53 protein-coding genes, 1 pseudogene and 1 CRISPR repeat array (1 of these 55 running past the window's edge) are annotated in these 57,671 nt (G+C 39.5%); of the genes and pseudogenes, 30 read left to right on the forward strand and 24 right to left on the reverse strand.

Features of this window, described 5'->3' with window-relative positions; genetic code table 11:
• Positions 1-124: pseudogene (locus tag MmiAt1_RS05675) on the forward strand (IS1595 family transposase); the annotation flags it as partial.
• A 508-nt stretch (positions 125-632) separates the two neighbouring features.
• Here the strand turns inward: MmiAt1_RS05675 and MmiAt1_RS05680 are convergent.
• From MmiAt1_RS05680 to hisI, 3 genes are all read right to left on the reverse strand, one after another.
• On the reverse strand, positions 633-1,880 hold the full coding sequence (locus tag MmiAt1_RS05680) for a hypothetical protein (protein WP_318785926.1): 1,248 nt from the start codon (positions 1,878-1,880) through the stop codon (positions 633-635).
• A gap of 84 nt (positions 1,881-1,964) precedes the next feature.
• Positions 1,965-2,162: a hypothetical protein gene (locus tag MmiAt1_RS05685; protein WP_318785927.1), complete on the reverse strand. Its 198-nt coding sequence runs from the start codon at positions 2,160-2,162 to the stop codon at positions 1,965-1,967.
• A gap of 271 nt (positions 2,163-2,433) precedes the next feature.
• Positions 2,434-2,838, reverse strand: a complete 405-nt coding sequence (gene hisI, locus MmiAt1_RS05690; protein ID WP_318785928.1) for a phosphoribosyl-AMP cyclohydrolase — start codon at positions 2,836-2,838, stop codon at positions 2,434-2,436.
• Between the two features lie 98 nt (positions 2,839-2,936).
• Here hisI and MmiAt1_RS05695 point away from each other — a divergent pair, with 98 nt between their 5' ends.
• From MmiAt1_RS05695 to MmiAt1_RS05720, 6 genes are all read left to right on the forward strand, one after another.
• Complete coding sequence (locus tag MmiAt1_RS05695; protein ID WP_318785929.1) at positions 2,937-3,656, forward strand: hypothetical protein; 720 nt, start codon at positions 2,937-2,939, stop codon at positions 3,654-3,656.
• Positions 3,657-3,734: 78 nt separating this feature from the next.
• The gene (locus tag MmiAt1_RS05700) at positions 3,735-4,916 is read left to right on the forward strand and encodes a methanogenesis marker 9 domain-containing protein (protein WP_318785930.1); all 1,182 of its coding nucleotides are present in this window, start codon (positions 3,735-3,737) and stop codon (positions 4,914-4,916) included.
• Positions 4,917-5,175: 259 nt separating this feature from the next.
• A complete protein-coding gene (locus MmiAt1_RS05705; RefSeq protein WP_318785931.1) occupies positions 5,176-6,156 on the forward strand; it encodes a triphosphoribosyl-dephospho-CoA synthase in 981 nt (326 codons plus the stop codon).
• Positions 6,157-6,237: 81 nt separating this feature from the next.
• The gene (locus MmiAt1_RS05710; RefSeq protein ID WP_318785932.1) at positions 6,238-6,927 is read left to right on the forward strand and encodes a DUF447 domain-containing protein; all 690 of its coding nucleotides are present in this window, start codon (positions 6,238-6,240) and stop codon (positions 6,925-6,927) included.
• Positions 6,924-7,094 (forward strand): hypothetical protein, encoded by a 171-nt coding sequence (locus tag MmiAt1_RS05715; RefSeq protein WP_318785933.1) that lies wholly within the window; start codon positions 6,924-6,926, stop codon positions 7,092-7,094. The genes MmiAt1_RS05710 and MmiAt1_RS05715 overlap by 4 nt, the downstream gene beginning before the upstream one ends.
• A gap of 53 nt (positions 7,095-7,147) precedes the next feature.
• Positions 7,148-7,327: a hypothetical protein gene (locus tag MmiAt1_RS05720; protein WP_318785934.1), complete on the forward strand. Its 180-nt coding sequence runs from the start codon at positions 7,148-7,150 to the stop codon at positions 7,325-7,327.
• Positions 7,328-7,454: 127 nt separating this feature from the next.
• Here the strand turns inward: MmiAt1_RS05720 and eno are convergent, their stop codons facing one another.
• The 4 genes from eno to MmiAt1_RS05740 all read right to left on the reverse strand — a co-directional run bounded on the left by eno (position 7,455) and on the right by MmiAt1_RS05740 (position 11,598).
• Positions 7,455-8,735 carry a phosphopyruvate hydratase gene (gene eno, locus MmiAt1_RS05725; RefSeq protein ID WP_318785935.1) on the reverse strand — a complete coding sequence of 427 codons (1,281 nt, stop codon included), beginning with the start codon at positions 8,733-8,735 and terminating at the stop codon, positions 7,455-7,457.
• Positions 8,736-9,023: 288 nt separating this feature from the next.
• Positions 9,024-9,305 (reverse strand): hypothetical protein, encoded by a 282-nt coding sequence (locus MmiAt1_RS05730; RefSeq protein WP_318785936.1) that lies wholly within the window; start codon positions 9,303-9,305, stop codon positions 9,024-9,026.
• 370 nt (positions 9,306-9,675) lie between these two features.
• Positions 9,676-9,954, reverse strand: a complete 279-nt coding sequence (locus MmiAt1_RS05735; protein WP_318785937.1) for a hypothetical protein — start codon at positions 9,952-9,954, stop codon at positions 9,676-9,678.
• Between the two features lie 207 nt (positions 9,955-10,161).
• Positions 10,162-11,598: an AAA family ATPase gene (locus MmiAt1_RS05740; RefSeq protein ID WP_318785938.1), complete on the reverse strand. Its 1,437-nt coding sequence runs from the start codon at positions 11,596-11,598 to the stop codon at positions 10,162-10,164.
• Between the two features lie 694 nt (positions 11,599-12,292).
• Here MmiAt1_RS05740 and MmiAt1_RS05745 point away from each other — a divergent pair.
• Positions 12,293-13,999: a hypothetical protein gene (locus MmiAt1_RS05745; protein WP_318785939.1), complete on the forward strand. Its 1,707-nt coding sequence runs from the start codon at positions 12,293-12,295 to the stop codon at positions 13,997-13,999.
• Between the two features lie 207 nt (positions 14,000-14,206).
• Here the strand turns inward: MmiAt1_RS05745 and MmiAt1_RS05750 are convergent, their stop codons facing one another.
• Both MmiAt1_RS05750 and cbiQ read right to left on the reverse strand, forming a co-directional pair.
• Positions 14,207-15,541, reverse strand: a complete 1,335-nt coding sequence (locus MmiAt1_RS05750) for an energy-coupling factor ABC transporter ATP-binding protein (protein WP_318785940.1) — start codon at positions 15,539-15,541, stop codon at positions 14,207-14,209.
• Between the two features lie 62 nt (positions 15,542-15,603).
• A complete protein-coding gene (gene cbiQ / locus MmiAt1_RS05755) occupies positions 15,604-16,389 on the reverse strand; it encodes a cobalt ECF transporter T component CbiQ (RefSeq protein ID WP_318785941.1) in 786 nt (261 codons plus the stop codon).
• A gap of 254 nt (positions 16,390-16,643) precedes the next feature.
• Here cbiQ and MmiAt1_RS05760 point away from each other — a divergent pair, with 254 nt between their 5' ends.
• A complete protein-coding gene (locus MmiAt1_RS05760) occupies positions 16,644-16,811 on the forward strand; it encodes a hypothetical protein (RefSeq protein ID WP_318785942.1) in 168 nt (55 codons plus the stop codon).
• Positions 16,812-17,164: 353 nt separating this feature from the next.
• On the opposite strand, the gene MmiAt1_RS05765 is transcribed toward MmiAt1_RS05760, so the two are convergent.
• Entirely contained in the window at positions 17,165-17,467 is a 303-nt protein-coding gene (locus MmiAt1_RS05765) for an energy-coupling factor ABC transporter substrate-binding protein (protein WP_318785943.1), read from the reverse strand.
• 10 nt (positions 17,468-17,477) lie between these two features.
• On the reverse strand, positions 17,478-18,149 hold the full coding sequence (locus tag MmiAt1_RS05770; RefSeq protein ID WP_318785944.1) for an energy-coupling factor ABC transporter permease: 672 nt from the start codon (positions 18,147-18,149) through the stop codon (positions 17,478-17,480).
• Between the two features lie 508 nt (positions 18,150-18,657).
• On the opposite strand from MmiAt1_RS05770, the gene cbiT reads away from it, so the two are divergent.
• From cbiT to MmiAt1_RS05835, 13 genes are all read left to right on the forward strand, one after another.
• On the forward strand, positions 18,658-19,203 hold the full coding sequence (gene cbiT / locus MmiAt1_RS05775) for a precorrin-6Y C5,15-methyltransferase (decarboxylating) subunit CbiT (protein ID WP_318786025.1): 546 nt from the start codon (positions 18,658-18,660) through the stop codon (positions 19,201-19,203).
• 213 nt (positions 19,204-19,416) lie between these two features.
• A complete protein-coding gene (locus MmiAt1_RS05780) occupies positions 19,417-20,037 on the forward strand; it encodes a cobalt-factor II C(20)-methyltransferase (RefSeq protein WP_318785945.1) in 621 nt (206 codons plus the stop codon).
• 92 nt (positions 20,038-20,129) lie between these two features.
• Positions 20,130-20,864 (forward strand): precorrin-4 C(11)-methyltransferase, encoded by a 735-nt coding sequence (gene cobM, locus MmiAt1_RS05785; RefSeq protein WP_316559891.1) that lies wholly within the window; start codon positions 20,130-20,132, stop codon positions 20,862-20,864.
• 113 nt (positions 20,865-20,977) lie between these two features.
• Positions 20,978-21,547 carry a cobalamin biosynthesis protein CbiG gene (locus MmiAt1_RS05790; RefSeq protein WP_318785946.1) on the forward strand — a complete coding sequence of 190 codons (570 nt, stop codon included), beginning with the start codon at positions 20,978-20,980 and terminating at the stop codon, positions 21,545-21,547.
• A 169-nt stretch (positions 21,548-21,716) separates the two neighbouring features.
• Positions 21,717-22,070, forward strand: a complete 354-nt coding sequence (locus tag MmiAt1_RS05795) for a cobalamin biosynthesis protein (RefSeq protein ID WP_318785947.1) — start codon at positions 21,717-21,719, stop codon at positions 22,068-22,070.
• Entirely contained in the window at positions 22,054-22,836 is a 783-nt protein-coding gene (cobJ, locus tag MmiAt1_RS05800; RefSeq protein ID WP_318785948.1) for a precorrin-3B C(17)-methyltransferase, read from the forward strand. Before MmiAt1_RS05795 ends, cobJ begins: the two co-directional genes overlap by 17 nt.
• 38 nt (positions 22,837-22,874) lie before the next feature.
• Positions 22,875-23,591 (forward strand): precorrin-8X methylmutase, encoded by a 717-nt coding sequence (locus tag MmiAt1_RS05805; RefSeq protein ID WP_316559887.1) that lies wholly within the window; start codon positions 22,875-22,877, stop codon positions 23,589-23,591.
• A 149-nt stretch (positions 23,592-23,740) separates the two neighbouring features.
• The gene (locus MmiAt1_RS05810; RefSeq protein ID WP_318785949.1) at positions 23,741-24,868 is read left to right on the forward strand and encodes a cobalt-precorrin-5B (C(1))-methyltransferase; all 1,128 of its coding nucleotides are present in this window, start codon (positions 23,741-23,743) and stop codon (positions 24,866-24,868) included.
• Between the two features lie 242 nt (positions 24,869-25,110).
• Positions 25,111-25,464, forward strand: a complete 354-nt coding sequence (locus MmiAt1_RS05815; protein WP_318785950.1) for a hypothetical protein — start codon at positions 25,111-25,113, stop codon at positions 25,462-25,464.
• A gap of 72 nt (positions 25,465-25,536) precedes the next feature.
• Positions 25,537-26,796, forward strand: a complete 1,260-nt coding sequence (locus tag MmiAt1_RS05820; RefSeq protein ID WP_318785951.1) for a hypothetical protein — start codon at positions 25,537-25,539, stop codon at positions 26,794-26,796.
• A gap of 49 nt (positions 26,797-26,845) precedes the next feature.
• Positions 26,846-27,442 (forward strand): cobalt-precorrin-7 (C(5))-methyltransferase, encoded by a 597-nt coding sequence (locus tag MmiAt1_RS05825; RefSeq protein ID WP_318785952.1) that lies wholly within the window; start codon positions 26,846-26,848, stop codon positions 27,440-27,442.
• 31 nt (positions 27,443-27,473) lie between these two features.
• Positions 27,474-28,784, forward strand: coding sequence for an AAA family ATPase (locus MmiAt1_RS05830; protein WP_318785953.1), 1,311 nt, complete (start codon positions 27,474-27,476; stop codon positions 28,782-28,784).
• A gap of 7 nt (positions 28,785-28,791) precedes the next feature.
• Positions 28,792-29,652, forward strand: a complete 861-nt coding sequence (locus MmiAt1_RS05835; protein WP_318785954.1) for a hypothetical protein — start codon at positions 28,792-28,794, stop codon at positions 29,650-29,652.
• A 113-nt stretch (positions 29,653-29,765) separates the two neighbouring features.
• Here the strand turns inward: MmiAt1_RS05835 and MmiAt1_RS05840 are convergent, their stop codons facing one another.
• Complete coding sequence (locus MmiAt1_RS05840; protein ID WP_318785955.1) at positions 29,766-30,794, reverse strand: virulence RhuM family protein; 1,029 nt, start codon at positions 30,792-30,794, stop codon at positions 29,766-29,768.
• 129 nt (positions 30,795-30,923) lie between these two features.
• Here MmiAt1_RS05840 and MmiAt1_RS05845 point away from each other — a divergent pair, with 129 nt between their 5' ends.
• Positions 30,924-31,724, forward strand: coding sequence for a heparan-alpha-glucosaminide N-acetyltransferase (locus MmiAt1_RS05845; RefSeq protein WP_318785956.1), 801 nt, complete (start codon positions 30,924-30,926; stop codon positions 31,722-31,724).
• 2 nt (positions 31,725-31,726) lie between these two features.
• Here MmiAt1_RS05845 and MmiAt1_RS05850 read toward each other — a convergent pair whose 3' ends face one another.
• From MmiAt1_RS05850 to MmiAt1_RS05860, 3 genes are all read right to left on the reverse strand, one after another.
• Positions 31,727-32,641 (reverse strand): restriction endonuclease, encoded by a 915-nt coding sequence (locus MmiAt1_RS05850; protein WP_318785957.1) that lies wholly within the window; start codon positions 32,639-32,641, stop codon positions 31,727-31,729.
• Positions 32,642-32,652: 11 nt separating this feature from the next.
• Positions 32,653-35,697 (reverse strand): type I restriction endonuclease subunit R, encoded by a 3,045-nt coding sequence (locus tag MmiAt1_RS05855; RefSeq protein WP_318785958.1) that lies wholly within the window; start codon positions 35,695-35,697, stop codon positions 32,653-32,655.
• Between the two features lie 81 nt (positions 35,698-35,778).
• Entirely contained in the window at positions 35,779-36,504 is a 726-nt protein-coding gene (locus MmiAt1_RS05860; protein WP_318785959.1) for a restriction endonuclease subunit S, read from the reverse strand.
• 219 nt (positions 36,505-36,723) lie between these two features.
• Here MmiAt1_RS05860 and xerA point away from each other — a divergent pair, with 219 nt between their 5' ends.
• Together xerA and MmiAt1_RS05870 are read left to right on the forward strand one after the other, a co-directional pair.
• Positions 36,724-37,545 carry a site-specific tyrosine recombinase/integron integrase gene (gene xerA, locus MmiAt1_RS05865; protein ID WP_318786026.1) on the forward strand — a complete coding sequence of 274 codons (822 nt, stop codon included), beginning with the start codon at positions 36,724-36,726 and terminating at the stop codon, positions 37,543-37,545.
• Between the two features lie 6 nt (positions 37,546-37,551).
• Positions 37,552-38,733 (forward strand): restriction endonuclease subunit S, encoded by a 1,182-nt coding sequence (locus MmiAt1_RS05870; protein ID WP_318785960.1) that lies wholly within the window; start codon positions 37,552-37,554, stop codon positions 38,731-38,733.
• Here the strand turns inward: MmiAt1_RS05870 and MmiAt1_RS05875 are convergent.
• The 3 genes from MmiAt1_RS05875 to MmiAt1_RS05885 form a co-directional block, all read right to left on the reverse strand.
• Positions 38,718-39,272: a restriction endonuclease subunit S gene (locus tag MmiAt1_RS05875; RefSeq protein WP_318785961.1), complete on the reverse strand. Its 555-nt coding sequence runs from the start codon at positions 39,270-39,272 to the stop codon at positions 38,718-38,720. The genes MmiAt1_RS05870 and MmiAt1_RS05875 overlap by 16 nt on opposite strands.
• A gap of 90 nt (positions 39,273-39,362) precedes the next feature.
• Positions 39,363-40,391 carry a PIN domain-containing protein gene (locus MmiAt1_RS05880; RefSeq protein WP_318785962.1) on the reverse strand — a complete coding sequence of 343 codons (1,029 nt, stop codon included), beginning with the start codon at positions 40,389-40,391 and terminating at the stop codon, positions 39,363-39,365.
• Positions 40,378-41,880: a class I SAM-dependent DNA methyltransferase gene (locus MmiAt1_RS05885; RefSeq protein WP_318785963.1), complete on the reverse strand. Its 1,503-nt coding sequence runs from the start codon at positions 41,878-41,880 to the stop codon at positions 40,378-40,380. Before MmiAt1_RS05885 ends, MmiAt1_RS05880 begins: the two co-directional genes overlap by 14 nt.
• Before the next feature lie 202 nt (positions 41,881-42,082).
• Between MmiAt1_RS05885 and MmiAt1_RS05890 the strand changes: the two genes are divergently transcribed.
• Positions 42,083-43,882, forward strand: coding sequence for an ATP-dependent nuclease (locus tag MmiAt1_RS05890; protein WP_318785964.1), 1,800 nt, complete (start codon positions 42,083-42,085; stop codon positions 43,880-43,882).
• A 38-nt stretch (positions 43,883-43,920) separates the two neighbouring features.
• Positions 43,921-44,493 (forward strand): hypothetical protein, encoded by a 573-nt coding sequence (locus MmiAt1_RS05895; protein WP_318785965.1) that lies wholly within the window; start codon positions 43,921-43,923, stop codon positions 44,491-44,493.
• On the opposite strand, the gene thiE is transcribed toward MmiAt1_RS05895, so the two are convergent.
• The 6 genes from thiE to cas3 all read right to left on the reverse strand — a co-directional run bounded on the left by thiE (position 44,477) and on the right by cas3 (position 52,133).
• A complete protein-coding gene (thiE, locus tag MmiAt1_RS05900) occupies positions 44,477-45,151 on the reverse strand; it encodes a thiamine phosphate synthase (RefSeq protein WP_318785966.1) in 675 nt (224 codons plus the stop codon). The genes MmiAt1_RS05895 and thiE overlap by 17 nt on opposite strands.
• 113 nt (positions 45,152-45,264) lie before the next feature.
• Positions 45,265-46,140, reverse strand: coding sequence for a hydroxyethylthiazole kinase (gene thiM / locus MmiAt1_RS05905; protein ID WP_318785967.1), 876 nt, complete (start codon positions 46,138-46,140; stop codon positions 45,265-45,267).
• A gap of 165 nt (positions 46,141-46,305) precedes the next feature.
• Complete coding sequence (gene cas7c, locus MmiAt1_RS05910; protein WP_318785968.1) at positions 46,306-47,166, reverse strand: type I-C CRISPR-associated protein Cas7/Csd2; 861 nt, start codon at positions 47,164-47,166, stop codon at positions 46,306-46,308.
• A gap of 77 nt (positions 47,167-47,243) precedes the next feature.
• Positions 47,244-49,094 (reverse strand): type I-C CRISPR-associated protein Cas8c/Csd1, encoded by a 1,851-nt coding sequence (gene cas8c / locus MmiAt1_RS05915; RefSeq protein WP_318785969.1) that lies wholly within the window; start codon positions 49,092-49,094, stop codon positions 47,244-47,246.
• Positions 49,091-49,825 carry a type I-C CRISPR-associated protein Cas5c gene (gene cas5c / locus MmiAt1_RS05920; RefSeq protein WP_318785970.1) on the reverse strand — a complete coding sequence of 245 codons (735 nt, stop codon included), beginning with the start codon at positions 49,823-49,825 and terminating at the stop codon, positions 49,091-49,093. Before cas5c ends, cas8c begins: the two co-directional genes overlap by 4 nt.
• A 70-nt stretch (positions 49,826-49,895) precedes the next feature.
• Positions 49,896-52,133 (reverse strand): CRISPR-associated helicase Cas3', encoded by a 2,238-nt coding sequence (gene cas3, locus MmiAt1_RS05925; RefSeq protein ID WP_318786027.1) that lies wholly within the window; start codon positions 52,131-52,133, stop codon positions 49,896-49,898.
• A gap of 255 nt (positions 52,134-52,388) precedes the next feature.
• Here cas3 and cas4 point away from each other — a divergent pair, with 255 nt between their 5' ends.
• From cas4 to cas2, 3 genes are all read left to right on the forward strand, one after another.
• Positions 52,389-53,060 (forward strand): CRISPR-associated protein Cas4, encoded by a 672-nt coding sequence (gene cas4, locus MmiAt1_RS05930; RefSeq protein ID WP_318785971.1) that lies wholly within the window; start codon positions 52,389-52,391, stop codon positions 53,058-53,060.
• Between the two features lie 69 nt (positions 53,061-53,129).
• Positions 53,130-54,161 (forward strand): type I-C CRISPR-associated endonuclease Cas1c, encoded by a 1,032-nt coding sequence (cas1c, locus tag MmiAt1_RS05935; RefSeq protein WP_318785972.1) that lies wholly within the window; start codon positions 53,130-53,132, stop codon positions 54,159-54,161.
• A 13-nt stretch (positions 54,162-54,174) separates the two neighbouring features.
• Positions 54,175-54,465, forward strand: coding sequence for a CRISPR-associated endonuclease Cas2 (cas2, locus tag MmiAt1_RS05940; protein WP_318785973.1), 291 nt, complete (start codon positions 54,175-54,177; stop codon positions 54,463-54,465).
• Positions 54,466-54,662: 197 nt separating this feature from the next.
• Positions 54,663-57,671: a CRISPR direct-repeat array (repeat unit 32 nt; unit sequence GTCGCATCCCTTGCGGATGCGTGGATTGAAAC); it runs 852 nt beyond the window's last position.

The following is a 57,671-nucleotide window of genomic DNA, read 5'->3' on the forward strand; positions in this document are numbered from 1 at the left end:
AGTGAATAAAAAATATTTTTATCTTCATCTAAAGGAATGTGAATTTAGGTATAACTATAGGAATGAAGATTTATATCAAAAAATCTTAAAGATTGTAAGGAAAAATCCTCTGTTCTACTCGTGACCCATAATCAAATATTGATTTTTTTTCATAGATATAAACCCCAATAAAATGGTGAAAATGTTCAATGATTTTTAAAACTTTTATACAGTTCGTTTTATTTAAATTAAGAGCTACGGCTCTTAATGAAAACAGATATAAGACGAGAAAAGACGATATATATTTTCCTTCGAATAATAGTTGTTGTATATATTAAAAAAGAAACTAAGTTATAATTATATTACTTGTCAAATGATTTCAAAATATAATACTGAAGAATTGGAAAGTTGAATAATTGTGAGAAGTTGAAGAATTGAAAAGTTGAAATATTGAAAAATTATAAAATCAGGAAAATACTAAAACGGAATGAAATGAATTTGAAAACGTTTTTCAGGTCGTGTTTCGAAAAACAGGCGGCTGATTTATTTATTAATATTTCGGACCGGTCAAAAAACCGAAAAAGAAAGTAAAAATAGAACGGAAGAACGGTATAAACCGTTCAACCAAAATCAATTTGTTATTAAATGTCTGTTTACGGTGCTGTTTTTTCAACGGCTGTCAATTCATAAACCGCGCTTTCAAACGACGTTATTGTGCCGTCAAACGGATCGACATCTGCGTTTGATTTTTTAAGCTTCAGTTCAAAGCCGTCGGAAACGGTAAATGTTTCATCGGATCCGATGTCGCATACATGATAATAGGTGTCGGCAGAGTCCAAGGTCAAGCCGCCGGGAACAACGCCGGTGCTTGTGATTGTACAGCCTTCCGGGACAACAATCTTAATCAGGGCCGAGTTCAGGATGTAAACCTTGTAAGTCGTTCCGCCTGCCGCAACGGAGAATGTCACGTCGGACGGGACAGGTGTGCCGCCTTTTTCAAATGAGTCCGGGTTGACATTTTTTTTAATTGTCACGGTCACGGTTTTGCCGCTGATGACCGTATCGCCTTCTTCTTCGCTGAGAATGTCGGCATTCACGTCGGTCACATCGTTCACGTTACTTAAGAATTCGAAAGTCAGCACTTTTCCGGATGCTTCCGCGGCGGGAACATAAGTGTAGATGTTGTTTTCGGCATTCAAATCCTGGTCAACATAGCTGTCTTCGTCGTCATAGGTTACAGGGATCTGTTTTTTGAAAACGGCCGTCACATTATAAACAGCGCTTTCCGAAGGATCAACCGTAAATGCGGCCGGAACCGTACCGCTGTAAACATCCGCGCCTGATTTTGTAATGACAAAAGACTGAACATAATATCCGTCGTCGGGAACAACCGTCAAAGCAATCGGAATGTCAATGTCACAGGCGACGCTTTGCGTTCCGGTATAAAAGTATGTGTCTTTGTTGTCCGTCAGTTTTATTTGACCGTTGTCACCGGCATTCATATTCACAATCGATGAAGCCATCAGATAAACATCGTAAACCGTGCTGCCTGCCGTGACGGTAAAGCTGATTGACGTCGGCTCAATGCCGCCGGCCTCAAAATTATTAACGTCCAAAGCGTCACCCATGACAGCCGTAACATCTTTTCCCGATGCCGTCGGAACGGCGGAAAGAATGGCGTCATTAAACGTTTCGGAAACATTTGAAACGCTTGAGCCGAAAGTCAATGTCAAAGTTTCGCCGGAAATATCGGCAACAGGAACGTAAATACAGAGTTTTGTATTTCCGTCGCCGCTTTGAGATTCAAGGACAAGCTTTTGTCCTGCAGCTTCCGCGGTAAACTTCGCGCCGGATGAAGATCTGCCGCTTCCGCCGCCGCCGTCATGGTTTGCAACGACCACGTCGGGAAGAGAAGAAGAACCCGCGTTTGTTGAAGGCGTATTAGAATTCGTATTGGTGTTGGTATTTGTGCCGGATGTGTTGTTTCAGCTGCCCGTATTGTTTTGGCCGGTTGCCGTGTTATTTGATACCGTATTGTTCGACGGCTTTGAATCCGTACCGTTGTTTTCCGTGTTGTTTGTTTGGTCTTTGTTAAGACAGCCTGCGCCAATCATTCCGACAACTGCCAGAAGGACGATAAAAAGCAATAAGATTTTTTTTGTTGTTTTTGGTTTTTTAATCATAAGATGCGCACCGCCATTTTGATGACTGCTTGTGCACAACTAAAGCCCTAAAGCCTGCCCTAACAGGAGAATATGAACTTAAAAGAATAAATATATTTCTAATAAAATAAAATTAATTGCAAAACGAAAAAAGAAAAAAACGGTTTGAATCCGGTTTTTATTGTTCAGTATTTCAGTTCATTCAATACTGTTTGTTCAATAAATCCGATGATGTCATTCACTCAATTCAATACCGTTTGTTCAATAAACCCGATGATGTCATTCACTCAATTTAATAGACTTCCTTTTCATCAAAGACTTTCTCGCCGACAATTTCTCCGTCAATTGATCTGTAAAAGCAGGAACGATATCCTTCGTGACAGGCGCCGCCGTCCTGCCTGACAAAAAGCAGTAAGCAATCGGCGTCGCAATCGAAAAAAATGTTTATGACATGCTGGTAATGGCCGGACGTTTCTCCTTTTTTCCATAAAGATTGGCGGCTTCGGCTCCAGTAATGCGCGATTTTTGTTTCAAGCGTCAATCGGAAGGCTTCTTCGTTCATGTAGGCAAACATGAGAACTTCCTTTGACTCGGCGTCCTGAACAATTGCCGGAATGAGCCCGTTTTCAAATTTGAATTCAATATTGACGGCGTTTGAAAAATCACAGCCGTCGGAATCTGATTTTGAATCTTGCATACAGCAAATGCAATCTGATGAGTATATATAATTTTCGTTTTTGAAAAAATCATAAACACAATATAAAATAAAGGATTTTCTAAAAGTGTGAAAAAATTATGGCTTCTGATTTCACAACCGGCATCCCTGAATTTGACCGCCTGACCGAGAACAGGATCGAAGGATCGTTTCTCTTGCTCACAGGCAATGATGACGAAGGGATGTCTTCTTTCCTGGCTGAGATCGAAAGATCAGTTGGGAGGCTTGCCGGGGAAGAAAATCTCCAAAAAACAGGCTGTAAAATCTTGAAAATCACTCCGGAAAACACGGAGAATTGGAGAGAAAACGGCGGCTTGTTTTTTGAAAACAAAAAGAAAATGCAAACAGAAAAAAAACCAAACACTGCCAATCGGAAAGAGCAGGAAGCCGCCGCTGAGGGAATGCCCGAAATCATTATTTTTGCGGAAGATCTCAGCGAACTGTTTCAAACCGACCCTGTCAGCGAAAAACACCCTGCAAAAAACGAAAAACCGATCGTTTCCCTCGTAAAGGAAATTAAGGCAGAAACAAATCTGCCGAAAACAAAACTCCATCCTGAAGACATCCGGTCCCTCATCATCGGATGTCTTCACTCAAATATTCTGCCCGCTCAGGAGGAAAACAGACTGATTCATCTGGCCGATTCGCATATTGATTTTCAAATGAAAGAGACCGGCGGCAAATTCGAGCGCAAACTGATGATTTATAAATACAAAGGCGGCAGCGCGAGCGGAAATATCCTCCGGTATACAATTGAAAATCAAAAATTAAAAATCGAGAATAAAAAAAGAATTTATTAATGAGATGTCCGTTAATTTCTCTCATATTATCAGCTCATATTATCAGATCACATTTAGTGAATTATCGAGAGGGAAATTATGGAAAATTTATTTGATTTATTTGATTTATTTGATTTAAAAGCCGGCGGCATTCCGATTAAAAATCCGATTGCCTTATCGGCGATGGCCGGAATTACGGACAGCAAATTTGCAGCATCCAACGCAAAAAATGCCGGCCTGGTTGTTCTCGGCGCTTACAATTTAGACGAAACATCCGAGGCGGCAGGAACAGAAGCCGCGGCGCGCGGCCGATCCGAATTTACGGCCGGCGCTGACGTAAACGGCGATGTTTTCATTCAGATTGAAAATGAAATTGACGCCGTTGCTTCCGAAATGCCGGGAACCGTTGCGGCAATCAGCGTCCGAAGCGCATCATTGGAGCCGCTTTTAAAAGCCGCCGAACTCATTCAAAGCAAAAACGCGGTCATGGAATTGGATGTCCACTGCCGTCAGCCGGAATTCACCGAACGCGGTCTCGGACAAGCGCTTTTAAAAGACACGCCCAAACTGGCGGAAATGATTCAAAAAATCAAAGAAACCGGCGTTGTTTTATCCGTCAAATTCAGAACAAACGTTGTCAATCCCGGAATGGCCGCCGAGTTTTTTGACGCCGCCGGCGTTGACATCATACACGCCGACGCGATGATTGAAGGAAAAGGATCGGACCTGGAAGCGATTATGGAAATCCGCAATGCCACCCGAAAGCTTTTGATTGCCAACAATTCCGTGGATGATTTTGACGCTGCTTTAGACTTCTTTTCAAGCGGCGCGGACATGGTTTCTGCCGCTCGGGCCGCGGCCGACGATCCGGAATTCATTCCGCATCTGGTTCAAAAAATCAGCGATTATCAGCAGGAAACCGGATGGTACAACGCGCCCAAGCACATCTGCAAACGCGGCGACAACCGCGGACTTGCTTTCTGCTGCCCGCCCGTCAAATACTGCAGTTTATTGAAGAAAATCGAAAGTGTCGGATTCACTCCCGAGGAATTCATTCAATTAAAACAGGAATCCGTCAGAGGAACACCGCTTGAAGGCGGCAAAGACACGTGTTTCGGAAGTCTTGTTTGGTGCTGCAAAGGCACAAAACCCTGTTTCTATCGTGACGGAACGCTTTCTCAGCTCGGCATTTCAATGGAAGAATACATGACAATGAAAAAAGAGCTGTCGGAGAAAATTCTCCGCGTGATTGACGAGAAAAAAGCGGCATCTTCGAACTGACCTTTCAAACTGACTTTTCGAACTGAAATTTCGGATTGACTTTTCGAATTGACTTTTCAAACTGAAATTCCGAACTGAAATTCCGAACTGAAATTCCGAATTGACTTTTCGATTGACTTTTCAAATTGAAATTTCGAATTGACTTTTCGATTGACTTTTCGAATTGAAATTTAAATCGTAATTAAATCGTAAATTAAATCGTCATATCAAAATTGAACCTTGAACCGGTGAAACCGGTTAAACAGCTGAAGGCGAAAAAATGATTCATATCCCGACGGAAGAGAAAATTGCGGCAAACGCTTCGCTTGCAATGGTTTTAGAGGCGGCTTCCTACCCGAAACCCGGAAACGTTCACAGGCTTCGGGATTTCAAAGACACTTCTTTGGAACATTTTTTAGCGTCGGCTGTCTCAACGCAATCTGTTTTTGAAAAAAGCGCCTTCCGATATCCGGGTGAAGAAACACCGGCGTTCGGCCCGTTGTTTTATGAAGCGGTCATTCGAAGCGGATCAAACAGAAACGGCGGAAATACGCATTTCGGAACGTTTACGCTTCTTCTGCCTCTGACCGCCGCAGCGGGTTTTGTGTTAAAAGAAATCGGAACGGATGAAAATGAAGCCAAAATCGGCAAACGGATTGTCCAAAAAGCTTCCGAAATCTGCCGGTCAACAACGCCCGACGATGCGGTTTGTTTTTACAAAGCTTTTGAAACGCTTTCCATTCCGGTTCAAAAGCCGGAAAAGGGCAGAAAGGATTATGATTTGGATCTGACAAATCCGGCAGCGATTGAAAAAATCCGGCTGGAAGAAATCCCGCTGTTTGACATCATGGCGATGGGCGCTGCCAGAGACATGGTTGCCGCCGAATGGGTAAACGGATTTGAAAAGTCATTGCTGTTTGCCGAAAAATTAAGGAAAAACAAAGACCGGTTTGAAGCGCATCCCGAAAAATGTTTTAAAAGCGTTATTAACAGCGCCGTCGTTTACACTTTCCTGGAATTTTTGGCACGGTATCCCGATACGTTCATTGTCACAAAATACGATGAGAAAAAAGCGCGGAAGGTTCAAAAAGAAGCCGCGGAAATATTAAAAAAGTCGAAGAAATCTGATTTAAAAAAGATTATTCCCGATATTCAAAAATTGGACGACAAGCTTTGGAAAAATAAAATCAATCCCGGATCGCTGGCGGATATTGCCGCGGCCGGCATTTTTATTGCCTTATCGGAAGGATTGATAATTTAAATTTAAACAGGTTTAAATGAATTTAAAATATTGAAAAAAATTTAAAACGTGAATGGAAACAGAATCAGAGCGGTGAAACTGATGGCGATGGAAGAGACGGCTGAAAATTTAAAGCAGATGGAAAAATTCGGCATATCGGAAGGCATTTCGGAATTGATTCTGACGACGAACAACGCGAACAACGGCAAAGACTGCCGCCGGCCGGCAAACGCCGCCCCGATCGGAATCACATGGAAAAACAACAGGATGTTTCTTCATTTGTTCAAAGGTTCTTCCACTTACGAAAATTTGATGCGGGAAGATTTTTTTGCCGTCAACATGACGGACGACGCTTTTTTGTATGCTCAGTCAACTTTTTATGATTTGGAAGCGGAAGAATTCGACACCGTCCTTCACATTGCCGACACCGGAAGCAATCAAACTCCGACTTCCGTTTCGATTCCGGTCTTAAAGAATGCCGACCGTTTCATTTTGTTCAAATGCGTAAACCGGACGGAAGCAGCCGAATCTGTCATCATCGACATCGTTCCGATTGAATTTTTTATCCTCTCCGAAAAAGAAGGATTCGTATTCAACCGCGGCTTTCATTCGGTCATTGAAACCTGCATTCATTTAACGCGCTATGAATTGACAAGAGATCCGATTTACATCGAATACATCCGCCACCACCAAAGAATCATTCAAAGATGCGGCCGAAAAAGAGACAAAAAAGGTTTTGCCGTCGTCAGAAAAAGATTGACGGAACTTGAAATTGCCGACCGGATTGAATGAATAAAACAGCAAACAAAACCGACAGTCGGATTTTGCTTATTTTCAAAAAGCAGACAGCTCGCGCGCGAGACAGCGGCGGCGATGACGGCGGCGGCAAACGACTGCAAATCTGCAACTGTATTTACGGAAACGGTAAGGTGACGGCGGCAAACGGAAACTGTAGGTAATCTGTGCCCACGCTCGCGCAGCGAGCGGATGTTCTAAAAAAAGGCAGATGCATATGGAACGCAATGACACGGCAGCGCCAATGCCGACCAATGCAATACTGCGGCCAACAAAAATGCGAGCTCAAATAAAACGAAACCAAGAGAAAGCGGAATCAAGAGAAAGTGGAATCAAGAGAAAATGGAATCAAGATAAAACGAAATCAAAAAAGAAAATCAAAACGAAAAATAAATGAAAAAATAAACAAAATGAAAAAATAAACAAAATGAAAAAATAAACAAAATGAAAAAATAAACAAAATGAAAAAATAAACAAAATGAAAAAATAAATGAAAAATAAATGAAAAATAAATGAAAATCCGCTTACAAGCGGATGTATTCGCCGGCATCGCCGAGTTCTTCTTCAATTCTGAGCAGCTGGTTGTATTTTGCCGTTCTTTCGCCGCGCGCCGGAGCGCCTGTTTTAATCATGTCCGCGCCGAGGGCGACGGCCAAATCGGAAATGGTTGTGTCTTCCGTTTCGGCGGATCTGTGGCTGACAAAAAGGGAGAAACCGTTTCTTGTGGCCAGCGTTGCCGCGTCAATGGCTTCGGAAAGGGATCCGATTTGATTGACCTTTAAAAGCAATCCGCTTGCCGCGTTTTCGGCAATTCCTTTGGCAATTCTTTCGGGGTTTGTGACAAACAAATCGTCGCCGACAATGATTGTTTCCCAAAGTTCGCCGGTCAGGTTTTCAAAGTCGCTGAACGAATCTTCATAGAACGGGTCTTCGATGGACAAAATCGGGTAGCTGTTCACCAAATCAACATAATAGGCGGTCAATTCTTCGGCCGTCATCGCTTCTCCGTCAACGTTATAATTTTCGCCGTCAAAGAATTCGGAAGCCGCCGCGTCCAAACCGATTTTCACTTCTTCATCGGAATAGCCGGCGCGGTCGATTGCAATCATTAACGCGTCAAGCGCTTCGGTTGTTTTCTCCATTTTCGGAGCGTACCCGCCTTCGTAACCGACATTGGTTGAAGAAGCGCCGTAAGATTCGGTCAAATAATTGCCGAGCGCGTGATAAACTTCAGCGCCCATCTGAACGGCTTCGGAAAAAGATTCCGCGCCGACGGGCTGAATCATAAATTCCTGGATGGCCAAGTCGTTGCCGGCGTGTTTGCCGCCGTTGAGCACATTCATTGTGGGAACGGGCAATGTAAAAGAGTTCGAACCGCCGAGATAGCGGTAAAGCGGGAGTTTGGACTCGTTGGCAGCCGCCTTTGCCGCGGCCATAGAAACGCCCAAAATCGCGTTTGCCCCGAGAACCGCTTTGTTTTCGGTGCCGTCCATTTCAATCATCGTCATGTCAATTTCGCGCTGCATTCTGCAGTCGTAGCCGACCAAAACTTCGGCGATCTTTGAAACATTTTCAACCGCCTTTAAGACACCTTTGCCGTTGTAGCGGCGGACATCCCCGTCGCGGAGTTCCAGCGCTTCATGCGTTCCGGTCGACGCCCCGGACGGAACACTGGCGCGTCCAAAACCGTTTGCCGTAATAACGTCAACTTCAACAGTCGGATTGCCGCGCGAATCCAAAATTTCACGCGCTTTGATACTGCGGATTAAAAAGCGATCGGAATCATTGTAGCCTAAAATACTCATAATTATCACACAAAAAATGGATCTGATTTTTTAATTATTTAATGAAAAATCGATTTGATTTAGAAAAGACAGTTAATCTATAAATCTGTTGTTTCAAGTCCGAGATTTTTGAAAAATGTTCGGCGCTGCTTTTAGAGATTTTTTAAAACCCGGGGAGCGTTTTTGAGTGTTTTTAAAAAACGAGGGAATGTTTTTGATTGTTAAAAAAACAGGGACGTTTTTGAGTGTTTTTAAAAAACGAGGGAATGTTTTTGATTGTTAAAAAAACAGGGACGTTTTTGATTATTTTTAAGATTGTGCGGCTCGCGCGCGGACGGCGGCAGCGGCAGCAACAGTGGCGGCAGCAGACAGGCCTGCAAGTCGGCAACTGTATTGACGGAATCGGTAAGGTAGCTGTGCCAAACGGAACCGGTAAGGTAGCCGTGCCAAACGGAATCGGTAAGGTAGCTGTGCCAAACGGAACCGGTAAGGTAGCCGTGTCCACGCTCGCGTAGCGAGCGGATGTGATAAGAATGAGATGATGCACATGGAAACGCATCTCTCTGTGCAGACAGCAGCGGCAGTACACATAGATGAAGCAGTGCACTTTAAAAAAGACTGTTTTTCGTTTTAATTGAAAATCATTTGAATCATCTCCAATCTTCATTTTGTTCGCTTCGCTCACAAAATTCAGATTGGAGGTGGTTGCCTCCGCTTTTCTTTAATTTTAAACCTGAAACATCGTTTTTTGTTAATATTAAAGAAAAATGAACCGCGTTTTTTGTATGATTTTCCTGCGGTTCTTTTTTTCATGGTTTTATCGCGGGTTCAGGTTTGAAAAATTATGAAAAACGATGTTTTCTTTTGAACAAGAAAAACAAAAGCGGAAAAACAAAAATAAAAATTCATAAATGAAAATACAAAAAAATAAAAACTCAAAAAAAATAAATGAAAATCACTATCAGTAAATCAAAGTCCAATCCAGCTTGTTGTCTTCTTCGTCATAAAGATAAACTTCCATACTGCCCTGATCCTTTTCTTCGCCGAGCGGTTTTGCGCCGATGAACAAAACATCGCCGACTTCAATCGGAATGTCAGCCGGCACTTTTCCGAAATACACGCGGCCTTTGGAAAACGGTTCTTCAACCGTGATTCCCTGATAAGTCATTGTTTTAATCACATTGACGACCAGACAGTCAAACCGGTCGGTTTCAAAAATCTCAATTTCAGCATCCATCATTTTTCCCTTCTTAATTTTTTGAAGATTCGGATAAAATATTTAGAAAATTTAAACTAAACCTTAAAATGAATTCAGGATAAAAAGAATAACGGTTCGGTTAAAAAACCGAACGTCAAATGAATATAATCAACATAATGAACATAAAGATGAATATAAAAATAAACATAATGAAAACAAACAGCCAAAACAGCCGTCATGATCCGAAAATCATGCGTAAAACTGCTGGCAGTCGTCTCTCATTCCATTTCTCTTTAATTCCGAAAGCGCCTGTTCAAAGTATTCCGCTTTCACAAACTTTTCATCTTCAATAATGGCGCGGTGCAATGCCGTTTTCAGCACTTTTTGAACCAAATCTCTGCCGGAAAAGCCGACGGCTTCTTTTGCAAAACGCTTCACATTGAAAGCGGGGTCTGCGGGCAGCGGGAACGTTCTCAAATTCGCGTCCAAAATAAGCTCCGTTTCTTCGGCGTTCGGGAGCACGAATCCGATTTCTTCTTCGAAACGGCTTCTGACCGCGGAATCCAAAGACTGAATTCTGTTGGTCGAACCGATCGTACACACGCCTTTGCGCTCGGACAGGCCGTCCATTTCCGTAATCAAAGCGTTCACGATTTCAACAACATCGCCGCGGAGTTCCTGATATTTGCGGTCAAGGGCAATCGCGTCAATCTCATCGATGAAAATGATGCACGGCGCCATGTCTTCGGCACGCTCGTACAAATCATGAATCTGGCGCGCGCCTTCGCCGACGAACTCGCCGATGAGCTGCGTCGCTTTCACAGGGATGAGCGGCACGTCCGCTTTGCAGGCGAGCGCTTTTGCAAGCATCGTTTTGCCCGTTCCGGACGGCCCGTGGAACAAAACATTTCTCGGCGCCCATTTGCCGAACGCATCGGGATTTCCCAAATAACGCTCAATTAAACGGCATTTCTTTTTCGCCGCATCCTGGCCGATGATGTCGTCAAACAAAATGCACGTTTCGGGTTTGTTTTCAACAAATTCCGGTTTGACGTTTGACGGCGCAATCAGAATCTTTGTCTCGGGGCCGATTGCAAGATATTTAGAAATAATTGAAACAGTCTGTTGTTTCGAATTTAACTCCAATTCGATTCCAAAATCTTTCGGAATGACAGATTCCTTATTCTGTTTCCGGTTTTTCTTTTGTTTGGTTTCAAAATCTTTAGGAGCAGCAGTTTCGGCCCGATTTTGCTTTTTCTTTGATTTAATTCCCAAATCATCATCCATAGAAACAGCAGATTCATTCCGATTCTGCTTTTTCTTTGATTTAATTCCCAAATCATCATCTTTAGAAACAACAGAAGATTTTTCCGGATTATAATTATTCTTTAGTTTCGTTTCAAAACTTTCCGGCTCTACCGAAATCACGCGGTAAGCAAATCCTTTGAACAATTCGCGGTCAAAAAGATACATGCCCGCTGCGACTTCCCATCCTTCCCACTGGTCGCGGATGTATGCTTCAAACAAATCCGTGTCCTCAATGAACGGATCGTCGTCAATCAAACCAATGAGAGGATAACCTGCCGGTTTTAAAACAACCTCGCGGGCGAATTCCGTGCCCGACCCTTCAAAAGAGGGATTTTCATCAAAATTCTTCTTTGAATTTGACCGTTGAGAGGCGCGCATCTTGTATCAACTCATTTTTATTCAATTATTATGCAAACATTATGCAAACGATATATCAGCATTTTCAAAATACCGGCAAAACCGGAAAAAGACAGACAAACGGCAGATAACCGCCGCATTCCGTTACGGGATTATTACTTCATTTTCATATTAAAATTCACTGCAATACGGTTATATATCTAAAAACTGCGGTTTTAAAAATTTGAAATTCATTTAAAATCGTTTATAAAATTATTTAAATTCATTCATTATTCATTAATGCATTCATTTTAAATTCATTCGTTTGAAATTCATTTATTTGAGATTCATTCGTTTGAAATTCATTTATTTGAGATTCATTTAATTGAAATTCATTTATTTGAAATTTATTTATTTGAAATTCATTTATTTGAGATTCATTTAATTGAAATTCATTTATTTGAGATTCATTTAATTGAAATTCATTTATTTGAAATTTATTTATTTGAAATTCATTTATTTGAAATTCATTTATTTGAGATTCATTTATTTGAGATTCATTTATTTGAGATTCATTTATTTGAAATTCATTTATTTGAAATTTATAAAGAATATATAAAGAATTTATTTTACGCTCATTTTAAAGCATTCATTTTTATTATATCCGAAAGTATAACAAGTTAGATCTGCACCCGTCAGCTCGAAATGACCTGAGAAGCAGAAATGGAGAGCAAACATGAAAAAAATGGGCAAAAATACACGAATCATTGTCAGTTTAATACTGACAGCCGTCGTCGGGATTCTTGATTTTTATTTCACGCTGCCGGCGCTGAATATTCACTCGACGGATTTGTATTTCTTTTTAATTACGATTGTGATCGTATATTTCGCAATTTACACACTGCTCGGCATGAGCAATATGAACGTAAAGCGCACCGTTGACGAAAACGGCCGCATTGTTTTTACAACCGAAACGGATGACGACGAATACACAAATGTCGAACAAGATCCGTATCTGGCTAAAAAGAAGAAAAACGAACAGAGACTGCCGTTGTACATTGCAGGCGCTCTGTTTGCAATCGTCGTTCTCGGAACACTCATTTCGAGCCCGATCTTTTACGCCGACTCGTACACCAAATTGATTGACATCGAAACCGGCGATTTCGAAGAAGACATCTATGAAATTTCATTCGACCAGATTCCCTGGCTGGACAGAGCATCCGCCCAGCGTCTCGGCGACAGGAAAATGGGTGAGCTGGCAGACATGGTGTCGCAGTTTGAAGTCGCGACGGATTACACGCAAATCAATTACAAAGGACGGCCTGTTCGTGTCACGCCTTTGCTTTACGGCGACTTCTTCAAATGGTTTAACAATTTCGGGGAAGGTCTTCCCGGATACATTACGGTTGACATGGTGACGCAGGAAACGCAGGTTGTCAGAATGGGTGAAGGCAACGGCATCAAATACTCTCAATCAGAGCTGTTTTTCAGAAACATTGACCGTTACATTCGTTTCAACTATCCGACTTATATCTTCGAAAGGCCTGTCATGGAAATTGATGAAAGCGGACATCCCTATTGGATTTGCCCGCAAGTCGTCAAAAGAATCAGCCTTTTCGGCGGCGCCGATATTGAAGGAATCGTCATGGTGGATGCTGTCACAGGCGAACATGCTTATTACGCTCCCGAAGAAATTCCGGAATGGGTGGACAACGTTTACCGCGCCGAACTTTTGATTCAGCAGTACGATTACTACGGTGCCTACGGCAGCGGTTTTCTCAACTCGATTTTCGGCCAGCGCGGCGTTACGATGACAACCGACGGCTACAACTATCTGGCGATGAACGATGACGTTTACATGTATACCGGCATCACTTCTGTCGGCGATGATGAATCCAATGTCGGTTTTGTCTGGATCAACCAGCGCACGAAAGATTCCAAATACTATCAGATTGCAGGCGCTCACGAATATTCTGCAATGAAATCGGCAGAAGGCGCGCTTCAGCATTTGAACTATGTCGCCACATTCCCGCTGCTTTTAAACATTCACGGTGAGCCGACTTACTTTATGGCAATGAAAGACTATTCGAATCTTGTCAAACAATATGCGATGGTCAATGTGCAGCAATATACCACCGTCGGTACCGGAACAACGCTTAAGCAGTGTGAAGATGACTACATCAGCATGCTGAATTCATCCGGCATTTCTGTCCCCTCGGAAGAAACAAAACTCATCGGAACTGTGGAAGATATCCGAATTGCTGTTATCGACGGCAACTCGCATTATTACCTGAAACTTTCCGGCGATTCAGTTTACTATGTGATGTCGGCAGGATTAGATCCGCGCGTTGTTTTAATTAACGTCGGCGATCGTGTTGAATTGTCATACCTGGATACGGAAACAGGAATCAAAATCGTTCAGTCGTTTGAATGGATGACGTAAAAACAGTTAAAACACAAACATAACCGTCAGCGGTTATGTTTTCATTTTCTTTTTTTGTTTTCTTTTTTTCATTTAGTTTCAACATGAAAAATGAATGAAAAATAAAAACTCATATCCGGTTTTTGATTTCGTTTTTAAAATTTGCCCGGCTCGCGCGCGAACGGCCGCAGCTGTATGAAACAAAACATTCCCGTCATTTATTCTGTTTTATTTCTGCTGTTCTTCATCCATTTCAGCCGCGCTTTTTCCGACGGGGCTGAAAACCAAACGAATGCCGCTGTTTTGGATATATTCGCGGATGCGCTTCACGGTGTGGGAAACCATTCCTTCGCTTGTCAGAATTAAACATCGGCTTCCGGTGATTGCATTTAGGAGGGATTTGTCAATCACGCCGGAATTGCACACCACGTCGATGCCATTGCTCTCCGCCGTGTCTTTGCTTTTTTTGCCCATCGCGCCGATGAAATCAATGTCGTATTCGTCAATGATTTTGTCAAATTCGGCTCTGTCAAAGCTGTCCATGTCGTAAACGTAAATCGCCCCGGGTTTGAGAACGCGGCGCTTGAGCTCGACAACGGCGGTCCCGTCATCGTTGCGGAATAAAACGCGGGAATTCACGGCTTCATAGAGCCCTTCCTGCGTGAAATCGCCGAACAGAACGCCCAGATTGACGCATTCGCCGACTTTGATTTCCGGATTGATTTCAACGCGCATCAAATCAATGGAACGGAGCGTTTGAACAAGCTCGGGAATGTCTTTGGGCTGCTCGTTTCCGGTTGCCAGCCACCTCTTTTCCAGTTCCTTGTAGACGTCAAAAATGAACGGGCTTTTCAGAGACGAATTGCGGACTTGTTCTTCTTTTGAAAAAACAGTTCCCGGAGTTCCTTCGTCAACCAGCCGGCTGTCCGCTAAAAGATACACATAATCCGACCATTTGTACGCCAAATCGACATCATGCGTTGAAATGATGATTGTTTTGCCGAGATCGTTCAGTTCGTTTAAAATGTCTAAAATTTCATCGGCGCCGACCGGATCCAAATTGGAAAGCGGTTCGTCCAAAATAATGATGTCCGGATCCATTGCGAGAACGCCGGCGATGGCGACGCGCTTCTTCTGCCCGCCGCTGAGGTGGTGCGGCGGCTTGTCTTTGATGGCCTGAAGACCGAAGTGGTCCAGCATTTTGCCGACGATGCCGTCGACTTCTTCTTTGGAATAGCCGAGATTCAGCGGCCCGAATCCGATGTCCTGGTAAACCGTCGGGGCAAAGAGCTGGTCGTCGGAATTTTGAAAAACGATGCCGACTTTTTTGCGGAGTTCGCGCAGGCCGGACGAGGAATAATTCACTTCTTTGCCGTCAAGCAGAACCTTGCCGCTTTTGGGTTTCAGTGTGCCGTTGAGCAGCAGGAACAAAGTTGATTTTCCGGAGCCGTTTTTGCCGACGAAAGAGACTTTTTTTCCTTCGGGAATTGAAATCGAAACGTCGTCAATCGCTTTTGTTCCGTCGGGATAGCTGAACTCTAAGTTTTTTGTTTCTAAAATCATAATACGACTCCGAATCGTTCAGAAGAATTAATCAAGAATTAATCAAATGAATCAAAAATCAATCAAAAGAATTGGTAACCTCTTGTGTAAATGTAAACGGCCGCAACGGACACAATGAAGACGAGCGCCGTTAAAACATCCGCAAACATAATTTTGTATTCGGCATTGTAATAAGGCAATTTGCCGTCGTAGCATCTTGAATTCATGGACAGGTAAAGGCGGTCGCCCTGCTCAATCGTTTGAACAAAAAGACTGCCGACCAAAAGTCCGGCGGAATGAATGCTTGTTTTAAAATTGCGGTAGCCGAAACGCATGGTTTGGGCGGACTGAATGTTTAAGAGCAGCGCCAAAAAAACGAAAATGTAGCGGTAAATCAGCATGACAAGTTCCATGAAAACGTCCAGGAATGAAAAGCGTTTGAAATAAGAAAACAATTCAAGCATCGGCGTTGTCATGGACAGGAAAAACAAACAGGCCAAACCGTTTGCGGAGCGGGCGAAAACTAATAGCGCTAAGTTCGCGCTTCCCGTTGTGACGGAAATTATCCATCCGAAAAGATTGACGGACCACAGTGTTTCGCCGCCGTCGCCGTATGCGAAGAATGCTAAAATAAATGCGCTGACAACGGCAAATCCGAGAACGGATAAGAATAATTTGAAATACATTTTGACCGGAATTTTTCCGAAAATCAGAGTGGCCGCAATCATACAGACGGCAATGAACAAAGGCAAAATCGGCGATGCCGAAAATAAACCCGCAAGCAGCCCGATAAACACCAGCACCACTTTCAGCGTCGTATTTTTGTATCTCAGCGGGCTGAGAAGAGCAATATCGTCCAATGTTCTCATTGTTTATCCACTCAAATAACTCAACAATCTGTTTTTAGTCAATTCAATTGGAATTATTATGAAAAACGTGATTATTAAAGCTTACGGGCATTTTTTTAAAAATCAATTTAAATTAATATGAACCTTCAGATTTGTAACACCGATAAACAGACAATATTGAAGATATTGAAAAAAATCGGAAATGAAAAAAAAGTTTGAATTTGCTGTTGCTGCGATTTGTTTTTTGTTTGCCGCCGTCATCGCCGGATTTGTGTTTGCTGTCGTCGCCGCCGGATTTGTGTTTGCGCCTCCCTCTTCATCTTTTTAGTGCAGCCGTTCGTTTCGCGAACGTGGTGCTGCTGCCTTACTGTTTCCGTTTGCCGCTGCCGGCAACTGCCAACAGCTGCCGCGGCAGCACCCGCCGCCGCGCACGCCGCGCGTGAGCCGTGCCAATTCTAAAAATTAAATGAAAAATGAACCAAATTTTTCAAAAATTAAACGAAAAACGAGAACCAAATTTTTCAAAAATTAAACGAAAAACGAACCGAATTTTTCAAAAATTAAACGAAAAACGAACCGAATTTTTCAAAAATTAAACGAAAAACGAACCGAATTTTTCAAAAATTAAACGAAAAACGAACCGAATTTTTCAAAAATTAAATAAAAACAGATAGCGTTTACACAAAAAAACAAATGAAAATATTTTAAAGCAAAAAAGTAAAAATTATAAAAAAATCGAGATTTAAAACCAAAAAATAAGAAAAGAAAAAGATAAAGAAAAGCTTAAATTTTAAATTTAAGCGTTTCCTGTTTGTTTTTTACATTTGCTCATGGCGTAATAATAGCCGAAGAACAAGCCGATAATGAGTGCGCCGATGGCTCCCTGAAGACAGAAGAGCAAGCTTTCGGTTTCGCCTCCCGGCGGTTCCCAAAGCGGTTCTGCAATCGGTTCATAGTCGGGGTTTAATTCGTAAATCAAATCTTCAGCCGCACCGTCGGCGCCGCCGAATTCCGAGTCGGAAATCGTTGTCACATAGACAAAGAAGGCGGCAAAGATGACGAGGGCGATTACTAAAAGATATTCAACTTTAAATTTCATTTTTGGCACCTCATTCGTTCATTTTAGCAACTTGCTTTTCTGTGAGTGTTCCGCTGCTGATGAAGAACTCTCCCTTGACTTTCGCGATGAATTTCACGGCGACGACAATGATCAAACCTTCCAGAACTGCGAGCGGAATCTGCGTCAATGCGAAAATTCCGAGGAATTCGGGGAGTGTCTCAAGACCGAATGCAAGCGCCAATTGGAACGAAGTCATGATATAAGTTGCCAAGTCCGCAATGAATGCGGCCAGGAAAATCGTGATGTAAATGTTGAAGTTTGTTTTCTGAAGCGCCTTGTAAACGAGCCATGCCAGAAGCGGGCCGAAGAATCCCATTGAGAAACAGTTGGCGCCAAGCGTTGTTAACCCGCCGTGGGCAAGCAAAAGCGCCTGGAAAAGCAAAACGATTGCGGACATAACAGCTGTAATTGCCGGGCCGAATGTGATTGCGGACAAGCCCGTTCCGGTCGGATGGGACGATGACATCGCAATCGGCGACGGAATTTTTAAGCTGGACAAAACAAAGATAAAAGCGCCGGAAACGGCCAAAAGCGGTAAGACTTCTCTGTTTTTACGGACAACTTTGTTGAGCTGAATGATACCTGCAATCAAAACAATGATTGTCAGTCCCCACCAAAATAAAGCCCATTCCCAGGGAAGCGCACCTTCCATAATGTGCATACTATGATAACTCCTTTTAATTTACGAACGTGTAAATATTGCAAACATTGCAGACAATTCTGCCGTAAAATAATTAACCGAAATCAAATTTATTTAACAAAACGTGCTTATGCAAACGATTTTTAAAAATAAATTGATAAATCGGACTGAAAGCACTTGCATAATATGCAATTGATTGAATATAAACACGGCAGATTCGGGTGAGATGTGTAATCTTTTTAGATTACATTTCATCACTGTAAATTTTCGAAGAATGTTTCAGGCGGTTTTCATTTTGTAAAAACGAACGCAATAAATTCGGTTTTTTCATAAAAAATATTTTCATTCGAATTAAAACAAGAATGCGGACAAATTTACTTGACAAAGACTTAAAATTAAAGGCGGATTCCGAAATTTAAGGAAAAGCTATAAAACAAATTAAGAGGATTATAATTCTCAAAATAAGGACAAAAACCGAACAAAAAATAACTCAAAAAAGAATTCAAAAAAGACGGAGCAAATGAAGATTATGCCTGAACTCATCGGCGTTACGGGGGGGCCGACGAAGCCTGAAATCATTGCGGTTTCCCTTTTTAAATTGGACATTCGGGACGGAGACGTTTTTGCAGACGTCGGCTGCGGTACCGGATTGATTTCCATTGAAGCCACCCGGCTTGCGAAAAATCTGAAAATTTATGCAATGGATGCGCGCGCTGCGGCTGTTGACGCGGCCACGCAGAATTTTAAAAATTTCGGGATTGAAAATACTGAAGTGATTCTCGGTGAATCATCCGCCGTTATTTCAAACTTGGAAAAAGTCGACTGCGCCTTTGTCGGCGGTACGAAAAACATCACGGCCGTTTTGGATGCTTTAATCGAAAAAGGGGCTCGTTCCATTATCGTGAACGCCGTCCGCATTGAAACCGTTGTCCGCGTGATTGAACACATGAAAATGCGCGGCGTGTTTGACGAAGCGGTTCACATTATCGCATCCCGCGGCGAAGAACTGACGGGCGAGACAATGTTTAAGCCGGAAAACCCGGTTTTTATTATGTCGGCGAAGCAAAAAGAATGATTTGATGACGTTTTTGATAAAAATCACAAATTTATGAAACATATCATGAAACTTATTAATGAAATTATTATGAAATTGCTGTGAAAATGTTATGAAATTCATCATAAGGTTTTATTACGATTTATTACATTTACTCTCTATTTACTCTAATCAATTGTTTGGTAATTATTACATTTGAATGACGCAAAAAAGGTTTGCTCAAGAGGATTACACATGTTGTACGGTATCGGATTAGGTCCGGGAGATCCGGAATTATTAACGCTGAAAGCAGTCAGAATCTTAAAAGAAAGCATTAAAGTCTTCGTTCCCGGCGAAATGGCCGCCGAATTGATTCGTCCGTATGTCACGGAAGAGCCCGAAGTTTTGGATTTTCCGATGATTCATGACGAACAGAAACTCAAAGAAATCTGGACGGAAAATGCCCAAAACGTGGCCGAATACGCCCGCAAAGGCGATGTCGCTTTCTGTTTGATCGGCGATCCGAACTTTTTCTCAACGTTTACGCACATGAAAAAAGTCATGGCGGAAGTTGCGCCGGATGTTGAAGTTGACACTGTTCCCGGAATCAGTTCCATCACATCGTGCGCGGCGCGCATGGGCGTTGCGGTTGAAACTTCTTTTGAAGTTCATGACGGTGTTTCCGACATCAATTATTTGATTCATTTAAAAGCCCGCCACCCGCAGGACATTATCAAACGCTTTGAAAAGGAAGGCTATAACGAATTTATCTTCGCCGAGCGTTTGTTCTCCGACCGCGAAGTCATTATCAAAGGCAAAGAAAACATTCCCGAAGAAGGCAATTATTTCAGCATCGTTTACGGGAAGAAGAATTAAGACAGAGCAAGAGATAAGCGAAACGAAAAGGCGAATGAGAGACTGAACGAGAGAACGAAAGAACGAACGAAAGAAAATGTCGGAGAATTAAAATGAGTGAGAAGAAAATTTATATCGTCGGCGCAGGCCCCGGAGATGAGAAACTCATCACGGTCAAAGGAAAAGAACTCCTTGAGCAAGCCGATTTGGTCATTTACGCCGGATCTTTGGTGAACCCGAAAGTGCTGGAATACACGAAGGGCGAATGCATTGACAGTTACGGTTTAACGCTGGATGAGACAACGCAGCTGACGGTGGATGCCGTCAATGCCGGCAAATTTGTCGTGCGTCTGCACAGCGGCGACCCCGCGCTTTACGGCTCCATTGTCGAGCAGACGGAAGAGCTGAAGAAATTCGGCATCACCGCCGAGCGCGTTCCGGGCGTCTCCTCCGTGTTTGCGGTGGCGGCCGCGCTTGAGACGCAGTTTACGCTCAACAATGTCTCAGACTCGCTGATTATTACAAGACCTGCCGGCACAACGCTTGAACAGGATCAGATTCCGGAATTCTCGGAAATGGGCTGCACGATGGCAATCTTTTTGGGAACGCAGAAGATTGAAGAAATCATGGAAAAAGTCAGATGTCCGAGAGACACGCCTGTCGCCGTTGTTTTCCATGCGTCCTGGCCGAATCAGGAAGTCATCCGCGGAACGGTTGACGACATTGCTCAAAAAGTGAAAGAAGCCGGCATTAAAAGATCGGCGATGATTATCATCGGCGACGTGGTTGACCCGAAAAATTACGCCAAATCTTATCTTTACGGCGTGAAGCAGGGTCCGCTGGACTGAGTCCTTTGTAATTGAATCATTGATAAATTGATTGACGGATAAAGCATTGACATTTTTTGAATGTCATAATAAATCAAAATAAATCAAAAAATAAATCAAAATCGAGATTGAAAATGGATTTGAAAATTGCCGTTGTCACGTTTGAGCGGAATATGGATGCTGCTCAAAAGCTGGCCGACCATTTGAACGGGGAGGTCGTTCTTTATGAGAAAGGGATTTTCAAAGATATTTTTTCAAAATTTAATGCTGTTGTCGCGGTTTTTGCAAGCGGAATTGCAATCCGTGAAATTGCGCCTTACTTGGGAAGCAAATGGGAAGATCCGGCGCTGATCGTTGTGGATTCCGGCCTGAATTTCGCAATTCCCGTTCTCGGCGGCCATCACGGCGGCAATGAAGTTGCCCGGCGGATTGCCGAGCTCGGCGCGGTTCCCGTCATTACGACCGCAACGGAAGTTCATCAAAAACCGTCGGTTGAAGGCATCGCCGAAAAACTCGGCTGCGACGTTCGAAACCGCAAGTCAACGATTGAGGTGAATTGCGCGCTTTTGGACCAAGAAGTTGAAGTTCTGGAAGTGAAAGGCCCGAAAATTATTGTCGTCGATGAGGACGTTTCCGTTTTGGTGAAACGAAAAGACCAAACGACGGCGACTTTAGATGAGATTGATTCAATAAAAGATCAATAATATCAATAATATCAATAATCAACAATGTCAGCAGCAGTCATATACAGTCATATCAATCTTAAATTATCAAATTTAAAATTATCAATCTTAAATTATCAAATTCAAAATTATCAAATTCAAAATTATCAAATCATCAACAAATCAAAACGTCAAAATTGTGTGTGATAAAATGATTGTCGGAATCGGCGCCCGCCGCGGTGTAACAAAGCAGGAAGTGATTGACGCTGTTTCTGTTTGTCTTTCCGATTTGAATTTGTCTCTTGCCGATGTTGATTCGTTTGCGTCCTCTGTTTTGAAAGCGGACGAAGCGGGTTTAATTGAAGCGGTGGCGGAACTTGGAAAAAGTATTCAATTTTTGCCCGACGATGTTTTGAATGAAACGGTTCCCGAATCGGAATCGCAGGCGGAGCGCTTCGGCCTCAAAGGGGTTGCCGAACCGGCCGCATTAGCTTTATCTATTCATAAAAAATTAATTTCAAAGAAAAAAGTTTACGGGAGAGTTACAATTGCCGTCGCAGAGTGAAAAGAAAGGAAAGTTATACATTGTCGGAATCGGTCCGGGATCGGTCGAACAGCTGACAGTGCATGCCAGAGACGTTATTTTAAACGCTGATTATGTTCTCGGAAATGATACTTATTTGGATCAAATCGAAGAATTGCTGACAACGCAGAACATTTACCGCAGCAGCATGGGCAAAGAAGTGGACCGCGCCAAAGAAGCGGTGAAACTTGCCGAAAACAATGTCGCTGTTATGGTCAGCGGCGGTGACGCCAACGTTTACGGCATGGCCGGCATCGTGATTGAAGTTGCCGAAAGCAACAATCTGGATGTCGAGATCGAAGTCGTTCCGGGCGTCACGGCGATGCTTGCTTCCGCCAGCGTTCTCGGCGCGCCGGTTGTCGTGGATGCGGCAACGGTCAGCTTAAGCGACTTGCTCACGCCTTGGGAAGTCATTGAAAAGAGACTCTCAGCCGCGGCTGACGCGGGATTCATCATTTCGCTTTACAACCCGAAAAGCCGCCAAAGAACTTCTAACTTTGAGCGCGCGATTGAAATCATCCGCAAATTTAGAGAAGATTCCGTCCCGGTCGGTCTTGTGAAGAACGCGCTTCGCGGCGACGAACAGGAATACATCGTGACGACGCTCGGCGAAGTTTTGGAATACAACGACTGGGTGGACATGAGAACGGCGATTGTCATCTGCAACAGCGATTCGCGCATTTGGAACAGCCCGAACGGTGATAAAATTATCACGCCGCGCGGTTATCACAGGAAATATGAATATTAATTTCTGAAATATTTTTATTATCAAATAAGGGGAAAAACATGACAGACACAAACAAAAATTACGGCACCTTGGACGAATTGGCAACCGTAACGATTGAAATTGATCAGGATTTTGCGGATTCCTGCAAGGATTTCGGCGCGGGAACGGACGAGGCCAAAACCATTTACATGAAGAGCCGAACGTATATCGAAGGCGTTGTCGGCAACAAAACGCCTGAGGACAGAATCCGCCAGCGCTGCGCGGTTGCAACCGGCGACATTTCCGTTGCCGACATCATGGAATTCCGCCATGACCCGATTGCGGCCGGTGTTGCGGCAATCGAAGCCGGCGCGCCGATTTTTACCGACATCAGCATGGTGAAAGCAGGAATTACGCGCAGCGGCCACAATTCCGAAATCATTTGTGTTTTGGACGAAGACAAAGACGCTGAAATCGCCAAAGAATACGGCATCACTCGAACTTCTGCCGGCTATCTGGCCGCGCGCGACAGATTAAACGGCGCAATCATCGCCATCGGCAACGCGCCCTCGGCTGCGATTACGGTTTCAAGATTGATTGAACGCGGTCTCAGACCGGCGCTTATCGTCGCGACACCTGTCGGTTTTGTGAACGCGGCAGAATCCAAGGAAATTATTCGGGACATGGAAGTTCCGATTCCGTCGGTCACCTGCGTCGGAACCCGAGGCGGAACGCCGATGGCGGTTGCAAGCGTGAATGAAATCATTGCGATTGCCAACGAAAAGAAAAAGCAGTAAAATCAAAATATAACAAAATAATAAAACAATAAAATAATAAAATAACTGCCAATTGTGATTGATTATAAGTTGTCATTCAATTACAATTTTTCAGTTGTTTTTGATTTTACATTTTTACTTTAAAATTATTTTTTTGAAATTTGATCATTATGAAAGATCCCGTCAATGATTTTGAAATTCCGGAAGAATGGATTGAAAAAGCATCGCTTCCGAAAGCCGAGGTTGAGGATTTGGTCAGCCGCGGTCTTATTGTTGTTTTAAGCGACGGATCTTTCTTAAAGCGCGGTTTTACGACGGGAACAACGTCTGCCGCCGCCGCCAAAGCAGCCGTCCTTTCGCTTGCCGGAAAATTGGAATCCGGAACAATTATTTCCGTCCCGACGCCGATCGGTCTTCGCGCCGAAATGCCGGCAGAATCCGGAATCGGCGGAAACGCGTGCGTTCGAAAAGTGTACAACGATCATGAATCCGACATTACGCGGGATGTTTCATTTTGTGCGAAAGTGAAAAAAATAACCGCGAACGATCCCGAATTCTCAACGGAATATTCGGTCGAAAAAGCGATTGGCAATATTTTCATCACCGGCGGCGAAGGTGTCGGAATCATTCAGCGCGCCGGCTTTGAAACGCGTGTCGGAGAATATGCGATTAACCCGAAGCCGCTTGCTCAAATTCGTGAATCGGTGAAGGAAGGACTCAAAGAAATCGGTCTTTTCGATGAGATTGAAAAAGGCGAATCGGTTTTGATTGTCACGATTTACATTCCCGACGGCAAGGAACTCAGCAAAAAAACGCTGAACGAAAGAATCGGCATTGTCGGCGGCATTTCCGTTCTCGGAACGACAGGTTTCGTTGAGCCTTGGAATGATCATCTCGGCGAGATGAAAGATGTTTTGATTCAAAACGCGAAAAAAGTGGTTCTGACAACCGGCCGCCAGGGAATGGCAACGTCAAGCATGCTTTTCCCCGGTTATGAAATTGTGATGGTCGGCAGCCGAATTTCAGAAGGCATTGATGCGGCGGTTTCGGCCGACGAAATTATTGTCTGCGGCCTTCCCGGTTTGGTTTTGAAATGGGGCAATCCGGATATGCTTAAAGGCAGCGGTTTTGCGACCGTCGTTGAAGTGATTGAAAAAGATCCGAAAAATCCGCTTTTGATACAGGCATTTGAAATGTGTGTGAAGAAAGGAAAAGGCGCCAGGATTGTTGTGATTGATCGGGACGGGCTTGTTTTGATGGACAGTTTTGGTGAATTTGATTATTTGATGAAAGATTAAATCATAATTTCTGATTATTTTGTACATTTCGGAGGTTTTATATATTCATGATGCGTAGTCGTTTTAACAGTGCCTGCCATGCCTCTCGAATTATTTGATAATTATTGAAGCACACTCGGGCAGGCCGTTTAAATTATTTTTGAATTTATCTTTATAATTATCTTTTTTTACGTTTTGAATAATTGAGATATTCAAATAATAAAAAATGAGATTTAATTTTTCGATATTTTGCAGGTAAGAAAATGATTATTGACAACAAAAAATTATTGCCGGCATTTCTGCTTGCAACACTCGGTTTCATTCTTGCCGCTTGGAGCATTTACATTATTTTAAGTTCAAACTCCTACTCATTTTCAGATTTGAAAAGCCCGATTGTTTTCATCATTGCCGGCATCCTGCTGATTGTTTTTGCTGTTTGGCACGTCAAAGGCAAAGAATATTCCGACATTGAATATGATGAAGGCGAAGACCTCGGAATTGAATGGGATGAAAGTAAAGAAGGGGATGTTGAAAGTGAAGAGGATGTTGAAGATGATGATGTTGAAAGTGAAGGCGATGATATTGAAAATGTTGAGTTTGAAAACAACACAAAATAAAAATAATTTTATTGATTTTGGTTATTGTGATTATTAAATTTTAAATGGTTCAGTTTGGAAGTGGTGTTTACAATGGAAAATAAAGATGAATTTGCCGGCATTTACATGGCAACGGGAACATTAATCGGAGACACTTTAAGCGTTTACAAAAAAGACGGAACGGTCATGTTTTTTGCAAGCGGCTACGGTATGCTGATAGCGGCAAACGCGGGAACTTACCGCTTGGAAAATGATTCTTTGATTGCGACTGTCATTCCTTTGATTCGGACGGGGGACGGCGTCAATGAACTCGTGGGAACTCTTGAAGATTATCTCGGGGAAAACGAACGGATTTTCCACGACAACAGCGGAACGCGTGTCGATAGTTATTACGAATATTTGATCAGCCGTGATGTTTCTTTTTTTGAAGACTATGATTTTTCAAAATTGGACGGGAAAACGGAAGTCGAGAAAGTCAATTTCGGTAAAAACGGAAATGACGCGTATCTCGGAGAAAACGGCACGCTTCAAGGAGTGCTTGCCGATTTCGTGACCGAGTGCTTCAATCAGAATAAAGAGGACGTTAAAGAAAAAAGCAAGCAAGACAAAGAAAAACTCAAAGCGGAAGCGGCGGAAAAGAGAAATGAATCTTCCGGCGAGTTTGTCAGCGTCTTCGGATCGGGTCCGATCGGATCATCCGCAACCGAATGCGGGTCAACCGATAATGAACCTCCGGGAAATGAAGACGGGAAAAAGAAAGACAGCATTGAAGATGATTCCAAAGTTGAAATCAGTGAAGCTCAAATCATCGGCGGCGCGGCGACAGCCGGCGCGGCCATAGCTGCTTATTTTAAAAAGAAAAGCGGGTTAAAAAGTTTTACCGGCGGATCTTTTGCGTATTGTTTTGGGTTGAGTATGAATTTTTACATCAAAGAACTTTCGAGTGATCAGGATTTCCCCATGTTCTTTTTAGCAAAAGACGGGAAAATTACAAACATTTTAGTCGGCGCGCGTGACAACCAAAAAAGCCGTTATGATGATTGGACCGGAATTTTTAACAGTTTAAAAGCATCGGGCGCTGAGATGAAATATTTCTGCTTTTTGGAAGGATGCAGTCCGAATTTTCCGGCAGAAGAACTTTTTAATTCGATTTTTGCAGGCGCCACTTATGGTAATATCGGTCAAATTCCTCCCGATGAGCCTTTTAAAATTGAAAGCATTCATGCCTGTCTTGATATTTTCAGAGGTGTCAAAAAGCATTTAATTGATAATAAAACGATTGAAAGTTGTTTAGAATCTCTTTCAGGACAGTTTAAAGAACTTGCACCCGATTGTGAAATTGGGGCGGTTTAATGTATGAAATATATGTAACCATATTAATTATCGGAAAGTCGGTGAAAAAATGATTGTCGTCGGTGTCGGCGTGGGTCCCGGAATGCTCACGGAAGAGGGAATTGCAGCGATTAAAAGCGCTTCTGTTGTTTACGGCTCGGGACGGGCGCTGGAACTTGCAAAGCCGTATATTCCCGTAAACACGCCGGTTGATACGATTAAGGATTACAAAAACATTCATCTTTTGCCGGCAGACGCCGTCATTTTGTCAACAGGCGATCCGATGTTTTCGGGACTCGGTAAATTCGCGACGGAAAATGATGTTGTGATTCCGGGAATTTCTTCATTTCAAGTGGCATGTGCGCGCCTGAAAGTGAATTTGACGAATTTTTCGTGTGTGACGGCGCACGGGAGAAAAGAAATTGATTCGGCGCGAGATGAATTGATTCGAGAGGTTCAATTCGGGAAGAATGTTTTTTTGCTGCCGGATGAAAAGTTCGGGGCTTTAGAAGTTTGCTTGGTTTTGAAAGAGCTTGGCATTGAGGCGGATGTTTATTCTTTGGAAGAACTTGGGTATCCGGAAGAGCGGATTATTAAAGGGGATGTTGAGAATCCGCCGGAACCGGAATCGGATTTGTACGGGTTGATGATCGTTTTGAAACGATGATTAATTTTTAAAAATTATGGTGTGAAATAAAATGATACAAATTATAAGTATTAAGAAACTTTTTGGTAGATTTGATTATACAATAGATTTACATTCTGAAGGTATTACAATTTTAACAGGCCCAAACGGTTTCGGTAAATCGACAATATTAAACATAATCTCAGCATTGACAAATGGTGATTTATTATTTTTTATGACTCTAAATTATGAAGAAATATCTATAAATGATAAAGTTAAAATTGCAAAAACAGATTCACATCTGTCATTTAGTAATGAAATAAAAAATATTAAAATCGAATTAAAAGATATAATAAATGTTTTTGAAAATTATATCGAATCTATGCCATATCGTAAAATATCCGATAAACAATATATGGATTTTATACGAGATACAATTATAGATAAAAAAGATGTATTTAACAGGTTCATTGAAGCATCACGAGAAAGAAGTAAAGAAAGTGAAGAACGATTGTCTGAGGATAATGCCTCATCTTTAAATGACATCATCTTAAGTTTGAATAGTCTTAAAGATATTGTCGGCGATACGTACTTTATTTCTGAGCAAAGACTAATTCAACATTCGATTACCGAAAATGAATGGCGTTTTTCTAGATATTCTGACTCTGAGATTATCTATACCATCAATACACTACCTACCAAATTTAAAAAACTCAGAAATGAAAAAGCAAATGAATATTTGGTAATCTCTAATAGTAGAGATAGTACTTATCCTGAAAGATTATTTTCAGAAAAAAAGGGGATAACAGAATTAGATTTTTCAACAAAAATGGAAGCTATGAAGAAAAAATTTAAACAACTAAATGAATTCCATATCTTCGATTTGCCTGAAATAGGGGAAGTAAACTTCGAAAAAACACATGAAATTGCTTTGAAAGTATATCTTGAAGATTTTGATGAAAAATATAAAGTTTACGAGGAATTTATTTCAAAATTGAAGCTTTATACAGACATAATAAATAGTAAATTGCACTTTAAAGAACTAAAATTCTCAAGTGAAAAAGGGTTGGTAGTTGTTGAAATAGATGGTGATAAGAAAGAGATTCCGCTTTCAGATTTATCTTCAGGTGAAAAACACGAAATTATACTTTTTTATGATTTAATTTTTGAATCAAAACCCAATATGTTATTACTTATTGATGAACCCGAAATTTCTTTACATGTAGAATGGCAAAGAAATTTTATGAAAGATATGGTGGAAATAGCTAAAACTGTTACAAATTTGAAAATAATTGTTGCTACGCATTCTCCTCAAATTATTAGCAATTATCGTAATTTGCAGATTGATTTAGGAGAGCTTTATCGGACTCAAATCAACGGGTGATGACATCGTGACAACAACACCTGTGAGTTCTAGCATAGATGAAATCATAACATCAATTGGGCTGGTATTATCAAATGATTATTCAAAAGATAAATATTTCATAGTACTAGAAGGAATTGAAGATATTCATTTTTTTAATAGATTCTTCGAAATTAATAATTTAATAAATACGGAATCTGGAAAAGATGCTGTTATAAAAATATGTAAATATTTTTTTGAAGAAAATAGATGTTTTGGAATAGTCGATCGTGATTATGTGGTTTGCACATACCTAAATAATAAAATTTTTGCATATGATTTCTCTTGCCTTGAAATGATGTTACTATCTAATGAAGAAGTAAGAAATTCAATAAAATCTGAATTATTGTTTACTGATAAGTCGGAATTTGATGAATATTTATTAATGATTTTAAAAAACCTTCATTTTTTAAGTTTATTACGCAGGTTTAATGAAGAAAACGGGAGGGGGATAAATTTTGAAGGGCTGAAATTCAGTAACTTGATTACACAGACATCAAAAATTCTTGATCCTTATATTTTGGTAGATGAATTAAAAAAAATAAATCAAAGAGAAATTTTATCTAACGATGAAACACAAAAATTAATATTAGATTCAAAAAAAGAAAATGACTTACATTATTACCTTGCAATAACACGGGGTCACGATTTCATCAACCTTTTTCGTCAATTTATCTCAATAGACAAATCAATTAGTAAAAAAGAAGAGCATTACCAAACGATACTGAGAACTAGTTACCGCGAATCTGATTTCACTAAAACTGATTTATATGATTATTTAAACGCTTACTTTACCATTAATTTAAACAAGAGTTTAAAATCTGAAATACAAAAACATGCAAGTCGGTGATTTTAACGAAATAAATCGTAATCAACTGATTTTCTTGCCTTCATTTCGAATTATCCGGAAATTCCGGATAGTTGATTTAACAAAAAAATAAAAATGAACATTGAATTATTCGATTATGTCAAATATTCCGCTTGGCTTTCTCTCACCATTCTGTCGAAATCGCTTTCATATTCCCGATCCTGAACAATTCTGTATTTTTCAAACTCGCTCTCGGCAAAAGCTTTGGCGATTTCAGCCGTCACCCGGCCGCCGTCTTCTAAAATTTCCTGTTCGTTGAACTTTAAAAATGCGTTCAGCTTGTCCGCCCAATCCTGCATCGTCATCGGGATTTTCTTTTTTGCCTGCATTTCGGCGTAATCCAAATACATGGAAACGATGAGGTTCAATTGATTGGATTCATCAGCGGTCAGATAGTTTTTGGCAACAATGACATCGCTTCGGATGATTTTGCCTTTGGGGGCGTTTTTCCAGGTTGTTAAACCCATATGTTTCTTTTCGCTGTCGGCGCGATTCATAATGAGTTCGGCGGCAGTGTTTCCGTGAATTGCGAAATGAAGTTTATTCTGAACGTTTGCAAAAAATTGTTTTGTTGTCGGGGAATTCGGATTGTAATCCATCGCCGTTGCATAAATGTCCGTGATTTTTTGGTAGAAACGGCGTTCGCTTGTTCGGATTTCCCGAATCTCGTCAACGAGCTGATCAAAATAAGATTCGTTTAAGAAGCTGCCGTTTTTCATTCTTTCTTTGTCAATCACATAACCGCGAAGTGAAAAGTCGCGAAGAACTTGAATCGCCCATTGGCGGAATGAAACGGCTCGTTCGCCGTTGACTTTAAAACCGACAGCGATAATGGCATCTAAATTGTAGAATTTCGTGTTGTAATTTTTGCCATCGGGAGAAGTTGTAAAGAAATCCTTTACAACTGAATTTTGATTCAGTTCATTGTTTTCAAAAACTTTTGTCAAATGCATACTGATGTTTTGTTTTGTTGTTTCAAACAATTCCGCCATCAGTTTTTGAGTCAGCCAAACGGTTCCTTCGGCAACGCGAACTTCAATCGTATTTTCACCGGATTGCGATGTGAAAATCAAAAATTCCGCCGTACTGTTCTTGATTTGAAGATCGTTTGCCGACTTTTTCATATTGTTTCTCCTTTGAATAATTGATATTTGGATGATGATGTTTTCATTCAAATATGTTTTTAAATCTCAAAAGCCTTGAAAAAATGAAATTTATAAAAACGAATTACCTTAAAATTCGGAAATAAAATCATGACTGAAAACCTGCCGGCGAAATCATCCCGCTATTACGAACTCGACGTTTTCCGAGGAATCGCCGTCATCCTCATGGTCATTTATCATTTCCTTTTCGACCTTGACTATTTCAACATCCGAGAAATGCCCGCTTGGTTTTGGCCGCAGCAGCTTTACGGTTTCCCGATTACAATGATGTTCATCGCAGTCGCCGGAATTTCGCTTTCTCTGACAGCTTCCAGAACAAAAGACCCCAAAACTTTAACGAAAAAATTAATCAAACGCGGCGCCTTTCTTTTCGCAATCGGCCTTCTCATCACGGCCGTCACTTGGATTTATCCCCACGACGGGGCGATTCTTTTCGGCGTTCTTCATCTCATCGGGCTTTCGACAATCCTGGCCGTGCCTTTTTTGATCGGCATGACAAAGGAGGCGCCTTTTTTCGGGAAATATAAAGAAACGTTGGCGTGGGTGATTCCGCTTGTTTTCGGGATTATTGTTATTTTGGCTTCGAATGTTGTGGGAAAAATGAGCGGGCCGGTTTGGATGGTTCCTTTGGGAATTCATCCGTTCGGGTTTTATTCGCTGGATTATGAACCGCTGTTTCCGTGGTTTGGTGTTATTTTGGTAGGGGTTGCGGTTGGAGCGTGGTTGTATCCTAAGGGAAAAAGGAGATTTTCTTTGCCGAGTTTGGAAAAAGAGCCTTCGTTTTTGAAACCGATTTCTTTTGTCGGGAGGCATTCTTTGATTATTTATTTGGGGCATCAGCCGGTTATTTTGGGGATTTTATTATTACTGAATGTTGTCGGATTTTTTTAAGATTAATCACTGAAAAAATCCGAATCAATTCTTTTTACCTCATATGTATTTTCGATTGAAACACCAAGGTTATGTTCAATCATTAATTTTGTTAACAGTTGCCCGTCAACTAAAACAACCTTTGTCGTATGTTGTTTTTTTGCATAATCATGTGCATCTTTTGAAAATTTGGCCGTTGTAATGAACAGACCTTTTGTTGCGCCTTGGCCAGCTAATGCTCCTACAAACTTTTGGATTTCCGGCCGGCCGATTGTTGTTCCGATGTCCCATCTTTTGGCTTGAATGTAAATCAAGTCAAATCCGAGTTTGTCCTCACGTATAATTCCATCAATTCCTTCATCTCCTGATTTGCCGACAACTTCACCTGCATTTACCAATGAACCACCGTAGCCTATATTTTCTAATAATTTTACAACAAGCCGTTCAAAAAATGTTGGAGAAAGTTCCATGATTTCTGAAAGAAGTTCATCTGCAAGATCTGAGTTTATTTTTTGGAAGGCTTCCTCCAAACTATCCTGGGGAGTTCCTTCAATTATATCTGAGGGCGTTGAATTGTCTTTCTTGCCTGATTTTTTACCCAAATAAAACTCACGGAACGTTTCATTTTTCAAAAATAATTCAAGCCCTATAGATTCCGGTTCATTTTGTAAAATTTTTTTACCATCTTCTGAAATTACAAATATACCGCGAGATGTGCTTTTAATTAATCCTGCTTTTTTCAGGTAAGTACGTGTCCATGTTGCACGTGAACGAAATATTTCCATGTTTCCGCTGGGCAACAATTCCATTCGATCTTCGTCAGAGACCTCCAAATAATTTGCAATAAAATCATTAATTTCTTTACTCGTATGTTCTTTTCCATCCTTTAAGCATTCAAGCAAAGGAAGATACATTTTTTCAAGTTTGGGTACGACCATATTTCTCCCTCTCAATCCTCAAATTCCGCAATATCAATATTGTCCGTCCATTGTTCGCACTGCTTAATAACAGTCTCAATGGCATATTCCAATCCGTCCGGCGGATAACGATGGTCCTTTAATAACCTTTTGACAAGGCGGCGCATTTCCGCTCTTGCGCTTTCTTTTTTCTGCCAGTCAATTTTTTGATTTTTCTGAAGTAATTCTGTCAGTTCTTTTGTAATGGCAACAAGTTCATCATTTTCATAAAAATCTTTGACAGCTTCTGGTTTTGTTAAAGCATCATAAAAGGCCAATTCTTCAGAAGTCAGTCCGAGATTATCACCTTCTTCATGAGCTTGTTTGATTTCTTTTGCTAATTTTAATAATTCTTCAATAATTTCTTCGTTTGTCAGCATACCGTTTAAATATCCGTTAACCGAATTTTGAAGAAGCACCGAGAATTTTTCGGATTTAACCAAGTTTGTCCTTTGATAATATCGAATCTGATCGGCGATTAATTTTTTCAGCATTTCGACGGCAAGATTCCGTTCTTTCATTTTTGAAATTTCAAGTAAGAATTCCGTGTCAAAAAGAGAAAATTCTTTTTGAACGTCTGAAAACAGATTGATGACGCCTTCACTTTTGATGCTTTGTTTTAACAATTCGTTAATTTGATCATTAATTTCACGGATTGACAATCGGCCATGGCCGCCCGAGAAGCGAATTAAAATTGTTCTGATAGCTTCAAAATAAGCAGCTTCACGACGTTGTATTCCATTTAACCGACTCAATGATAAAGAACGGGCTTGTTTGAGAGCTTGGACTTCTTTGACAAAAGTTTTTCTTTTTTCTTCGTTTTCTTCACCGGTTTTAAGCAAAAAGTTTGCGCCACCGGTAATACAATCAGCTCTTTCTTTATCCGATTCGGATTTAAAAGCCGAATAATCATACCCGTGCATTAAATCACGGCAAATGTCAAGTTTTTCTTTGAAAAGAACATAAGCGGTTTCATCGACATTCGTATTTCCATAGTTTTTCCTGTCCCGAACTGTATAATCATTCATCGCTTCTTTTAAAGCGCGTGCAATTCCGGCATAATCGACAATTAATCCGCCTTCTTTATCTTTAAAAACACGATTAACGCGGGCAATCGCCTGCATCAAAGTGTGACCGTGCATCGGTTTGTAAATATACATTGTTCCGAGTGACGGAACATCGAATCCTGTAAGCCACATATCAACGACAATTGCAATTTTCATCGGGTCTGTATTGTCTTTGAATTTGAATGCCAGCTTTTCTTTATTCTTTTTAGGACCGATGATTTCTTTCCATTCTTCCGGATCGTTGTTATCGGAAGTCATGACGACTTTAACTTTTTCTGTCCATTCGGGTCTTTGTTCAAGAATTTCTTTGTAAATTCTGATGGCAATCGGTCTTGAATAGGCAACAATCATTGCTTTTCCGGTCAGCAAATATTGGCGGTCTTCATAGTGATTGATAATGTCTTTACACAATGTTCTGATTGTTTCCGGGGCACCCAATACACTTTCCAATGTTCCGAGTTGATGTTTGCTTTTTTCAACAACATACGGTTCACTTGCTTCGGCAATAATGTCATATTTTTGATCAATTAGCTGAAGCGTTTTTTCATCTAAGTGAAGACTGACAACACGACTCTCATAATAAACGGGGCGTGTCATTTCATCGACAACCGCCTGGGTCATATCATAAATGTCAATATAATTGCCGAAAATTTCTGTCGTGCTTCTGTCTTTAGCGGAAATCGGTGTTCCCGTAAAACCGATAAAGGTTGCATTCGGCAAATTTTGACGAACTTTAAGGGCCGAGCCGACAGTCACTTTTCCGGTTTCCGGATTGATTCGCTCTTCTAATCCGTATTGGCTTCTGTGTGCTTCGTCGGCAATGACAATAATATTTTTACGATCTGATAGTGCTTCATTCGCTTCTTCGAATTTTTGCATTGTCGTGAAAAAAATACCGTTTGCTTGTCTTCCGGCAAGCAATTCTTTTAAATGTTCTTTATTTTCCGCTTGCTGCGGTATTTGGCGCAAGAAGTTTGAACATTTTGAAAATTGGCCGAATAATTGATCATCCAAATCGTTTCTGTCCGTTAAAACAACGATTGTCGGATTTTGAAGTGCGTTTTGTAATAATTTTGAATAAAATACCATTGACAAGGATTTCCCGCTTCCTTGGGTATGCCAAAAAATGCCGGCTTTGCCGTTTGTTTCAACAGCATTTTTTGTAGATTCAACTGCTTTTTTAACTGCGAAATATTGGTGGTAGCCTGCAATGATTTTTGCGGTTTCATTGTCTTTTTTAGAAAAACAAATAAAGTTCCTTAAAATATCCAGCAATTTTTCTTTTTCAAACATGCCGCGGAAAAGAACATCCGGCGCAATAAAATCGGATTCGATGTTGTTACCGTCAACCGTTCGCCACCAGACAAAACGGTCTTCATCGGAAGTCAATGTTCCGACTCTTGTTTCGACATAATCGCCGATGACACAAAATGAATTGTAATAAAACAAAGACGGAATGCTTTGAATATAATTTTTAATCTGTCGGTACGCGTGCCAAATATCAGTATCTTCCCGAACCGGCGATTTTAATTCAATGACGCTTAAAGGCAAACCGTTAACAAAAACAACAATATCGGGTCTTTTTTCTTCAAATTCAACAATTGTCCATTGATTGATAACAGCAAATCTATTGTTTTTGATATTTTTATAATCAATCAAATAAACCAATGTATTTTTTTCTTCGCCGCCTTCAAAATATTTAACGGTAACACCGTTTTGCAAATAATCCGTGAATATTTCATTTCGTTGAATCGGGTTTCCCATTCCCAAATCCGTGATTTTATAAATCGCTTCGACTAACGCGGATTCCGGTAATTTGTCATTAATTCGCCGCAATGCCGGCAGCAAATCGCTTTCAAAAAAAGGATTGGTATAATCTCTGTCAATATCCGGCCCGTAATAATCTGAATAACCCAATTCTTGAAAAATTCCGATGACATAATTTTCATATTGTTCTTCATTCAGGGACATTTAATCGGGCTCCGAAAATATATTATTCAACAAATTATGGTTTTTATTATTAATATTCATCTATGGCTTTAAGATAAATGATTATTTAGCATCTTGAAGATTTTCAACTGATAATTCGCCGGACATAAGTTTGGGAAGTAATGAATCACGGAGTTTTATTAAATTCTGTTTTTCCAATTCATTTTTCTCAATTTGATCAAATATTGGTTCACAAATTGTTTTGAATTCTTTCAATACATTAGCAGAAGGTATCAGAATTTTATAATTTTTTACGAGACTAACATTTAAATTTTGCTGAGCAGCACCATTTGCTAAATTATTGAAATTATCCCTTAAATTATAAAGCATTAAAAAAGCAAATTGGTAACCTATATTTTCTTTTATTTTTAAACCAACTGCTGCCTGATTAAAAGTAGAATCATCAATTAAAATACCCAATCTTCCAACAGTTGGAGCAGCATAAATTGCCATTAAAATTGTATTTTTCGGAAAAATTTTGGCACTTGAATTTTCAATTGCAATAGGTGTAATATGTTTTTCACTATCTAATAAAAAACTGTCCCGTAATTCTTTTGTCGAAAACCATTTAATGTTACCACAATAATATTCGGATATTTTTGTAGATGGTGTTCCTCCCGAAGCCATGAAATCACAAATATTATCTATTGTCCCGATTTTCCATCCTTTCGGTATCAATCCAAATTCACTCTCTACAAATTCATCATCTTTAAACGGTTCAAAATCAACAAACCAAGATTTGTAAATTGCTTGAGCGATCTGCTCTAAATAATCATTTATCACAGACATATGTCGCCTTCCGCAAACGATTTAAAAGTTATTGGATTAAGATGTCCTATGAAGAACCGATTAATCACTGAAATTCAAATTACAATGTCTTCTTTTTTGACGAACTCGCAAATGGATGAGCTGGAAAGAGTTTTAGTTCATTGTTTTCATACTGTTGATATTGTTGAATTAAAGTCTCCTGATAACGCTCAAGAAGTTGAAAATTTCAAATTATTGAAAATGTTCCTTTCATCAAAGCGAATTGAAGGTTGCTCTGAAAAATCGTTGAAATATTATGATTCAACAATTTCTCACATGGCTGAAAACATTTCAAAAGCGATTCGTGAAATTACAACCGATGATCTAAGGCATTATTTGGGAAAATATCAGCAAGAACGAAATTCCAGTAAAGTAACGATTGACAATATTCGAAGAATCTTTTCAAGTTTTTTCAGCTGGCTGGAGGATGAAGATTATATTTTGAAAAGCCCGGTTCGCCGGATTCGGCGAATCAAAACAGATCGAACTTTAAAAGAAACATTTTCGGACGAAGGGTTGGAATTGCTTCGCGATTCTTGTGATGAAGTGCGTGATTTAGCGATGATTGATCTTTTGGCATCCACCGGGATGAGAGTCGGTGAATTGGTTCAGCTCAATATTGAAGATATTAATTTCCACGAACGTGAATGCGTTGTTTTCGGAAAAGGAAACAGTGAAAGAGTTGTTTATTTTGATGCAAGAACTAAAATACATTTACGTAACTATATTGAAAACAGGAAAGATAATAATCCCGCTCTCTTCGTTTCACTTACAATGCCTTACAAACGCCTTCAAATCGGCGGCATTGAAACGCGATTAAGAGAGATCGGCAAAAAAGCTGCGCTTCAAAAAGTTCATCCGCACAAATTCCGGCGAACGCTTGCAACACGGGCGATTGATAAAGGAATGCCGATTGAACAAGTGCAACGATTGCTCGGGCATGTTAAAATAGATACGACAATGCATTATGCAATGGTCAATCAGACAAATGTAAAAAATGCACATCGGAAATTTATCGGGTAAGATAAAATGGGTAAATGGTTACAGCGAAAACTTGGTGATTTGGGAGAAATTGTTGGCGGAGGAACACCTTCCACAAAAAACGAATCTTATTATGGCGGAAATATTTCATGGATTACTCCCAAAGATTTGTCGAATTATTCAAAACGATATATTGAGCGAGGAGAACGTAATATTACCGAATCAGGATATTCAAACAGTTCAGCGAAAATGTTGCCAAAAAACAGCATTCTTTTTACATCTCGGGCCCCTATAGGTTATGTTGCTATTGCTTCCAATGAAATTTGTACAAATCAAGGGTTTAAAAGCATCATTCCAAATGATAAAACGGATTATCTTTTTTTATATTATCTTCTGAAACACAACAAAGATAAAATTGAATCCATGGGCAGTGGCACAACATTTAAAGAAATTTCCGGCAGCACGATGAAAAACATTGAAGTTTATGTGCCAGAAAATCTCGAAGAACAGCGAAATATTTCTTTGATTCTTTCCAGTATTGACAATAAAATTGAACTAAATAATCAGATAAATGATTATTTAGAGCAGATTGCTCAGGTAATGTTTATTGATTTTATGACAAATCATACCGGCATTTCAACAAAATTAAAAACATTCTGTAATTTTCAAGAAGGCTATGTCAACCCTTCTCAAAATCACCCCGAATACTTCGATGGAAAAGTAAAATGGCTTCGAGCAGTAGATATCAATGAATCTTTTATCTTCAATACTTCAAGAACACTTACAGATACTGGATTTGAAAGTGCAGGAAAAAGTGCGCTCCTTTTTAAACCTGATACTATTGCAATCAGCAAATCGGGCACAATTGGACGTTTAGGGATAGTCGCGGATTATATGTGTGGAAATCGTGCTATTATCAACATTGTGCCTCATGAAGCTAAACTTCTTCATTTTGTATATTTATATTTAAAATCAAAACAATCTGAGTTTGAGGATTTGGCCGTAGGAAGTGTACAAAAAAATTTGTATGTTCCAATATTGCAAGACCTTGATGTTAGTTTGCCGCCTATGAATGAAATATTGGATTTTTGTGAATCTGTAACCTCATTGTTTAGCCAATGGAAAAATAATGTGATCGAAAACCAAAATCTTGTCACAGCCCGTGATACTTTACTTCCCAAACTCATGTCTGGAGAATTATCAGTTGAAAATCTTCAAGATGCTAAATAATCATTTATCTGATTATTTAGTTCAATTTTATTGTCTAATGTAGATAAGGTATATGCAATTTTTTTCTGTTCAGAAAGGGGTGGAATTAATAATTCAATCTTTTTGAAATCTTTTAAAACAATTCTTGGCAAAGCAGATCCACTTACATAATTATCTGATATTATCTGTTTTGTAATCGGATTTTTCAAAATGTAAACAAGATAAATCGGTTCAATTTTTGAAATGTCTGGACGAAATATTGCAATAGAAGACAAAACTGCTTCATCTTTCTGTTCTTTTATCAAGAAGATGTGTTTTAAATAACTCCCATCTTTGGCAACCAAAACATCATTTTGTTGCGGAACACAATCATTTTGAACCATTTTTAAAAAGTCATTTTCGGAAATTAATTTACATTTTGATTGATCAAACCCATATTCATCCATATCTTTTACAGAATACATCGGGTAACCAGTTTGTTGCTCTTTTGGACTAAAATGAGAACCATCTGTTATTTTTATACAAATATCTTCAAGAGTTGTTTTTTTCCATTCTGTCAAGTTAACACCCACTTATTCAACAATTGTTACGTCATTAATTTGAATATTTAAATCTTCTGAAACAGTAACATCCACTGTTACTGAATAATTCTATTCTGTTCCCGTGGGTTCTTCAAAATCTTCAGATCGAAAAACAGCAAGAATCTTCATATTAATCTCATAATCTATCCCTGAATATAAATCACTCACATTGATAATTTCAGGAGGTTTAGTCATATCAGAATACACGTAGATATGTGAATCCAAATCTTCATTTTCAACAAAATCAATATCATAATTTACTATTGTACAATGGTCATAAACTTCATTTTCATTACAAGTTTTGAACAAGTTTTGGAAATAATTAAAATCTACATGAAAATCATCTGTTTTTAACCAATTTTCAATTAATTGATAATTTGGATCATCATATTCATTATCTGGGATGGGTGTTTTCCCTAATTCTTTTGACCAAATTTTTAATTGTTCATAAATGTCTTCTTCTTCTGAAATGATATGTATATCACAATTGAATAATTCCAAATATTCTTGTTTTAATATTTCACAAAAATTTTTATCGTTACAATAAAAAATAATATTCGAATTGGGATTTTTCTCTTTAAATTCAATAACGCTTTCCCATAACAACGCATCTTTAAAGCCTTTATCAGATCTTTTATCAATACCTTCAAATGGTGCTTTTTTTTCAAATGCTCTTTTTATTATTTTTTCAAATTTATTTTCAGAAGGTAAATCTAAATTAAAAATTTTTACAGAATAATGTTTTAATTGATTTTGATATTCTTTGATTTTTTCATCTATATATGATTCATACGCAATGTCTTTTTTTTCAATGTTAAGGTACAAATTTGGAAATTTGTGACGTGACATTTTTTTGAAAATCTCTTCATTTTCTTTTATTTTTTTATGATATGCATCAATTTCCTGTTTTTTCATTTCTTCCCATACAACAATAGGAATTGCAATGGATATTTCTGAATAAATATCTAAAACTTCAACTTTTTCAATAATTTTGTTTAATGTTAAGTTGAAATTGAATTTTGTAAAATCAGCAGAATTAGTATAATTAACAAATAGTTTGTTAGTATCAAATATAACAACGTAATCATTTGAACTCATACCCAATCGCTCCCAACTTCTCACGAATGTCATCTTCCAACTCATGCGATTTTTCAAACAACTCTGAAAGTTCTGATGTCAATCTTTTCATTTTGTCATCAAACGGTTCGCTGTCTTCTTCCTGTTCGGCAATTCCGACATAACGGCCGGGCGTTAAAATGTATTCTTGTTTGGCAACGTCTTCAGTTGTAACGGCGGCGCAGAAGCCTTTGACGTCTTCCAATGTGCCGTTTTCAAAGTCTTTGAAGGTTTGAGTGATTTTTGAAATATCTTCGTCTGTCAACTCTCTCAATTTTCGGGAAACCATTGTTCCCATGTTTCGGGCGTCGATAAAGAGTGTTTTTCCGGTTTGAGGCTTGTCTTTGTTTAAGAACCAAAGAGAAACCGGGATTTGCGTTGTATAGAAAAGCTGAGGCGGCATGGCGATAATACATTCAACCAAATCATCTTTGACGATGTTTTTACGAATTTCGCCTTCGCCGCCTGTTTGGGAGGATAAAGAGCCGTTTGCCAAAACCAAACCGATTTTGCCTTTCGGCGACAAGTGATGAATCATATGCTGAAGCCATGCAAAGTTGGCGTTTCCTGCCGGCGGAATGCCGTATTTCCAGCGAACGTCGTCGGTTAATTTGTCGGCGCCCCAATCGGAAAGGTTGAACGGCGGATTGGCTAAAATGTAATCGGCTTTTAATTGCGGATGGCAGTCATCAAAAAATGTGTCGGCGTTGAATTTCCCCAAATTCGCTTCAATGCCGCGAATAGCTAAGTTCATGGTCGCCAATTTCCAAGTGTTGGCATTGGAATCCTGACCGTAAATTGAAATGTCATTGATTTTTCCCTGATGATTTTCAACAAATTTTGCTGACTGAACGAACATGCCGCCACTGCCGCAGCAAGGGTCGTAAACACGGCCGTGGAAGGGCTGCAAAACTTCAACCAATGTTTTGACAATACAAGACGGGGTATAGAATTCGCCTGCCTTCTTGCCTTCCTGTTCTGCAAATTGAGATAAACAGTATTCATAAGCGCGCCCGAGAAGATCTTTTTCATCATGTACCGCCATTTGAATATTGGTAAACAAATCAACAACATCGCCGAGGCGGCGCTGATCCAATTCCGGCCGGGCGAAATTTTTCGGCAAAATGTCTTTCAAGCGTTTGTTTTCTTTTTCAATAGAACGCATGGCATCATCAATGACGGTTCCAATTTCAGGGGTGTGAGCATTTTCGGCAATAACATTCCAACGTGCTGATGGCGGAACATAGAAAATATTTTCAGCCGTATATTCGTCGATTTCTTCCTCGTAACCCTTGCCTTCTTCTTTTAAAAAATTATATTTTTCTTCAAATTTGTCGGAAATGTATTTTAAGAAAATTAAACCGAGAACAACATTTTTGTATTCGGCGGCATCCATATTTCCACGTAAAATACAAGCTGCGTCCCAAATCTGTTTTTCGAATCCTATGTCAGCGCCATTTTGTTTTGCCATTTTTGTTACCTCTTGTGAATGAAATAAATTGTAAGTTTAGTTATAAAAAGAATCTGATTTAAATGTTGAATGTTGAAAGTGTTGATCAATTTTATTCAATTAAGATTCAAAAATATCTTTACATATGTTTGAATTATTTTGATTTCAAAGGTAATAACATTTAAGATATTGGGTGATTTATATATGGATTTAGGTGATTTTATTGATACTTTCAAAAATTGAAATTAAAAATTTTAGATCTATTAAACATCTAACTATTGATACCGATACAAAATGTCAAATTTATGTTGGTATTAATGAAAGCGGAAAGTCAAACATCTTAAAAGCCATTTCTTTGCTTAATTCTAATGAATTTTCAATGGACGATATAAGATTTGAAGGAAAACAAGAAGAGCCTATTGAAGAATCATTTGTTAAATATTATTATGAATTTGATGAAATGGAAGTCGAAAATATATTTGATGATATTAAATTCGCAATGTATAATAATGCAAATCTATCATCGGAGTTTGTTGATGAGATTATAGATCAACGAAATGTAATAACAAAATATCTTGTAGGTTCAATTCCTGGTTACTGTCTCTATAATCTTAAAGATGCTGAACGAAAAGTAATTGTAAATTCTATTTATGAAGAAGCTAAAAAATTTTTAATTTTAAAAGCTACTGGTAATGAATTTGAACAGTTAGGCTATTTCGATGAGACTTTAATCGCTGTTATTTCTGATTATGTATCTAAAAATTTACCTAAAATTATATATTGGAAGTATGATGAAAACCACCTCCTCCCTAGTGCAATTAACTTATTCCAATTCCAACAAAATCCATCAATATGTCTTCCCCTACAATCAATGTTCTACCTTGCTGGCTATAAAGATATACAAAAAATAATTACAAATGTAAGAAGTGCTAGACGTAATGCATTAGAAAATATTTTAGACAAGGTTTCTTCCAATAGTACAGATTATTTAAATGAAATATGGAAGGATTATGGAAATATCAAATTTCATTTGGCGTTGGACGGAGAAAATCTGAATATCCACATTCAAGATGAAGAGAATAAATTTGATTGTGATCAAAGAAGTGATGGATTTAAAAGATTTATTGCATTTTTGTTGTCATTATCCGCTAAAGTAAAGCATGGTGAAATTGAAAATTCAATTATAATTGTAGATGAGCCTGATGTAAGTCTTCACATTTCTGGTCAAAGATATCTTACAGAAGAACTGATAAAAATGTCTATGAAGAATCTTGTATTTTATTCAACTCATTCCATTTTTATGATTGACTCAAAAAAGCCAGAACGACATTTTATAGTAAAAAAAGTCCGGGAAGAAACTGTTGTAGAGAATGTAAAAAAATCAAATATCACAGATGATGAGGTTATTTATAGAGCATTAGGATTTTCGGCATTTGAAACTTTAAAAGAAAACAATTTAATTTTTGAAGGTTGGTCTGATAAAAAGGTTTTTGATACCGTTTTAAATTCTGAAGATTCGAAAGCTCCCGAAAAATTCAAAACATTTGGGACAACTTTTTCCACAGGGGTAGCTGATATTACCCCCATCGCAAAAATATTGGAATTGGCAAATCGTAACTATTCTGTAATTAGTGATTCAGATGAGGTGGCAAAAAGATCAAAAAAAGAATATATTGAACAACAAAAGTGTGTTGGATTATGGTATATGTATGGAGAGCTTGTACCTAATATTTTCACTTTAGAGGATTTTATAAAACATGATTCATTCAAACATCCAATTGAAAATTCGCGACAAACTAATCCTCAATTAACAAAAGAATTTGATTATGATGGATTCTCAAAAATTCAATTTAAAAGAGTTGATTTCATCAGAGATTGGGTTAAAGAATGTGCCAATAATGATTCAAAAAAAATAAAAGAAATAATGATGGAAATTAAAATTAATCTTTATTCAAATATTTTAATTTCAGACATTGAAGAACAATATTTTGATTTTATGAATAATTTAAATGAAAAAATCTGAAAATTAATTTTAAACTATATTTTAAAAAGGTGACAAAAATGCCCGACCACAAACTCATATCCGAAATCGAAACAACTTTCACAACAAGCATTCTCAAATACCACGACGAAGATCTCGACATCTGCCTCGCTTTAAAAATTCCCGAAAGCGCCGAATTCATAAAATTCTACGACGAAACCGGAAATGAAACAGACGAAAAAAATGCCGCCGTAAAAGAATACAAATCCGAAAACATAACTGTCACCCGTAATTTGAAAACAAAAGACATTCAAATCAAAGCAACGCCCGAACCCCACGACAGCGACCTTTTCAGAAAATTATTCGTCGTCAAAAGTTATTACGGCAACCCTTACGAATTATCCGTTGTCAAATTTGCCGAAAATCATAAGATTTCCGAATCACCGGATGCTCTCAAAAAGTTCTTTGAAAACGAAGTCCGCGTCTATGAATATATCCCCAAACGATACAGATATCTTCCGAATGATGTCAAAGAACTCGCTTTTGAAGTGAATGACGGAAAACTTGAAATTAAAATCAAAACCAAAAATCAGAGCTCATTGACCGAGTTAATTGATCTGCTTTTGGAAAACAAGATTATTTTGCAGCATTAAGCTGCAAATACAATTTTTCGGCGGCTTCTTTTGCATCATCGCTTCCCATAATCGCCGACACAACCGCAGCCCCGTCAATCTTCAAACCGGACAGTAAAGGCAAAGTCTCCAAATTGATTCCGCCGATTGCAACAATCGGAATGGAAACCGCTTTTTGAATTTCTTCAAAAATCTCCAAAGCTCCGACAGCTTCAGGCTTCGTTCCCGTCTGAAAAGCAACAACACCTAAATAATCCGCGCCGTCCTTTTCAGCCTGAACAGCTTCTTCAACGGACCCGACGGAAACACCGAGAATCTTATCCTTCCCGAGAAAACGGCGGCAAACAGAGGCCGGCAAATCATCCTGTCCGACATGCAAACCGTCGGCATCAACCGCAAGCGCAATGTCAAGCCGATCATTAATCAAAAAAGGAATTTTTCGGCCGCTTGTGCTCCGCATTTCTTTCAAAAGCGCCGAAACCTCAAGCGCTTTTTCGTAAAATTCGAGAGAAGAGGCATCTTTTTCCCGAAGCTGAACAATCGTCACGCCGCCGAGAACGGCCTGTTCGATTTGGTGCAAAAATTGATCCGGCGGACAAAAAGACCCGTCGGTCACAAGATAAAGCGAATAATCAGGTTTTCGTTTATTGACCAAATATTGTGCCGGTTCTTCCGTCATTTTTTGCCGCCTTTGTCACCATTGTAAATGAATAAAAACAATAACGTTAAAATTCAAAAAATAAAAATTGAATGAATTTGAATGAAATAAATTTGAATGATTGAATAAATCAATCACTCAACATCTTCATAAATTTTCGCATTTTTCAAAAAGTCGTCCGCATCAATTAAGTTGAGCGCGTCCATATATTTGGTGTGGAATGTTCCCGTTCCCGCGTTCACCTTTTCAATTTCCGCGTAAGCATATTCGCCGGCAAGGCCGCTGAGAACAAAAGCCCCGAGAACAGCATTCAACAAGTTTTCCTTTGTCTTTTCAGGTGCTGCGCCCGCGTAAGCGCCGGTCAGCGCACTCAAAACACAGCCGGATCCTGTGATTTTACAAAGCATCGGATGGCCGTTGGCAACGAAATACGTTGTTTTGCCGTCGGAAATGATATCGACTTCACCGGTTGCGCCGACAACACAGTCGAATTTTTCGGCCATTTCTTTAACAATGACTGCCGCTTCTTTTGCATTTTCCATCGTCACGGCATCCGTTGCGGCAGCTTCCACGCCTTTTGTGTGGCCGGCAAAGCCGTAAAGGGCGCGGATTTCGGACATATTTCCGCGGATGATGTCGGGTTTGACTTCATCAATAATTTGTTTGGCGGTTTCGTCGCGCAGTTTGGTTGCGCCGGCACCGACCGGGTCCAAAATGACGGGAACGCCGATTTGTTTTGCTTTTTTGCCTGCTTTGAGCATCGCTTCAATTTGGAGCGGCATGAGTGTTCCGATGTTGAGGACAAGCGCTTGGGAAATGGCGGTGATGTCTTCGACTTCACGTGTGTCTTCAGCCATGATGGGCGCGGCCCCGCAGGCGAGAACACCGTTGGCGCAGTCGGTAATTGTCACACGATTGGTGATGCAGTGGACGAGAGGAATGTTTTGCTTCACGTTTTTAAGGGACTCTGCCGCTGCAAGGTTTGCGTTTTCTGAGATTTTGAGTGTCATAATGTTACCTCTGATAAGTAAAACAGCGATGAGTTTTGATTTATCATATATAAAAATGTTGAAAGAAAAATGAGGGGATGACAAATTGAAAAAATTACATATTTAAAAAATAACAAATGCTTATCTTTTATATTTTAGAATCTAGATAAGCATCAGGATTACAAATTACTGAACTTGAACAATCTTTTTAGTTCCTTCAATTACTTCTCCGTCCAGCATAATTCTGTAATCATTGAAACTTCTGGCCGGTCCGTCCGTTGTTCGTTCCCATTTAATTCTATCAAAGAGTTCTTGAGCCGGTTTATTTCCGAGAGGCGAAGAATGTTCAAAAATGATGAGCTTTCTCGTCGTCATTAAACCGCGAGCAGCTGAATGATCATGTTCAAACATATTTTCTAAAGCGTTCCAAAATAAATCTAAATCATCCTGTGAAAAACCTGTTTGAGCAGCAAGATGGGCAGATACAAATCCGTGAGCCATATAAACGCCGTAAGGAATCGTATATTTCCGTCCCATTGTACGGTTTTCACCGCTTTGGCTTTCTGCTTCCTTTTCAGTAGCGACAGCCATTCTTGTAATACTGTGTTCCAATGCGACAACGGGTTCCAACGATCTTGAAAAAGTCAATTGGACTGGACCGCGAACCTGTCCCGCCTTTTTCCCCGTATTTAAAACGGCACCAAATGTCCGAATGTCATAGTAATTCTCACACATCCAAAGACGAGCCGCTTCAATTTTGTCCTCTTTTTTTTCTTTTGATTTGACTGTCTTATCTTCGTGAGCTTCATCAATTAAAGAATTGAGAACGGCTTTTTCTTTAACAAAAATGTCATACGGCCGCTGACAATTTTTAACGATTGTCACATAATTTCTAACCTTTCGTTTCAAACAAACATCTGTGACAAGTCCCATCCCGTTTTCAGCGTCTACACGAGGCAAATTTCCTGCATCGGGATCACCATTCGGGTTTCCGTCTTGAACATCATAAATCAATACAAAATCATATCTTTTTTCAATTTGTGTCACGAATATTTCTCCATATTTTTTATATTAATTATTATATGAAATTTACAACTTTCGGATTTTTATTCACTAGTCAAAACTCATTCTTCGCAATTTTCGTTCGTTTCAATTTTTTCCTTTTTGGTAAAGAGATCTTGTCGTTGGTGGTAATAACCGATTGCAAAACGTGCTTGGTCTTCCATTGAAAGGTGAGAGGGTATATCGTTTCCGATTCCGTTGAAAATTTCTCCCAATATATTTTCGTACCAAATTTTTCTTCCGGGATTCGAAAGTTTTGCAAGATGATAATTTTTAAGTTTTAACAATTGCGGATAAACAGTTACGGGAGTGGATGAAGCCGCACCGTAATAATGGTCTCTAATTGTTGTGTTTAAACCAGGATTTACATCTTCTTGTATTTTTTCAAGCACTGCAAAAAGTCTGCCGAGACGATATCCGACGTTCATGTTGTTTGTATCAAGTGACACTTTTATTTCCTCCTCATTTGTTTGGTGTGTTCTGTAATATCGATTTAAATAAGCTTTCAAAATTCCTGCCTGAATGCGAGTTATTTTTTGAGTTGCTCGGATTCGCCGAATTGTTTGATTCAACATTGTAACAGGGTACGGAGTTCCGTTCATAACGGATTGAACAATTGCGCCAGCAAGATTCGGCGGTAAATTATCAATTTTGTTTTTTTGAGCTATCGTCCCTTGTTTGTATTCAGGTTTGCCAAATCCCGATGGTGAATTATCAACTTTTTTTTCTTGAGTCATCGCCGAAAGAATCCAAAATAAAGCATATTTACCTACATCATTTTCAGAACGGACAATTTCAATGTCATCAAAATGCTGTTTGATTTTCATTTCAAATTCTGGAATTGATCCTTGATGCCAAAATCGAATCGAAAGGCGCACTTTATTTGGAACTAATCCTAAAATATAAAATTTGTTCTTAGATTCTGATCGTTGAGCACCCGTATAAACACGTTTGTATAATTGTTCAACAGCTCTTATCTCTGCATCCGGATCATCTTGTGAAGAAAGCAAACACGGAAAAATATCTTCAATTTCATCTTTTTTCTGTGACCAAAAAATAGTTGTTGTGTCTCCAATTTGAACTTTGTTTCTTGAATCTTTTCCGAGAAGTTCATTTAAAGCCGTTGTATATGCAATGGCTGCACTTTCAGAGACAGGGGCATTAAAATTTTGTTTTTTTCCGTAAGATCCGAAAGAATCAAGATTAAATGAAACAATATTTGCGCCTGAGGGGTGTGCATTATAAACTCCTTTAATTGACGGATGTAATCGTGCAATAGGTTTTTGTTCGCCTGTAATCAAACAAATTCCTTCTACATCTGATTCATTTTCAGATGTTAATTGTATTATAGCATATTCTAAAGATTTACAAATAATATTTTCAGATTCAACAATTCTAAATGTTAAATTTGCATTGTTTTCAAAAGCTTGTACCCATGTATCTTTAATAGATTCGTTTTCCATAATTTTAGATACAGGATCGTTTTCTAAAAAAATTAAAACAGGGTTTATGATTGTTTTTGACCTTTCATCCGGAAAAGATTGTCGCAAAGTTTCAAGAAATGCTTTTTGTTTTTCGACAACTCTTAACTTTTCTTTGTCTATTTTATTTTTCGTTTTCGCTTCCTTTTCATTTTTAGGGGTTATAATTCCAAAAACATATTCGACATTGCCCCAAAGGAGATTTGCTTTTATTCCACTTGTCTTTTTAACTTCGGCAGGTACTAAAAACTGTTTTGTTCTTATATTTTTTCCTTCTCCTTCCCTTGTATCTTCGATTGTGATAAATCGCCCATCAGCGTCTAAAACAATGATATAAGGAATTTCTTTTTTCTGCCATCCTTCTGGAGCGATTTGACTGTCCGGCAAAGCTGCTTTCCGTTGATAATATTCGTAAAGTGCCTGAAGAATCATTTCCGAACCTCCGGACTGTCCCATTCAGGAATATCAAGAATACCATTCTCAATTTTAGCTCGGAAAAAAACAGGGTTTGGATCATCAGGGTTTGTGAAATCCATGTCATAAAGCATAAAACCCATATCTTGATTCATATCAATCGGTTTTTCCAAATCTTTGGAATTCAATTCAGACTCTTCAACAAGCCGAAAATAACAAGAAAATTCGCGGCAGCCCAAATAAGGCTGATTAAAACATTGACCTTTTTTTGCACGCCTTTCAAACATTGCATTGTATTTACCAGGATTTTCGTCCTTTCGTTGTTCAGTTGAAACTTCTTCTTCCGCATCAATCAAATATTCCGGTAACGGATTATGAACTTTACCGCGTTTTTGCAGCGGAATGAATTCAAGCTCAGCATAAAGCCGATATTTTACATCTCTTAAGAACAATCCGGCTCGTTGCTGTCTGGAATCTTCGATAATAATACCATTGTTTTTAGAATTCGTTGTCATGACAGACCCAACTTCATTTCGCCGAACAGATATCCATGAAATCGGTTTTAAAATTTCAATTTTTTTGATATTCCATTTTATTGCAGGTTTCCAAAATATTGCCTCAAAAACTGCACGTGCTGCAGAAGGCGTCATAATATCATAGCTCACACGTTCGACTTTCATTTCGGGACGTGTAAAACATGCAAAATCACCGGAAACTTCAAGACAAAATGTTTTATTGAAATATTCCATATTTTCCTCCTTTCTTTTAATTCAGTAATCAAGTATCCAAATATAGGATATTAAATAAAAATAATTAGGATTATACAAAAAAATCATCGGTTTTTAGTTCTTCTGAAACTTGGAGACCTTTAACCGAATCATATAAATGTTCCGAACATTGAACATAGATACCGTTTATTTCTTCAATCATTCCATTTCTTTTCATCTGCTCCAATTGATTCTCGTAAATGATTACAGCATATCCTTGAAGTTGTCTCATCAGATATTTGGTCGGACCGCCCCAACGAAGCTTTTCAATCAATTTCTCAACATCCGCAGATTGTTTTTCATAAATTTTATTACTATTTTGCCCTTCGTCAAATTCATTATTCTCAAATTTATCGAAATATTTGACAATAACTGCATATTGGTTCGAGTCATCAATCATTTTAAATTCATTTGAAGCTTTTCGGAATTGGATTTTCAACAGACAGGCGTTTTTTATAAGCAACTCATTTATTTCTTTTTGGTCAAAATTATTGACTTTTGAATAAAAATTTTTAAAATAAATTTCAAAATTTTCCGGGTTCAGTTGAGTATATTTTTCAGGATTGTACGAATAAAGTTCAAATCCGGAATCTTCTGATTTTCTTAAAAGACCGCGCGGTGCTTTTGTCGGAGATTTAAATACACAGACTTTTCCAATCGTTTGTTTTCCTTCGCGATTACAACGTCCTGCAGCTTGTGCAATACGGTCAAGACCGGAAAGTGCCCGAAATACAACCGGAAAATCAATATCTACTCCTGCTTCAATTATTTGTGTGCAAATAACACGAACCGGTAAATTTTGTTGAAGTTTTAATTTTATTTCTTGAATGATTTGACTTCGATGACGAGAACACATATACCCTGATAAATGAATTGTTCCTTCCGGCATTAAATCATAAAGGTCTGAACAATCCGTTTTAGAACTGACAATACATAATATTTGGTCATATTCAATTAATTTTTCAGCAATCTCTTCCCAAGATGGAGGAGAAGTCAAACTTCCAAAAACTTCTATTTGCACACGTTGAAAAGCTTGAAAGAAGGAAGGGGGATCTGCAATGATTTCTCGTACATCTTTTTCACCAAATACTTTAAATGTGGCTATTTCAGACCCGATATTTCCGGTTAATGCCGGTTGGGTTGCTGTGCATAAAACAATTGATGTTTTAAAACAATGTGACAAACTTTTGACACTCATAAGAATGGGTTTCAGATATTCCGGCGGAAGTGTTTGAGCTTCATCAAGAATAATTACGGAATTTGAAACATTATGTAATTTTCGGCACGCTGAACTTTTAGAAGCAAAAAGCGATTCAAAAAGTTGAACATTTGTTGTAACAACAATCGGGGCATCCCAATTTTCAGTTGCAAGTTTGGATTGAAGCGTTTCTTTTTCGGGTTCCAAATTGCAATGGTGTTCAATCACGTTTTCTGAGCCAAATATCTTTTTGTATTCGGCCGCGGTTTGTTCAATAATACTTGTATAAGGAATGGCAATAATTATTCTTTTTTTCCCATACAAAAGAGCATGCTCTAATGCAAAGGCCATTGAAGAAAGCGTTTTTCCGCCGCCTGTCGGAACGGTCAGTGTAAACAATCCCGGTTCGAGTGAAGCTTTTTCACGGCATTCATTCAAAATCTTTTGCCGTTCTTCATTCACTACGGAACGGTTTGCTGCGGACGTTTTTTGAATCATATAGTTACCAAACAACTCTTTAAGTTCCGGCAATGTTTTGTATTGAGATCTCAATTCTGTCAAATTCGGTGACATAAAATATTCCGTATCTAAATAATCTGCGTCAACTAAACAAGAATAAAGCATACGAATCCACAAATGCAATTCTTCTTGAGAAATTGGCATATTACAAGGAGATGATTTCGGAAACGAAACAGACAAAATTTCATCCGGAATATTTCCTTTTAATGCTTTATCCAAATGATGAAATACTTCTTCTTCTGCAATCCTTTCGGGCAAAGTTTTTCCTTTTGAGCCGCAATCGTCCCAATCCGGAAGTCCCGTATGATGACCTGCAATCAAATATCCTAAAACAATTTCAGATTTGGGAAATGGAATTTTTTGCTCAGAAGCAATTTTTGAACAATAAATTGCTCCTGCAATCGAATGATCAATTTTTTTATAAACTTGTATTTTGTTTGAATCAAGTTCTTCTTTTTCGTTCTCTTCATATTCGCCATTACTTTTTAAAAGATAAGTTTGCCATTCCGGATTAAATTTTCCAAGATCGTGCCACATTCCTGCGGTTTTAAGCCAATCCCCGTTTTCAAAAATATTTGCAAAAGATTCAGCCTAAGATGAAACGCAAAAGAGATGATCTGACAATAAATGATCAACTCTGCCGTCTTCAGTTTTTTTAAAATGAGCTAAAGTATGATTCATAATTATTGTCCTAAAATGGTTATAATTTAACAAATTAATCTGGTAATATATACTAAAATTTTTATAATTGGTAAAGGTTATCAATATGCTATTTATAATAAATATTTTTCGAAATATTAATTCTTAAAACTTATTCGAGAACATTTTATGTTATACACACAAGACGAACTGTTAATGCTTTCCAATATCCAGCATTTTTCTTTCTGTAAAAGACAATGGGCATTCATTGTCATTGAAAATCAATGGATTGATAACAAATTAACAGTTGAGGGGCAAAACCTTCATAGAAAAGCTGATGATGAAACCTTCATCGAAATGCGAAATGATGTGATTGTTACTCGTGCAGTTCCAATTGTATCGTATGAACTCGGTTTATCCGGAAAATGTGATGTTGTCGAATTTCATAAAAATGAAAACGGAATAAATCTTCCCGGAAGAAGCGGAAAATATATTCCGATTCCGATTGAATATAAACACGGAAGCAAAAAGGTGAATGATATTGATATTGTTCAATTATGTGCTCAATGTATGTGTTTAGAGGAAATGCTTCATGTCAACATACCGACAGGGCATATGTTTTATCACAAGACACGACGGCGCGAAGAAGTTCAGCTAACGGAAGAACTGAGAAATAAGGTTCGATCTTTATGTTTGGAAATGCATGAGGCGTTTCGAGCAGGAAGATCTTATCCGGCAGAGCGAAAAAATGGATGCAAAAATTGTTCGTTTTATGATATGTGTCTTCCTGAATCGTTTTCAAAGAGAAAAAATGTACAAGAGTACATTAATGAAAATCTAAAAATGATAAATGAAGTTTAAGAATTAATAAATTGAAATGAGAATTTGAACTTAATTTATATAATATAATAAAATGCGGGAGTTGGAATTATGAAAAAACTCCAAAATGTTTTTTACGTCCTACAACCTGATGTTTATCTTTCAAAAGACGGCGATAATATTGTCGTTTCAAAAGATAAAAAAGAAATTAAGCGTCTTCCAATCCATACAATTGAAAGCATTGTATGTTTTAATTATCAAGGCGTCAGTCCGGCATTAATGCAATTGTGCGGTGAACGCAACATCGGAATTTCATTTTTCACTCCAAACGGCAGGTTTCAAGGAAGAGTTTTAGGTTCAATTCAAGGAAATGTGCTTCTTAGAAAACAGCAATATAGATATTCTGACAATGAAACCGAATCAGCTAAAATTGCACGGAACATGATTTTAGGGAAAATATTTAACAGTCGCGTTGTTCTTAAAAGAGCCGTCAGAGACCATTCTGAAAAATTAAATATTTATGCAATTGAAACTGGTGCCGATATATTGGAAAACAGTATTGAAAAAATCAGGAATGCTGAAGCCCTTAACACAATTCGAGGAATTGAAGGAACTTGTGCCAAAGCTTATTTTGAGTCATTAGATCATTTAATTCTTCACCAAAAAGAAAATTTTTATTTAATTGAAAGAAATCGCAGACCTCCTTTAGACAACATGAATGCTTTACTTTCTTTTCTATACTCTATGTTAACAAATGATATACGGGCAGCTTTAGAATCTGTAGGTCTTGATCCATATGTTGGTTTTCTTCATCGAGACAGACCCGGAAGAGTTTCACTGGCATTAGATTTAATGGAAGAGCTCAGACCTGTGATGGCTGATCGTGTTGCGTTATCATTAGTAAACAGGAAACAAGTCAATTCGAAAGGGTTTATAACCAAAGAAAGCGGCGGTGTTTTGATGAAAGATGAAACGCGTATGACAGTACTCAAAGAATGGCAAGAGAAAAAGAAAGAAGAAATAACACACCCTTTTTTAAATGAAAAAATCGAATGGGGTCTTGTTCCATATGTTCAAGCTCTTCTTTTAGCCCGTTATATTCGCGGAGATTTAGAAGAATATCCACCGTTTTTATACAAGTAAAAAGGAATTTGAAATGTTAATGCTCATTACATATGATGTTAATACTGAGACATCAGAAGGAAAAAAAAGGCTTCGAAAAATCGCGAAAGAATGCCAGAATTATGGTCAACGTGTTCAAAATTCTGTTTTTGAATGTTTAATTGATCCGACCCAATTTGCAAAACTTAAATATAAATTAGAATCAATTATGGACCTTCAAACGGATAGTATCCGTTATTATAATCTTGGAAGTAATTGGCAAAATCGTGTAGAGCATATTGGGGCTAAAGAAAGTTATAATCCCGAAGGTTTTTTATTTGTTTGAAAATTTTAAAAATATGCATAATTATTTTTTGCGAACCCAAAGAACACATGAAAATACGGTAATGTTCGCAAATTTACCGAATAGTGACGTTTTGTAATTTTTTTCTCCGACAATGTTATATCCTTTTTCTTTTTATTGAATATGTTCGCAAAATCACGTAAAAAAACGCTATCAATCTCTTTTGTGATTTTTGCGATGTCGCATCCCTTGCGGATGCGTGGATTGAAACTACGCACCGAAACGAGAAGGAACTTTGATTGACGTCGCATCCCTTGCGGATGCGTGGATTGAAACTAATCTCCTCTGTCGTGAGATTTCCACATAACTTGTCGCATCCCTTGCGGATGCGTGGATTGAAACAAAAAATAACTGATTCAGATTAAACCGTTATCTGGTCGCATCCCTTGCGGATGCGTGGATTGAAACATTTACAACGGCGGAAACAAAAATTTTTGTTTTGTCGCATCCCTTGCGGATGCGTGGATTGAAACAAAGTGGAAACGGCAACCCGATTTAATCAATCGGGTCGCATCCCTTGCGGATGCGTGGATTGAAACAAAATCTTCGCGCCGGCTAAACGACAAGAACCGCGTCGCATCCCTTGCGGATGCGTGGATTGAAACTATCTTGACCCGACGCCGCTCAAAGCCGATTTAAGTCGCATCCCTTGCGGATGCGTGGATTGAAACTCTCATTATCCAAAGACAACGCAGACGACATCAAGTCGCATCCCTTGCGGATGCGTGGATTGAAACTTATTCGAGCAGTTCTCAGACATCTAATTATCGCATGTCGCATCCCTTGCGGATGCGTGGATTGAAACATGAAGCAGCAGCCAATTGTGAACACTGTAAACGGTCGCATCCCTTGCGGATGCGTGGATTGAAACAAAATATCGGCACGGTAAATGCCGTTATCGTAAGTCGCATCCCTTGCGGATGCGTGGATTGAAACCGTCAATCGCCGGATACAGCGTTGAAAAAGACGTGTCGCATCCCTTGCGGATGCGTGGATTGAAACGAACCACTGATCAAACGGAAAAATCATGTCAAAAGTCGCATCCCTTGCGGATGCGTGGATTGAAACAAATTCACAGTGAAATGGGCGCATTCCGGCGCCAGTCGCATCCCTTGCGGATGCGTGGATTGAAACTATTTCGAGTTTATTTCCGTTTTTATCGGTCAAAAGTCGCATCCCTTGCGGATGCGTGGATTGAAACCAAAAAGAAAGCGGATATACTGAAATGAGCAAGCGTCGCATCCCTTGCGGATGCGTGGATTGAAACCGCTGATAGCGAAATTTATATTGTAAAAATGACCGTCGCATCCCTTGCGGATGCGTGGATTGAAACTCATAAAGACGGGTGTTCGCCGTTTCGGGATTATGTCGCATCCCTTGCGGATGCGTGGATTGAAACCAAAAAAAGAAGTGGACGACTTATTAAAATCAATGTCGCATCCCTTGCGGATGCGTGGATTGAAACAAGCGTATTGTATCCGTAAGACTGCCGGCTGATCGTCGCATCCCTTGCGGATGCGTGGATTGAAACAATCGTTTCATCGTCAAGCGCGGTCAATGTCGCATGTCGCATCCCTTGCGGATGCGTGGATTGAAACAATATTTGAATAAAATAAAGAGTGAATCAAATGAGTCGCATCCCTTGCGGATGCGTGGATTGAAACCAAAAACTCTATGCCGAAGACATCTTTAAAATCCGTCGCATCCCTTGCGGATGCGTGGATTGAAACAATAATCATGCCGATTATATGATTTTATCTTCAAGTCGCATCCCTTGCGGATGCGTGGATTGAAACCTTGTGGGGCAATTGAATGTCTGAAGCTTTCATTGTCGCATCCCTTGCGGATGCGTGGATTGAAACCGACGATCGGAACTTCAGCTTTCTGTTTTGTCACGTCGCATCCCTTGCGGATGCGTGGATTGAAACAATAAACACAGTGTCGCCCATTTCTGAAACTCTTGTCGCATCCCTTGCGGATGCGTGGATTGAAACAAAAACAAATCTGACGACCGTTTACGCTTACGATCGTCGCATCCCTTGCGGATGCGTGGATTGAAACGGTCGAAGGCGGTGATTTCGTCGCATGACACACAGTCGCATCCCTTGCGGATGCGTGGATTGAAACAAAATCATTAATGTCAACGGAAGGCGTCGGGACCAGTCGCATCCCTTGCGGATGCGTGGATTGAAACCGATTTTGTCATCATGAATCTTCCAGGAACCCAAGTCGCATCCCTTGCGGATGCGTGGATTGAAACTGGGACGACCAAACGCAAAAACCGAGCAGCCAGGTCGCATCCCTTGCGGATGCGTGGATTGAAACAAGTTCATTTAAAACGCTTTCCCACTCCGAATAAGGTCGCATCCCTTGCGGATGCGTGGATTGAAACTCTTTGAAAGATGCCGGCGTTGTCTCGCCTGTTGTGTCGCATCCCTTGCGGATGCGTGGATTGAAACTGATAAAACGCAACGAGTTGCTCTTGCGCGTCTTGTCGCATCCCTTGCGGATGCGTGGATTGAAACGTAAAACGTCGGATAAACTGGCGCTGCTGGGAAGTCGCATCCCTTGCGGATGCGTGGATTGAAACAGTATCAATCAAATTAAAATATCTACGAAATGCAGTCGCATCCCTTGCGGATGCGTGGATTGAAACTGTTTAATTCTTTCATTAACGGGTCGATAAGGTCGTCGCATCCCTTGCGGATGCGTGGATTGAAACGGATGAATCCCGTCCCATCTTTTCGAGAATGGCGTGTCGCATCCCTTGCGGATGCGTGGATTGAAACCTTAAATTCGGAATATGTAAGCCATTTATCCGCGTCGCATCCCTTGCGGATGCGTGGATTGAAACTATCGTTACGTTATGGGGAAATGGGCAGCGTCTCGTCGCATCCCTTGCGGATGCGTGGATTGAAACGGCAGCAATAACACGATTAACTGGCGCTGTTTTCGTCGCATCCCTTGCGGATGCGTGGATTGAAACGTGAAAATATCCGGATCGTCAGAAACGTCAAAAAGTCGCATCCCTTGCGGATGCGTGGATTGAAACCGTAGACGGCGGCAATGCGTGGGCGAAAATAGAAGTCGCATCCCTTGCGGATGCGTGGATTGAAACTGACAACTTCGCCGCGCTTCCACGCTGCTTTGATGTCGCATCCCTTGCGGATGCGTGGATTGAAACTCGC

Origin of the sequence: Methanimicrococcus hacksteinii, assembly GCF_032714515.1 — an archaeon.
In the GTDB taxonomy this organism is placed as follows: domain Archaea; phylum Halobacteriota; class Methanosarcinia; order Methanosarcinales; family Methanosarcinaceae; genus Methanimicrococcus; species Methanimicrococcus hacksteinii.

What these genes read in the sequence shown, in the direction of transcription:
- thiE (WP_318785966.1), bottom strand. Translation starts at nt 45,151, where the DNA reads ATGACGGAAGAACCGGCACAATATTTGGTCAATAAACGAAAACCTGAT.
- MmiAt1_RS05870 (WP_318785960.1), top strand. Translation starts at nt 37,552, where the DNA reads ATGGGTAAATGGTTACAGCGAAAACTTGGTGATTTGGGAGAAATTGTT.
- MmiAt1_RS05705 (WP_318785931.1), top strand. Translation starts at nt 5,176, where the DNA reads ATGATTCATATCCCGACGGAAGAGAAAATTGCGGCAAACGCTTCGCTT.
- MmiAt1_RS05685 (WP_318785927.1), bottom strand. Translation starts at nt 2,162, where the DNA reads ATGATTAAAAAACCAAAAACAACAAAAAAAATCTTATTGCTTTTTATC.
- MmiAt1_RS05805 (WP_316559887.1), top strand. Translation starts at nt 22,875, where the DNA reads ATGACAGACACAAACAAAAATTACGGCACCTTGGACGAATTGGCAACC.
- cas8c (WP_318785969.1), bottom strand. Translation starts at nt 49,094, where the DNA reads ATGATTCTTCAGGCACTTTACGAATATTATCAACGGAAAGCAGCTTTG.
- cbiQ (WP_318785941.1), bottom strand. Translation starts at nt 16,389, where the DNA reads ATGAGAACATTGGACGATATTGCTCTTCTCAGCCCGCTGAGATACAAA.
- MmiAt1_RS05830 (WP_318785953.1), top strand. Translation starts at nt 27,474, where the DNA reads ATGATACAAATTATAAGTATTAAGAAACTTTTTGGTAGATTTGATTAT.
- MmiAt1_RS05750 (WP_318785940.1), bottom strand. Translation starts at nt 15,541, where the DNA reads ATGATTTTAGAAACAAAAAACTTAGAGTTCAGCTATCCCGACGGAACA.
- MmiAt1_RS05850 (WP_318785957.1), bottom strand. Translation starts at nt 32,641, where the DNA reads ATGGTCGTACCCAAACTTGAAAAAATGTATCTTCCTTTGCTTGAATGC.
- MmiAt1_RS05815 (WP_318785950.1), top strand. Translation starts at nt 25,111, where the DNA reads ATGATTATTGACAACAAAAAATTATTGCCGGCATTTCTGCTTGCAACA.
- cobM (WP_316559891.1), top strand. Translation starts at nt 20,130, where the DNA reads ATGAGTGAGAAGAAAATTTATATCGTCGGCGCAGGCCCCGGAGATGAG.
- cas5c (WP_318785970.1), bottom strand. Translation starts at nt 49,825, where the DNA reads ATGGAATATTTCAATAAAACATTTTGTCTTGAAGTTTCCGGTGATTTT.
- MmiAt1_RS05810 (WP_318785949.1), top strand. Translation starts at nt 23,741, where the DNA reads ATGAAAGATCCCGTCAATGATTTTGAAATTCCGGAAGAATGGATTGAA.
- MmiAt1_RS05845 (WP_318785956.1), top strand. Translation starts at nt 30,924, where the DNA reads ATGACTGAAAACCTGCCGGCGAAATCATCCCGCTATTACGAACTCGAC.
- xerA (WP_318786026.1), top strand. Translation starts at nt 36,724, where the DNA reads ATGTTCCTTTCATCAAAGCGAATTGAAGGTTGCTCTGAAAAATCGTTG.
- MmiAt1_RS05790 (WP_318785946.1), top strand. Translation starts at nt 20,978, where the DNA reads ATGGATTTGAAAATTGCCGTTGTCACGTTTGAGCGGAATATGGATGCT.
- MmiAt1_RS05710 (WP_318785932.1), top strand. Translation starts at nt 6,238, where the DNA reads ATGGCGATGGAAGAGACGGCTGAAAATTTAAAGCAGATGGAAAAATTC.
- eno (WP_318785935.1), bottom strand. Translation starts at nt 8,735, where the DNA reads ATGAGTATTTTAGGCTACAATGATTCCGATCGCTTTTTAATCCGCAGT.
- MmiAt1_RS05855 (WP_318785958.1), bottom strand. Translation starts at nt 35,697, where the DNA reads ATGTCCCTGAATGAAGAACAATATGAAAATTATGTCATCGGAATTTTT.
- MmiAt1_RS05695 (WP_318785929.1), top strand. Translation starts at nt 2,937, where the DNA reads ATGGCTTCTGATTTCACAACCGGCATCCCTGAATTTGACCGCCTGACC.
- MmiAt1_RS05795 (WP_318785947.1), top strand. Translation starts at nt 21,717, where the DNA reads ATGATTGTCGGAATCGGCGCCCGCCGCGGTGTAACAAAGCAGGAAGTG.
- cas4 (WP_318785971.1), top strand. Translation starts at nt 52,389, where the DNA reads ATGTTATACACACAAGACGAACTGTTAATGCTTTCCAATATCCAGCAT.
- MmiAt1_RS05840 (WP_318785955.1), bottom strand. Translation starts at nt 30,794, where the DNA reads ATGAAAAAGTCGGCAAACGATCTTCAAATCAAGAACAGTACGGCGGAA.
- MmiAt1_RS05735 (WP_318785937.1), bottom strand. Translation starts at nt 9,954, where the DNA reads ATGATGGATGCTGAAATTGAGATTTTTGAAACCGACCGGTTTGACTGT.
- MmiAt1_RS05780 (WP_318785945.1), top strand. Translation starts at nt 19,417, where the DNA reads ATGTTGTACGGTATCGGATTAGGTCCGGGAGATCCGGAATTATTAACG.
- MmiAt1_RS05740 (WP_318785938.1), bottom strand. Translation starts at nt 11,598, where the DNA reads ATGCGCGCCTCTCAACGGTCAAATTCAAAGAAGAATTTTGATGAAAAT.
- MmiAt1_RS05745 (WP_318785939.1), top strand. Translation starts at nt 12,293, where the DNA reads ATGAAAAAAATGGGCAAAAATACACGAATCATTGTCAGTTTAATACTG.
- hisI (WP_318785928.1), bottom strand. Translation starts at nt 2,838, where the DNA reads ATGCAAGATTCAAAATCAGATTCCGACGGCTGTGATTTTTCAAACGCC.
- MmiAt1_RS05880 (WP_318785962.1), bottom strand. Translation starts at nt 40,391, where the DNA reads ATGAGTTCAAATGATTACGTTGTTATATTTGATACTAACAAACTATTT.
- MmiAt1_RS05720 (WP_318785934.1), top strand. Translation starts at nt 7,148, where the DNA reads ATGGAACGCAATGACACGGCAGCGCCAATGCCGACCAATGCAATACTG.
- MmiAt1_RS05825 (WP_318785952.1), top strand. Translation starts at nt 26,846, where the DNA reads ATGATTGTCGTCGGTGTCGGCGTGGGTCCCGGAATGCTCACGGAAGAG.
- cas1c (WP_318785972.1), top strand. Translation starts at nt 53,130, where the DNA reads ATGAAAAAACTCCAAAATGTTTTTTACGTCCTACAACCTGATGTTTAT.
- MmiAt1_RS05715 (WP_318785933.1), top strand. Translation starts at nt 6,924, where the DNA reads ATGAATAAAACAGCAAACAAAACCGACAGTCGGATTTTGCTTATTTTC.
- MmiAt1_RS05860 (WP_318785959.1), bottom strand. Translation starts at nt 36,504, where the DNA reads ATGTCTGTGATAAATGATTATTTAGAGCAGATCGCTCAAGCAATTTAC.
- MmiAt1_RS05895 (WP_318785965.1), top strand. Translation starts at nt 43,921, where the DNA reads ATGCCCGACCACAAACTCATATCCGAAATCGAAACAACTTTCACAACA.
- MmiAt1_RS05700 (WP_318785930.1), top strand. Translation starts at nt 3,735, where the DNA reads ATGGAAAATTTATTTGATTTATTTGATTTATTTGATTTAAAAGCCGGC.
- MmiAt1_RS05730 (WP_318785936.1), bottom strand. Translation starts at nt 9,305, where the DNA reads ATGTGTACTGCCGCTGCTGTCTGCACAGAGAGATGCGTTTCCATGTGC.
- MmiAt1_RS05770 (WP_318785944.1), bottom strand. Translation starts at nt 18,149, where the DNA reads ATGCACATTATGGAAGGTGCGCTTCCCTGGGAATGGGCTTTATTTTGG.
- MmiAt1_RS05820 (WP_318785951.1), top strand. Translation starts at nt 25,537, where the DNA reads ATGGAAAATAAAGATGAATTTGCCGGCATTTACATGGCAACGGGAACA.
- MmiAt1_RS05885 (WP_318785963.1), bottom strand. Translation starts at nt 41,880, where the DNA reads ATGGCAAAACAAAATGGCGCTGACATAGGATTCGAAAAACAGATTTGG.
- MmiAt1_RS05765 (WP_318785943.1), bottom strand. Translation starts at nt 17,467, where the DNA reads ATGAAATTTAAAGTTGAATATCTTTTAGTAATCGCCCTCGTCATCTTT.
- cbiT (WP_318786025.1), top strand. Translation starts at nt 18,658, where the DNA reads ATGCCTGAACTCATCGGCGTTACGGGGGGGCCGACGAAGCCTGAAATC.
- cas2 (WP_318785973.1), top strand. Translation starts at nt 54,175, where the DNA reads ATGTTAATGCTCATTACATATGATGTTAATACTGAGACATCAGAAGGA.
- thiM (WP_318785967.1), bottom strand. Translation starts at nt 46,140, where the DNA reads ATGACACTCAAAATCTCAGAAAACGCAAACCTTGCAGCGGCAGAGTCC.